Annotated in this window: 26 protein-coding genes and 2 pseudogenes; 10 read left to right on the plus strand and 18 right to left on the minus strand. The window is 72.6% G+C overall.

What is annotated here, in order from left to right; genetic code table 11:
• Positions 1-89 precede the first annotated feature (89 nt).
• The 9 genes and pseudogenes from AB0M28_RS24810 to AB0M28_RS24850 form a co-directional block, all read right to left on the minus strand.
• Positions 90-824 (minus strand): annotated as a pseudogene (locus AB0M28_RS24810) (amidohydrolase family protein); the annotation flags it as partial.
• A complete protein-coding gene (locus AB0M28_RS24815) occupies positions 821-1,909 on the minus strand; it encodes an aldo/keto reductase (protein WP_365408941.1) in 1,089 nt (362 codons plus the stop codon). The pseudogene AB0M28_RS24810 and the gene AB0M28_RS24815, both read right to left, overlap by 4 nt.
• Positions 1,909-2,664 (minus strand): SDR family oxidoreductase, encoded by a 756-nt coding sequence (locus AB0M28_RS24820; protein WP_365409016.1) that lies wholly within the window; start codon positions 2,662-2,664, stop codon positions 1,909-1,911. Before AB0M28_RS24820 ends, AB0M28_RS24815 begins: the two co-directional genes overlap by 1 nt.
• Before the next feature lie 10 nt (positions 2,665-2,674).
• Positions 2,675-3,526 carry a fumarylacetoacetate hydrolase family protein gene (locus tag AB0M28_RS24825; protein WP_365408944.1) on the minus strand — a complete coding sequence of 284 codons (852 nt, stop codon included), beginning with the start codon at positions 3,524-3,526 and terminating at the stop codon, positions 2,675-2,677.
• A gap of 62 nt (positions 3,527-3,588) precedes the next feature.
• Positions 3,589-5,112, minus strand: a complete 1,524-nt coding sequence (locus tag AB0M28_RS24830) for a sugar ABC transporter ATP-binding protein (RefSeq protein WP_365408947.1) — start codon at positions 5,110-5,112, stop codon at positions 3,589-3,591.
• Complete coding sequence (locus AB0M28_RS24835; protein ID WP_365408950.1) at positions 5,109-6,164, minus strand: ABC transporter permease; 1,056 nt, start codon at positions 6,162-6,164, stop codon at positions 5,109-5,111. The genes AB0M28_RS24830 and AB0M28_RS24835 overlap by 4 nt, the downstream gene beginning before the upstream one ends.
• The gene (locus AB0M28_RS24840; protein ID WP_365408953.1) at positions 6,161-7,237 is read right to left on the minus strand and encodes an ABC transporter permease; all 1,077 of its coding nucleotides are present in this window, start codon (positions 7,235-7,237) and stop codon (positions 6,161-6,163) included. The genes AB0M28_RS24835 and AB0M28_RS24840 overlap by 4 nt, the downstream gene beginning before the upstream one ends.
• On the minus strand, positions 7,234-8,322 hold the full coding sequence (locus AB0M28_RS24845; RefSeq protein ID WP_365408956.1) for a mandelate racemase/muconate lactonizing enzyme family protein: 1,089 nt from the start codon (positions 8,320-8,322) through the stop codon (positions 7,234-7,236). The genes AB0M28_RS24840 and AB0M28_RS24845 overlap by 4 nt, the downstream gene beginning before the upstream one ends.
• Before the next feature lie 35 nt (positions 8,323-8,357).
• A complete protein-coding gene (locus AB0M28_RS24850) occupies positions 8,358-9,449 on the minus strand; it encodes a substrate-binding domain-containing protein (RefSeq protein ID WP_365408959.1) in 1,092 nt (363 codons plus the stop codon).
• A 301-nt stretch (positions 9,450-9,750) separates the two neighbouring features.
• Between AB0M28_RS24850 and AB0M28_RS24855 the strand changes: the two genes are divergently transcribed.
• From AB0M28_RS24855 to AB0M28_RS24865, 3 genes are all read left to right on the plus strand, one after another.
• Positions 9,751-10,494 carry a GntR family transcriptional regulator gene (locus tag AB0M28_RS24855; protein ID WP_365408962.1) on the plus strand — a complete coding sequence of 248 codons (744 nt, stop codon included), beginning with the start codon at positions 9,751-9,753 and terminating at the stop codon, positions 10,492-10,494.
• 136 nt (positions 10,495-10,630) lie between these two features.
• Positions 10,631-13,810, plus strand: a complete 3,180-nt coding sequence (locus AB0M28_RS24860) for a glycoside hydrolase N-terminal domain-containing protein (RefSeq protein ID WP_365408965.1) — start codon at positions 10,631-10,633, stop codon at positions 13,808-13,810.
• A 177-nt stretch (positions 13,811-13,987) separates the two neighbouring features.
• Positions 13,988-16,417: a polysaccharide lyase 8 family protein gene (locus AB0M28_RS24865; RefSeq protein ID WP_365408968.1), complete on the plus strand. Its 2,430-nt coding sequence runs from the start codon at positions 13,988-13,990 to the stop codon at positions 16,415-16,417.
• A 54-nt stretch (positions 16,418-16,471) separates the two neighbouring features.
• Here the strand turns inward: AB0M28_RS24865 and sucD are convergent, their stop codons facing one another.
• On the minus strand, positions 16,472-17,347 hold the full coding sequence (gene sucD / locus AB0M28_RS24870; RefSeq protein ID WP_365408971.1) for a succinate--CoA ligase subunit alpha: 876 nt from the start codon (positions 17,345-17,347) through the stop codon (positions 16,472-16,474).
• Between the two features lie 6 nt (positions 17,348-17,353).
• Positions 17,354-18,484: an ADP-forming succinate--CoA ligase subunit beta gene (sucC, locus tag AB0M28_RS24875; RefSeq protein ID WP_365408974.1), complete on the minus strand. Its 1,131-nt coding sequence runs from the start codon at positions 18,482-18,484 to the stop codon at positions 17,354-17,356.
• A gap of 215 nt (positions 18,485-18,699) precedes the next feature.
• Between sucC and AB0M28_RS24880 the strand changes: the two genes are divergently transcribed.
• Positions 18,700-20,094, plus strand: a complete 1,395-nt coding sequence (locus tag AB0M28_RS24880) for an OFA family MFS transporter (protein WP_365408977.1) — start codon at positions 18,700-18,702, stop codon at positions 20,092-20,094.
• A 354-nt stretch (positions 20,095-20,448) separates the two neighbouring features.
• Here the strand turns inward: AB0M28_RS24880 and AB0M28_RS24885 are convergent, their stop codons facing one another.
• Positions 20,449-21,132 (minus strand): GntR family transcriptional regulator, encoded by a 684-nt coding sequence (locus AB0M28_RS24885; protein WP_365408980.1) that lies wholly within the window; start codon positions 21,130-21,132, stop codon positions 20,449-20,451.
• 265 nt (positions 21,133-21,397) lie between these two features.
• On the opposite strand from AB0M28_RS24885, the pseudogene AB0M28_RS24890 reads away from it, so the two are divergent.
• A pseudogene (locus AB0M28_RS24890) lies at positions 21,398-22,485 on the plus strand (transposase).
• A 67-nt stretch (positions 22,486-22,552) separates the two neighbouring features.
• Here AB0M28_RS24890 and AB0M28_RS24895 read toward each other — a convergent pair.
• From AB0M28_RS24895 to dctP, 4 genes are all read right to left on the minus strand, one after another.
• Entirely contained in the window at positions 22,553-23,206 is a 654-nt protein-coding gene (locus tag AB0M28_RS24895; RefSeq protein WP_365408983.1) for a response regulator transcription factor, read from the minus strand.
• A complete protein-coding gene (locus AB0M28_RS24900; protein ID WP_365408986.1) occupies positions 23,206-24,822 on the minus strand; it encodes a hypothetical protein in 1,617 nt (538 codons plus the stop codon). Before AB0M28_RS24900 ends, AB0M28_RS24895 begins: the two co-directional genes overlap by 1 nt.
• 8 nt (positions 24,823-24,830) lie before the next feature.
• Entirely contained in the window at positions 24,831-25,187 is a 357-nt protein-coding gene (locus AB0M28_RS24905) for a response regulator transcription factor (protein WP_365408989.1), read from the minus strand.
• Between the two features lie 82 nt (positions 25,188-25,269).
• The gene (dctP, locus tag AB0M28_RS24910; RefSeq protein WP_365408992.1) at positions 25,270-26,688 is read right to left on the minus strand and encodes a TRAP transporter substrate-binding protein DctP; all 1,419 of its coding nucleotides are present in this window, start codon (positions 26,686-26,688) and stop codon (positions 25,270-25,272) included.
• Positions 26,689-26,895: 207 nt separating this feature from the next.
• Between dctP and AB0M28_RS24915 the strand changes: the two genes are divergently transcribed.
• Complete coding sequence (locus AB0M28_RS24915) at positions 26,896-28,650, plus strand: histidine kinase (protein ID WP_365408995.1); 1,755 nt, start codon at positions 26,896-26,898, stop codon at positions 28,648-28,650.
• A 515-nt stretch (positions 28,651-29,165) separates the two neighbouring features.
• Entirely contained in the window at positions 29,166-37,796 is an 8,631-nt protein-coding gene (locus AB0M28_RS24920) for a SpvB/TcaC N-terminal domain-containing protein (RefSeq protein WP_365408998.1), read from the plus strand.
• 65 nt (positions 37,797-37,861) lie between these two features.
• On the opposite strand, the gene AB0M28_RS24925 is transcribed toward AB0M28_RS24920, so the two are convergent.
• Complete coding sequence (locus tag AB0M28_RS24925) at positions 37,862-38,809, minus strand: helix-turn-helix domain-containing protein (protein ID WP_365409001.1); 948 nt, start codon at positions 38,807-38,809, stop codon at positions 37,862-37,864.
• A gap of 112 nt (positions 38,810-38,921) precedes the next feature.
• Between AB0M28_RS24925 and AB0M28_RS24930 the strand changes: the two genes are divergently transcribed.
• Positions 38,922-43,202, plus strand: a complete 4,281-nt coding sequence (locus AB0M28_RS24930) for a carboxypeptidase regulatory-like domain-containing protein (RefSeq protein WP_365409004.1) — start codon at positions 38,922-38,924, stop codon at positions 43,200-43,202.
• Between the two features lie 138 nt (positions 43,203-43,340).
• Here AB0M28_RS24930 and AB0M28_RS24935 read toward each other — a convergent pair whose 3' ends face one another.
• Positions 43,341-43,709, minus strand: coding sequence for a VOC family protein (locus AB0M28_RS24935; protein ID WP_365409007.1), 369 nt, complete (start codon positions 43,707-43,709; stop codon positions 43,341-43,343).
• A gap of 360 nt (positions 43,710-44,069) precedes the next feature.
• On the opposite strand from AB0M28_RS24935, the gene AB0M28_RS24940 reads away from it, so the two are divergent.
• Together AB0M28_RS24940 and AB0M28_RS24945 are read left to right on the plus strand one after the other, a co-directional pair.
• Positions 44,070-44,795 (plus strand): maleylpyruvate isomerase N-terminal domain-containing protein, encoded by a 726-nt coding sequence (locus tag AB0M28_RS24940; RefSeq protein ID WP_365409010.1) that lies wholly within the window; start codon positions 44,070-44,072, stop codon positions 44,793-44,795.
• Entirely contained in the window at positions 44,792-45,010 is a 219-nt protein-coding gene (locus tag AB0M28_RS24945; RefSeq protein WP_365409013.1) for a hypothetical protein, read from the plus strand. Before AB0M28_RS24940 ends, AB0M28_RS24945 begins: the two co-directional genes overlap by 4 nt.
• Positions 45,011-45,221: the final 211 nt, after the last annotated feature.

The raw sequence follows: 45,221 nt of genomic DNA on the forward strand, positions 1-45,221 counted from the left end.
TCACCATCAACTCCTCCACCGGTCTGATCTCCGGTACGCCCACCGCGATCGGGTCCTCGAGCGTCACCGTCACGGTGACGGACTCGGCGAGCAGCGAGCGTGCTCACGGGCCAGTCGGAGCCGTACATCAGCCGCTGCGGGCCGAACGCGTCGATCACGGTGTCCGCGTACGGGCGCAGACCGTCGACCGTCCACGAGCGCCAGTCGGCCTCCGTCACCATGCCGGAGAGCTTGCACACGGTGTTGGGCTCGGCGGCCAGCTCGCGCACCCGGCCGGCCCACGGCTCCGGCTCGCCCGCCGCGATCGGCGGTTTGCCCAGATGGTCGAGGACGAACGTCAGCCCCGGGACGGCCCGCGCCGCCCGTACCGCCGCGGGCAACTGGTGCGGGAGGAGCAGCAGTTCGTACACCAGACCGGCGTCGGCCACGGCGCGCAGCCCGCGCAGCACCTCCGGGCGGGTCAGCCAGTCGGGGTCCGGCTCGCCCTGCACCTGGTGGCGGATGCCGCGCAGGTACGCGCCGCCGGGCAGGGCGCGCAGCCGGGCCAGTTCGTCCGCGACGCCGGGGGAGGTCAGATCGGTCCAGCCGACGACCGCGCCGACCACGTCGCTCCGCGCGGCGATCTCCAGGAACTCGGGCGTCTCCTCCGGCACGGTGATCGTCTGTACGAGCACGGTGGCGGCGACGCCCGCCTCGCGGGTCTCGGCCTCCAGGTCGGCGAGGAGGAAGTCGCGGCGCAGCGGCGCGAGATCGGGACCGGTGATCCAGTCCTGGTCACGTACCTCCAGGTCCCAGAGGTGGTGGTGGGCGTCGACGACGGTCATGACGTGGTCCTTCCAGGTACGGGCGCCTCTGCGGGCTCCGAGCCCCACGCGGGTACGGGCGCCTCTGCGGGCTTCGGGCCCCCCGCGGGTACGGGCGCCCCCTCGGGCAGCAGGTCCCGCGCCCGCAGAGCGTCCCACAGGGCGCCGGGGACGGGGTGGCGGAACTGCTCGACGGCGTCGTGCACCTGGGCCGCCGACCGCGCCCCGACCAGCACCGAGGCGACCGCCGCGTGCCCGAAGGGGAACCGCAGCGCCGCGGCGCGCAGGGGTACGCCGAAACCCCGGGCGGTGTCACGCATCCGCACCGCCCGCCGCAGCACCTCCGCGGGCGCCGCGGCGTAGTCGTACGTGGCCCCCGGCTTCGGGTCGGCCAGCAGCCCGGAGTTGAACACGCCGCCGATCACCACGCTCCTGCCCGCCGCGGAGGCGGCGGGGAGCAGGTCGTCCAACGCGCCCCCTTCCAGCAGGGTGTAGCGCCCGGCGCACAGCACTGCGTCGACGTCGGTGTCCGTCACGAACCGCGCCAGCATCCGGCTCTGGTTCATGCCCGCGCCGATCGCCCCCACGACGCCCTGCGCGCGCAGCTCCTCCAGCGCCGGGTACGCCTCGCGGAACGCCTGCTCCTCGTGGCCGTCCGGGTCGTGCAGCAGGACCAGGTCCACCCGGTCCAGCCCGAGGCGGACGAGGCTGTCCTCCAGCGAGCGGCGTACGCCGTCGGCGCTGAAGTCCCACCGCCGCCGGTGCGTCGCGGGTACGGCGAACCCGTTGGCCCGGTCGTCGCCGCCCGCGTCGGACGGCTCCAGCAGCCGGCCCACCTTGGTGGACACGGTGTAGCTGTCGCGGGGCCGGCCGCGCAGCGCGGCGCCCAGGCGGCGCTCCGCGAGGCCGAGCCCGTAGTGCGGCGCGGTGTCGAAGTAGCGCAGACCCGACTGCCAGGCCGCGTCCACGGTGGCGGCGGCCTCGTCCTCGCCCACCGGCTCGTACAGGCCCGCGATCGCCGCGCTGCCGAAGCCCAGCGCGGTGACGGGGACGGCGGAGCGGCCGAGGGTACGGACCGGCAGCTCGGCGGTGGGAGCCGTCGTCATCAGCGCGCCTCCGGTCGCAGCCGCAGGCCCTGCATGCCGCCGTCGACGGCCAGCGCGGTGCCGGTGACCGAGGCGGCGGCGGGGCTCGCCAGATAGACGACCGCGGCCGCGACCTCGGCGGCGGACACCAGCCGGCCCATGGGCTGGCGGGCGTTGAGGGCGGCCCGCTCCGCCGCCGGGTCGTCGGCCTGGTCCAGCAGCCGTCCCACCCAGGGGGTGTCCGCGGTGCCGGGGTTCACGCAGTTGACGCGGATCCCCTCGCGGACGTGGTCGGCCGCCATGGCGAGGGTGAGCGACTGCACGGCGCCCTTGCTGGCGCTGTACAGGGCGCGTTGCGGCAGGCCGGCCGTCGCCGCGATCGAGGAGGTGTTGACGACGGCGGCGTGCTCGGACGTACGCAGGTGGGGGAGGGCCGCCCGGGTGGTGCGGACGATCCCGAGGACGTTGACGTCCAGCACGCGGTGCCACTGCTCGTCGTCGTTGTCCTCGACCGTGCCGACGGCGCCGATGCCGGCGTTGTTCACCACGATGTCGAGGCCGCCGAGTCCGGCCGCCGCGGCGGCGACGGCGGAGCGTACGGAGTCGTCGTCGGACACGTCCGCGGTGTAGCCGCGCAGGTCCCCGTCCAGGCTGCGGATGTCGAGGTCCAGTACGGCGACGGTGGCGCCGCGCGCGGCCAGCAGCTCGGCGGTGGCCCGCCCGATGCCGGAGGCTCCGCCGGTCACCAGGGCCTTCAGTCCGGACAGTTCGCCCACGGTCGTCTCCTCACGCATCCGCGAACACCTGCCGCTGGCCGCCGAGCCCGTCGATCTCCAGCTCGACGACGTCGCCCGCGCGCAGATAGGGGTTGTCCGGCAGGCCCAGGGCCACCCCGGCCGGGGTGCCGGTGTTGATGACGTCGCCGGGCTCCAGCACCATGTACTGGCTCAGATACCAGACGAGGTAGGCCACCGGGAAGATCATGTTCTCGGCGGCGCCGTTCTGCCGCGGCACCCCGTTGACGCTGAGGCGCAGTCCGAGCGCCTGCGGGTCCGCCACCTCGTCGGCCGTGACCAGCCACGGACCGAGCGGGTTGAAGGTCTCGCAGGACTTGCCCAGGTCCCACTGCGGGGACAGCTCCAGCTGGAACTCGCGCTCCGACACGTCGTTGCTGACGGCGTATCCGGCGATCACTCCCGCCGCGTCGTCCGGAGTCTCCAGGTAGCGGGCCCGGCTGCCGATCACCACCGCGAGCTCCACCTCCCAGTCGGTCTTGTCCGACCCGCGCGGGACGAGCACGGTGTCGTACGGGCCGACGACGGTGCCGGGGTCCTTCATGAACACCACCGGCCGCTCCGGTACCAGGGCGCCGGTCTCGGCCGCGTGGTCGCGGTAGTTGAGCCCGACGCACACGACCTTGCCGGGACGGGCCACGGGCGCGCCGACGCGCAGCCCCTCGGCGTCCAGGACGGGCAGGGTGCCGGCCTCCAGGGCGTCCCGTACCCGGCCGACACCGCCGGCGGCCAGGAACGGGCCGTCGATGTCGCCGGTCAGGCCCGACAGGTCGCGGACCGTGCCGTCGTCGGTGCGGACGGCGGGACGCTCGTGGCCGGGGGCGCCGAGGCGCATGAGTTTCACTTGCTTCTCCTTGCGGTCGCGGCGCCTTCGCGCCGCGGGGTTGATCACACGGCGGAGACGGCTCAGGCCGCCGCCCCCGCCTTGTCGTGGATGATGCGGATGATCTTCCCGCTCATCCGCTCGTAGTCGTGGTCGTTGGCCACCTCACCGCGGACGCGGTGGCCGGCCATCACGACCACCCGGTCGGCGAGCGTGACCATCTCCGCCAGGTCGCTGCTGATCAGCAGGATCGGCAGGCCGTCCCGGGCCAGGTCCCAGATCAGCTCGTGGAAGGCGTGCTTGGTGCGCACGTCCACCCCGACGGTCGGCTCGTCGACGATCAGCAACCGGGTGTCGGCGGCCAGCCACTTGGCGAGGCTCACCTTCTGCTGGTTGCCGCCGGACAGCTCCCCGGCGTTCTGCTCCGGCCCCGCCACGCGGATGCCGAGGCGGTCGATCAGGTCCTGCGCCACCTCCCGCTCCTGGCGGGCCGAGACCCGGCCGAGCGCGCGGGCGATCTTCTTCCACACCGTGACCGTGATGTTGCGGACGATGGGCTGCTCCAGGAAGACGCCCTCCTCCTTGCGGTTCTCGGTCAGGTAGCCGATCCCGTACGTGTGGAGGGCCTCGCGCGGCGAGCGGATCCGCGCGCTCTCGCCGTACACGCGGATCTCGCCGGCCGTGACGCGGTCGAGGCCCAGTACGGCCTTGACGAGTTCGCTGCGGCCCGCGCCGACCAGCCCGTACAGGCCGACGATCTCCCCGGGGCGGACCTCCAGCGAGACGTCCTCGTGGCCGGACGCCGTGGCGATGGCGGTGAGGGAGAGCGCCGGGTCCGCCGAGGCGTCGAAGGTGCGCGGCGTCATGTCGGACACGGTGTGCGCGCGGCCGACCATCAGGCTGACCACGTCGTCCTGGGTGTGGTCGTCGAGGGACGCCGACTCGAGCACCGAGTTGCCGTCGCGCAGCACGGTGACGGTGTCGCAGACGGCGAAGACCTCCTCCAGCTTGTGGCTGACGAAGACGACGCAGGTGCCGCGCGCGGTGAGCCGGCGTACGACGTCGAAGAGGTGCTCGGCCTCCTGCGGGGACAGGGAGGCGGTGGGCTCGTCGAGCAGCAGCACCCGGCTGTCGGTGTAGAGGGCCTTGGCGATCTCCACCAGCTGCTGCTGCGCCACCGACAGCTCCCGCACCAGGCGGTGCGGGTCGAGGTCCAGGCCGAGTTCGGCCAGGCAGCGCTCGGCCGGGGCGGTCATGGCCTCCCGGTCGACCAGGCCCCGGCGCGAGGGCGGGTCCTGGAGGGTGATGTTCTCCGCGACGGAGAACCCGGGGATCAGGTTGCGCTCCTGGTGGACGACGCCGATCCCGGCCCGGGTGGCCTCCAGCGGCGAGCGCAGCTGGATCTCCTCCCCGCGCCAGGTGAGCCGCCCGCCGTCGGGGGCGTGCACCCCGGTGATCACCTTGATCAGGGTGGACTTGCCCGCGCCGTTCTCACCGAGCAGGGCGTGCACGGTGCCGGCGGTCAGCGTCAGCCCGACCCCGTCGAGGGCGCGCACACCGGGGAACACCTTGACGATGTCCTCGCATCGCAGCAGTACGTTGCTCATCGGGCGCCTCCCGTCGCGGCCGCGGCGGCCGGTGTCGCGTCGCCGCGTGGCACGGGCGCCGGGCCCTTCTTGTCGAGGTGGGTCTGGTGGATGCGGCCGCCGACGACGGTGCCGAGCACGACCAGGCCGATCAGGAAGTTGACCCAGCTCGGGTCCAGCGAGAACTGGGCGCGCGCGGTGTCGATGAGCCGCATCAGGAACGCGGCCAGCACCGTGCCGACGACCGCGACGGAGCCGCCGGTCAGGGCGACGCCGCCGATGATGGGCGCGGCGAAGCTGGGCAGCAGCCAGTCGCCGCCGACGCTGCGGTTGACGCCCGGCAGGGAGGCGGTGGCCGTCAGCGCGGCGATGCCGACGAGCAGGCCCGACAGGGTGTGGGCGAGCACGATCTGGCGGTCGGTGGAGATGCCGGAGAGGCGCGCGGCCAGGGGGTTGCCGCCGGCGGCGAGCAGCCGGCGGCCGGCCACGGTGCGGTACATGAACGCGGCGAGGGCGGCGGCCGCGGCGAGCGCGGTGAGGAACACCAGCGGGATGTTCAGCGGCGCCGCACGCCCGAGGTCGCGCAGCGTCTCGGAGTAGCCGTCGATGGTACGGGTCCCCGACAGCCGGTACTGGGCGCCGAGCAGGATCGTCATGGTGCCGAGCGTGACGATGAAGCCGTTGATCCGGGTGGCGACGATGAACACGCCCGTCACCAGGCCGGTCGCGGTGGCGGCGAGCACGCCGATCAGCGCGGCGAGCACCGCGGGCACCCCGTTGTCGGCCATCAGCACGCCCATCAGGCAGGCGGTGAAGCCGCCGAGCGCGCCGACGGCCAGGTTGAGCTGGCCGACGCACAGGGCCACCATCTGCGCCAGGCCGATGAGGATCGGCGTGGCGAGGTACTGCAGGAACGTACGCAGCGACGGGCCTTCGAAGAACGAGCCCGACGAGGAGATCCCCAGGGCGACGTAGCCCGCGAGGACCACGCACAGCAGGGTCGTCGTCGTGGAGCGGGACATGCGCCGTAGGGCCGCCGGGGCGGCGGCGCGCAGGTCGCGGATCGTGGTCATGTGGAGCGCACCACCTTGCGGTAGGACAGGACGGTGCGTACCCGGTCCGCCGACAGAGCCAGCAGCAGCACGCAGCCGAGATAGATGTTGAGGCTCTCCAGCCCGACGCCCAGCAGGTCCAGGCCCTTGCGGATGACGCCGACCAGGGCGGTGCCCAGCAGGGCGCCGAGGACGGAGACGACACCGCCGGTGAGGAGCGTGCCGCCGAGGACCGAGCCGAGGAACGACGGGAGCATGAAGTCCTCGCCGATGGAGGCGCGGAACGTGCCCGTGCCCACGGCGGCCATGAACCCGGCGAGCGCGGCGAGCAGCCCGGACAGGGCGTGCGCCAGCACGATCCGGCGCCCGGTGGGGATGCCCGACAGCTCGGCGGCGGCCGGGTTCGCACCGGTCAGCAGCAGCTCGCGGCCCATCCGGGTACGGGAGTAGAGGAACCCGACGGCGAGCAGGGCCAGCACGGTGAACTGGGCGATCTGCGGGACGGCGGGGGAGCCGCAGACGGGGCCCACGCAGGCGTCGGCGAGCGACGCCGAGCGCAGCTCGGCGAGCCCCGCGGGCCGGGTGGTGAACGCCGCGTTCTCGGTGAACGCCGAGTACAGCAGCGAGATGAGGCCGAGGAGGGCGAAGTCCATCGCCAGCGTGACGACGAAGGAGCTCACCCCGGTACGGGCGATGATCCAGCCGGTGAGCGCCCCGATGGCCGCCCCGGCCACCAGGCACAGCACCAGCCCCAGCGGCAGCGACAGCCCGAGCCGGTCGTAGCCGAAGCCGGCGAAGAACGCGCCGAACGCGGCCATCCGCCCGACGGCGAGGTTCATGTGCCCGACGGAGAGGACGGCCAGCTGCGCCAGCGCCACCACCGTCAGCGTCGAGATGTCCCGCAGCAGCGGGAACAGCACGAGCCGCTGGTCGAAGAACGCGGGGCGCAGGATCCCGAACAGGGTGCCGAGCGCGACGATGAGGACGAGCAGGCCGAGGCGCTGGTTGACCCAGAACGGCAGCCGGTGCGCGGGGCGCGCCCCACCGGCGGCCTGCTCGGTGTCGCCCTCGGGTACGGCGACCGCCGCCTTCATGACACCCTCCGGTCCTCGATGGCGTCCAGGTCCCAGTCGATGCCGATGCCCGGCTCGTCCGGCGCCACGGCCAGCCCGTCGCGCACCGTCAGCTCGGTGCGGGTGACGGCGCGCAGCTGCGGGATGTACTCGACGTACGCCCCGTTGGGGACCGCGGCGACCAGGCTGACGTGCAGCTCCATCAGGAAGTGCGGGCAGACCTTGACGTTGAAGGTCTCCGCCAGGTGCGCGACCTTCAGCCACGGGGTGATACCGCCGACGCGGGCCACGTCGACCTGCACCACCGAGGCGGCGCCCTGCTCCAGGTAGCTGCGGAACTGCATCGGCGCGTACATCGACTCACCGACCGCGACGGGGATGGTGGTCGAGCGCGCGAGCCGCGCGTGGCCGCTGATGTCGTCGGCGGGCAGCGGCTCCTCCAGCCAGTACGGGTCGTACGGCTCGAGGGCCGCGGCCAGCTGTACGGCGGAGGACAGCGACTGCGACTGGTTGGCGTCCGTCATGATGTGCAGCTGCGGGCCCACGGCCTCGCGTACGGCGCGCAGCCGCTCCGCGTCCTCGGCGGGGTGCGGCTTGCCGACCTTCATCTTCACGCCGGCCCACCCCGCCTCCTTGGCCGTGAGCGCCGACTTGACCAGCTCGTCCGCGGTCAGGTGGAGCCAGCCGCCCTCCGTGTCGTACACCGGGACCTCCTGCCGGTGCCCGCCGGCCAGCTGCCACAGCGGCTCGCCCGCGCGCTTGCAGCGCAGGTCCCACAGGGCGGTGTCGACGGCCGCCAGCGCGAGCGAGGTGATGGCGCCGGTGGTCGTCGCCCGGGTCAGGCCGAACAGCTCCTGCCAGAGCCCCTCGACGTTGCGCGCGTCCTTCCCCGCGAGGCGCGGCAGCAGATGGTCGCGGAGCAGCGCGAGGACGGAGGTCCCGCCGGTGCCGATGGTGTAGGCGTAACCGATGCCCTCCAGCCCGTCGGAGGTGGTGAGGCGGACGAGGATGGTCTCCTGCTTGACGAACGACTGCACCGCGTCGGTGCGGTCGGTCTCCACCGCGATGTCGGCGAGCAGCGCCGAGGCGTGCGTGATGGTGCTCATGGGGTTCTGACTTTCCGTGGTCGGCGGCCGGACGCTCACTTGCAGGAGAGGTACTTGTCGGCGAACTCCTTCTTCAGCTCCGTCGTCCTCGCCTGCCGCGCGGTGTCGTAGTCCTCGACGTTCTCCTTGGTGACCACGAAGGAGCCGGAGTCGACGATCACGCCGGGCTCGGCCATCGTGCACTGCTTGGACTGCAGCAGCGCCAGCGCCCAGGCGCCGATCTCCGCCTGGCCGACGGGGTTCTGCACGACGGTGGCGGCGGCGGACCCGTTCCTGATCGAGTCGAGGATCTTGGCGTCGTCGTCGATCGCTACGACCTTGGCCTTGGAGCCGGTCTCCTTGACCGCCTCGGCCGCGGCGACCGCCGGGTTGTAGGCGGTGGAGACGATGCCCTGGATCTGGTCGCCCTTGGCGGCGAGCAGGTCGGAGACGGCCTTCTGCGCCGTCTGCAGGTCCTTGTCGATGTCCGTGACGGTCTGCAGCAGCTTGACCTTGCCGCCGGTCTCGGCGACGGCCTTCTCGACGCCCTTGATCCGCCGCTGGGTGTTGGCGTCGACGTTGTTGCCGGTCAGATGGACGAGGGAGCCCTGGCCGCCCATCGCCTCGATCGCCGCCTTCGCCGACTTGTACGCGGCGAGCTCCACGTCCGTGGAGAGGCAGAAGTCGGCCTCGTTCTTCTCGCCGGCCGGGCAGGAGGCCAGCGACGCCACCGCGAAGCCCTGGGACTTCAGGTCGGCGAAGGTGGTGTTGATGTCCGTCGGGGACACGCCGAAGACGCCGAAGGCGTTGTAGCCGCGGGCGGCGAGGGTGGAGAGCACGTTGTTCTGCTTCTGCTGGTCCCACTCGGCGGTCTCGTCGAAGAGGACGTCGCCCAGGCCGAGGCTCTTCTTGGCGTCGGCGCCGGCCTGCTTCCAGGGCTGGAAGTAGGGGTGGGCGCCGCCGGGCACCAGCGCGATCTTCGTCTGGGAGCCGTCGGCGAGCTCGGCCGACCCGCCGCCGGGCTTCGCGGCGGCGGCGTTGCCTGTCGTCGCGGAGTCGTCCGAGGACTTCACGGTGCACGCCGCGGTGCCGGTGGCGAGGAAGACGACGGTGACGGCGGCGGCCAGGGCGGCTCTGGGACGGATCATGACGCTGCTCCAGACAAATCAAATAGGATTTGGTTGCTTGGCGAGGTTGCATGAGGGGTCGGCGCCGCGTCAAGACCCGTACGCGGATTACCTTGGAACCTACCGGGGCGGCATCGGCGGAAACCCGCTCGCCGCTTGTGACTTGCCTGTTGACATGCTGTGATGTGGATCCGGAGGCTCAGCGCCGGAAGAGCTCGGGGCGCGCCGGTCCGCGCTCCGCCCGGGACGAGGATGTCCGTGACGTACCACTTGTGAATCACATAGAATCTGGCGGCCTGGCTGCCGAAGAGGAGGCGAGTCCATGCCGTTGGACGCGGAGCCGGGTGGCGCACGGCAGGCATTCGCCCGGATCGTCCCCGCACCGCCGAAGCGCGAGGTGCTCGCGGACAGCGTGTACGAGTCCGTCAAGGCGATGGTGATGGACCTGGTGATCCAGCCGGGCGCGCGGGTCGGGATCGAGGCGCTGGCGCGGTCCCTGGGGGTGTCGCCGACGCCCGTCCGCGAGGCCCTGGCCCGGCTCGAGGCGGACGGTCTGGTGGTGAAGCGGTCCCTCTCGGGCTACCGCGCGACCGAGCTGTTGACCAGGCGGGACGTGGTGGAGCTCTTCGAGATGCGGGTGCTGCTGGAGCCCCGGGCCGCCGCACTGGCGGCCGAACGTATCGGCGACGCCGAACTCGACCGGCTGGAGGCCCTGGTCGACGAGTTGCAGGGGCTGCCGGAGGAGGCGCACGGCTACCGCGTCTACGGCCGGTACATGGCCGTGGACCAGCAGTTCCACGACGCGCTGGCAGCCGCCTCGGGGCGGACCCTGCTCGGGGCGGCCGTCCAGCGGCTGCACACGCACCTGCACCTCTTCCGGCTGGGTGCGGTAGCCGGCGGCGGCGATGCCACGGCCCTCGAACACAGCCGGATCGTACGGGCGATCGTGCGGCGCAGCCCCGAGCGCGCCGCGGCGGCCATGCGGGAGCACCTGGAGCTGAGCCTCGAACGCCAACTCAGCCGGTACGCCGAGGACTCCGGCCAATCCGATACGATCCGACCCTGAGTCATGTCCTGAACCACCCGATCTGCCCAGGAAATTGACGGCAGATGCCTGACTCCACTCCCTTGACTGGGCACTGACAGGGCTCATTTCATATACGAAATCAGTCAAGCGTTGTCGACGAGAGTGGAGCCGCCCGATGCGCAGACGCACAGCCACAGGACTGAGTCTGCTGGCGCTATGCGCCGCACTCACCTTCCCACCGGCCGCCGCCGACACCCCCGCGGCCGAAGGGACATCGGCGGCCGGGGGATCCGACTCCGTGCTGTGGTACGACGAACCCGCCCCGGACACCCACAGCGGCTGGGAGTCGCGGGCGCTGCCGATCGGCAACGGGGCCATGGGCGCCTCCGTGTTCGGCGGCGTCGGGGCCGAACGCCTCCAGTTCAACGAGAAGACCCTGTGGACCGGCGGGCCGGGGGTGTCCGACTACAACTTCGGCAACTGGTCGGCGCCGCGCCCCGGCGCGCTGGAGGAGGTCCGGCAGCGGATCTGGGCCGAGGGCAAGGTGACGCCCGAGTACGTACGCGACAAGCTCGGCATGCCGTCCGACACGCCCCGCTACCGCCGCTTCGGCGCCTACCAGAGCTTCGGCGACCTGCGCCTCACCTTCCCCGACAGCACCACACCGGTCACCGGATACCGGCGCGACCTGGACATCGACAAGGCCGTGGCGGGCGTCTCGTACCAGTCCGGCGACGTCCACTACAAGCGCGAGTACTTCGCCACCGCCGTGGACGGCGTCATCGTCGCCCGCATCACCGCCGACCGCCCCGGCCAGGTGGACCTCAAGGCGCGGATCGGCGTCCCCGCCAACCGGACCAGCTCGGCCACGGCCGACGACGGGCGGATCACCGTCAAGGGCGCCCTCGCCAGCAACGGCCTGGGCTACGAGACGCAGGTGCGCGTCCTCAACGACGGCGGTTCACGCACGGACGGCACCGACGGCACCGTGAGCGTGCAGGACGCCGACTCGGTGACCCTGCTCCTCACGGCCGGCACGAACTACGCCGCCCACTACCCCGACTACCGGGGCGAGGACCCGCACGCCCTGCTGACCACCGCGGTCGACCGTGCGGCGGCCAAGGGCTACACCGCCCTGCTGCACGACCACGAGGCCGACTACGCCGAGCTGTTCGACCGCGTCAAGCTCGACCTCGGCGGACAGCTCCCCGCCGTACCGACCGACGAGCTGCTGGCGCAGTACCGCGGCGGACCGTCCGCGGCCGACCGGGCGCTGGAGCAGCTGTTCTTCCAGTACGGCCGGTACCTGCTCGTGGCCTCCTCGCGCCCGGGTTCGCTCCCGGCCAACCTGCAGGGCGTGTGGAACGACATGGACGCCCCGCCCTGGCAGTCGGACTACCACCTCAACATCAACCTGCAGATGAACTACTGGCCGGCCGAGGTCACCAACCTGGCCGAGACGGCGAAGCCGTTCACCGAGTACGTCAACAGCCTGCGCGAGCCCGGACGCGTCACCGCCAAGCAGATGTACGGCGTCGAGAAGGGCTGGATGGCCCACCACGCCTCCAACATCTTCGGGCACACCGGCGCCTGGGACCACCCGGCGTACTTCTTCCCCGAGTCGGGCGCCTGGCTGGTCAACCAGCTCTACGACCAGTACCGCTACACCCTCGACGAGGACTACCTCACCGAGCAGGTGTACCCGGCGATGAAGGAGGCGGCGCAGTTCTGGATCGAGAACCTGCGCACCGACCCGTCCGACGGCAAGCTGGTCGCCACCCCCAGCTACTCCCCGGAGCACGGTTCGTCGACCGCGGGCGCCGCGATGTCCCAGGAGATCCTGTGGGACCTGTTCACGAACGCCGCCGAGGCCGCGGGCAAGGTCGGTGACACCGACTTCGCCGACCAGGCGGAGCAGGTGCTCGCCAAGCTGGACCCGGGGCTGCGCGTCGGCTCCTGGGGCCAGCTGCAGGAGTGGAAGAAGGACCTCGACGACCCGAAGGACACCCACCGGCACACCTCGCACCTGTACGCCCTCTACCCGAGCAACCAGATCTCCCCGCGCACCACGCCCGCCCTCGCCGACGCCGCCGAGGTGTCGCTGAAGGCCCGCACCGACGACGCCGCCGGCTGGAGCGCCGCGTGGAAGATCAGCCTGTGGGCACGCATGCTCGACGGCGACCACGCGCACACGATGCTCGCCAAGCAGCTCTCGTCCAGCACGCTGGCCAACCTGTGGGACTCCTACCCGCCGTTCCAGATCGACGGCAACTTCGGCGCCACCGCCGGTATGGCGGAGATGCTGCTGCAGAGCCAGACCGACACGATCGACGTACTGCCCGCCCTGCCGGCCGTCTGGAAGGACGGCAGCGTGGACGGTCTGCGTGCGCGCGGCGCGTTCACCGTGGGTACGACCTGGCGCTCGGGCAACCCGACGGAGATCCGGCTGGCCTCGGACAAGGGCGGCAACGCCCAGCTGCGCAACGACGCGTTCCGCGGCAAGGTCCGGGTGTACCGGGCGAACGGCAAGCCCGCCGACTTCACCGTCGACGGGGACGTGCTGACCCTGCCGACGGCTGCCGGTGAGTCGTACCGGATCGTCCCCCAGGCGCAGATCAGCCTCGCCGGCCCGGACCAGGTGCAGCGGCCGGGCACCCGGGTGCCGGTCTCGGTCACCCTCGCCGCGGCGGACGCGACGCCGATGCCGGCGGCCACCGCGACCCTCGAGGTGCCGGAGGGCTGGACGGTCGAGCCCGCGAGCGCACGGCTCAAGCCGTCCCTCCCGGGCGAGTCGGCGACCGCGGACTTCGTCGTGACCGTTCCGCAGGACGCCGCCGAGGGCGTGCAAGCGGTTCGCGGCGTGGTACGTACCGACGAATGGCGGCAGAGCTCGGCCGCGAGCGTCGAGATCCGGTGGCCCAACCTGGCGCTGGGCAAGCCGGCGACGCAGTCCACCACCGCCTACGGCGCCCCGGCCCCGCGAGCGGTCGACGGCAACACCGAAGGCACCTTCAACAAGGGGTCCGTGAGCCACACCGCCATCGAGGACCAGCCGTGGTGGCAGGTCGACCTCGGCGCCGCGCAGCAGATCGACCAGGTCGCCGTCTGGGGGCGCACGGACTGCTGCGCCGAACGGCTGACCGATTTCTATGTGCTGGTGTCCGACGAGCCGTTCGTGTCCGGGAACCTGGCCGAGGTGCTGGCCCAGCCCGGAGTCCGGGCCGTCCGGCACACGGCGCAGGTCGGCAAGCCCAGCAGGATCGCGGTGGGTGACAGCGGCCGGTACGTGCGCGTCCAGCTCGCCGGCCACAACGGGCTCTCCCTCGCGGAGGTCCAGGTGGTCCCGGCGGCGTAGGCGCCGGTAACCCCGGGGGGCGTGGCCGAGGTCCCGCCCCCCGGGGGTCTCCATCGCGAGCCGGGAGCCCGCCCCCCCCCGGGTCTCCACCGCGAGCCGGGAGCCCGCCCCCCGGTCCCAACCGTGCCGCCCGGCCGGACAGTCGCATCCCTCCGTTGACGTTTCTCGGGAGTCCCCATGCGTATCGCCGCCACACCCGTCAGCCGTCGCCGTCTCCTCGCCATCGCCGCCGGCGTCGGCGCGGGCGCCGCCCTGTGCCTGCCCGGGGGTGTACCCCGGGCCGTCGCCGCGGACGACCCGTACGAGACGATCCTGGCCCGCGCCCAGTCCCAGCTCGCCGGCGCCGGCTTCGACGCGGCGGATCCCGACTTCGCCGCCGCCCTGGCCGCCGTCGACCGCAGGTCGTCCGACACGTGGAAGCGAATGGACCGGTCCGCCTCCCGGACCGCCGTCTTCCCCGACCTCACCCCCGTCGCCGACGCCGCCATGTACGGGCAGAGCTACCAGCGGCTGCGCGGCATCGCCACCGGCTGGGCCACCCCCGGCACCGCGCTGTACGCGAGCGCCGAGGTCGAGGCCGAACTGCTCGCGGCGATGCGCTTCCTGCACGACAACGTCTACAGCTCCGGCCGCGGCGAGGTCGGCAGCTGGTGGTACGCCGAGATAGGCGCCCCGCGCGCGCTCGTCGACCTGCTGGTGCTGCTGCGCCACTCGGTCCCCGACGCCGACCGCGCCGCCTACCTCGCCGCCGTCAACAGGTTCTGCCCGAACCCCGACCGCCGCACCCTCACCCCGAGCATCGTCGAGACCGGTGCCAACCGCTCCGACAAGGCGGCGATCGTCGCCCTGGCCGGCGCGCTGGGGAAGGACCCGGCCCGGATCGCACTCGCCCGCGACGGGCTCTCCGACATCCGGGGCGCCGGCAAGTACAGCCTCTTCACCTACGTCACGAGCTTCGACGGCCTCTACCCGGACGGCTCCTTCGTCCAGCACGGCTACATCGCCTACACGGGCACGTACGGCCAGGTGACGCTCAGCGGCGTCGCCGTGGTCGCCGCGCTGCTCGCCGGCACCGAGTGGGCGATCACCGACCCGGGCATCTCCGTCATCCACGACGCCGTCGAGCGCACCTTCGCGCCGATCAGCTACGACGGGCTGGCCATGGACACCGTGCGCGGCCGCGCCGTCTCCCGCCAGCGCGCCGGCGACTACGTGGACGGCGCGGCCATCACCAGCCGCATCATGCTGCTGGCCACCGGCGCGCCGGCGGAGTACGCCGACCGCTGGCGGGCCCTGGTCAAGGGCTGGCTGCAGCGCAACGAGCTGCACCCGTACGCGAGCCTCGCCACCCTCCCCGACCTGGCTCTCGCCAAGCAGATCCTGAACGACCCGTCCGTCGTCGCGGCACCCCGCCTGACCGGCCACTTCTCCTTCGCCGACATGGACCGCGCCGTCCACCGCCGCCCCGGCTGGGCGCTCGCCCTGTCGCTCTCGTCCAAGCGGATCGGCTGCTACGAGGCGGGCAACGGCGAGAACCAGCGCGGCTGGTACCAGGGCGACGGAATGACGTACCTCTACGCGGGCGACGACCTCGGACAGTTCAGCGACGCGTACTGGCCGACCGTCGACCCGTACCGGATGCCGGGGACCACGATCGACACCAGGGTCCGCGCCGAGGTCGGCACCGGACCGGGGACCGGCACCTACCGCCCGCCGAACTCCGTGGCGGGCGGCGCCGTCCTCGACTCCCGCTTCGGGACGGCCGCCCTCGACCTGTACGGGGCGGGGTCGACCCTGCGCGCCCGCAAGGCGTGGTTCTTCCTCGACGACGCCGTGGTCTGCCTCGGCAACGGCATCACCTCCACCGACGGCCGGACCATCGAGACCGTCGTCGAGAACCGCAACCTCGGCGCGAGCCCCGACCGCCTGTTCCAGCTCGACGGTGTCGCCCAGCCCGCCACCGAGGGCTGGAGCGCCACGCCGGACAGCCCCGCGTGGGCGCACCTGGACGGCACCGGCGGCTACGTCTTCCCCGACCCGGCCGACGCCGCGACCACGCTCAGGGTGCTGCGCGAGAACCGCGCGGGCACCTGGTACGACATCAACGACGGGGTGGACACGCGCGGTACGCGGGACGAGGTGACCCGCCCGTACCTGACCCTCTGGTTCGACCACGGCGCGTCCCCGGCCGGCGGCAGCTACTCCTACGTGCTGCTGCCCGCGGCGTCCGCCGCCGAGACCCGTGCCTTCGCCGGCTCCAGGCCCGTCGTGACCGAGGCCAACGACGCGATCGCGCAGGCGGTCTCGGTCCGCTCGCAGGGGCTGACGGCGGCCCACTTCTGGCAGGCGGGCACGGCCGCCGGGATCACGGCGGACGGCCCGGCGGCGGTGGTCGTGACGCGCCGCGACGACGGCATCCGCGTCGCGGTCGCCGACCCGGGACGCACCGCCACGACGGTCACGGTGACCCTGCCCTTCGCGACGGGCGAGGTGGTCTCGGCGGACCCCACGGTCACGGCCGTCCCGGGCCGGCGGACGGTCCTGACCGTGCGGACGGCCGGCTCGCGCGGCCACTCGTACACCGCGCACCTCGCCTGCCCGGCGTAAGGGCGTCGGACGAGGTGGCCATCACGGGCCGCCGGCCTTCGCCCCCGCCGCCCCTCAGCCGAGGGCCTCCCGTACCAGTCGGGCGGTCTCCGACGGCGTACGGCCCACCCGTACGCCCGCCGCCTCCAGGGCCGCCTTCTTCGCCTGGGCGGTGCCCGAGGAGCCGGAGACGATCGCGCCGGCGTGGCCCATGGTCCTGCCCTCCGGGGCGGTGAAGCCCGCGACGTAGCCGACGACGGGCTTGGTGACGTGGGCCGCGATGTACGCCGCGGCGCGCTCCTCCGCGTCGCCGCCGATCTCGCCGATCATCACGATCAGGTCGGTGTCGGGGTCGTCCTGGAACGCCCGCAGGCAGTCGATGTGCGTCGTGCCGATCACCGGGTCGCCGCCGATGCCGACGCAGGTGGAGAAGCCGAGGTCGCGCAGTTCGTACATGAGCTGGTACGTGAGGGTGCCCGACTTGGAGACCAGCCCGATGCGCCCCGGTCCCGCGATGTCGGCCGGGATGATGCCCGCGTTGGACTGCCCGGGCGTGATCAGGCCCGGGCAGTTGGGGCCCACCACGCGCACGCCCGCCGCCTCGGCCCGGGCCCGGAACGCCACCGTGTCGTGCACGGGCACGCCCTCGGTGATGACGACCGCGAGCCCGATCCCGGCGTCGACCGCCTCGTCCACCGCGTCCCGTACGAACGGCGGCGGCACGAACACCACCGTCACGTCCGCACCGGTGGCGGCGACCGCCTCCTTCACGGAGCCGAAGACGGGCACCGTGCGGTCGTCGAAGTCGACGGCCGTGCCCGCCTTGCGGGGGTTGACCCCGCCGACCACGTCGGTGCCGGCGGCGAGCATCCGGCGGGTGTGCCTGCGGCCCTCGGAGCCGGTCATGCCCTGCACGATCACCTTGCCGGCGCGGGTGAGGAAGATGGCCATCGCGGTTCAGCTCCTTGCCAGTTCGGCGGCCCGCCCGGCCGCGCCGTCCATGGTGTCCAGCCGGGTGACGTACGGGTGCGCGGCCGCGTCGAGGATCGCGCGGCCCTCCTCGGCGCTGTTGCCGTCGAGCCGTACGACCAGGGGTCTGGTCAACTCGACCCGCTCCAGCGCCCGCACGATGCCGGTCGCGACGGCGTCGCAGGCGGTGATGCCGCCGAAGACGTTCACGAACACGGATCTGACGTCGGGGTCGTCGAGGATGACACCGAGGCCGTCCGCCATCACCTGCGCGGAGGCGCCGCCGCCGATGTCGAGGAAGTCGGCCGGTGCGCCGCCGTGGCGGGCCACCACGTCGAGGGTCGACATCACCAGCCCGGCGCCGTTGCCGATGACGCCGACGCTGCCGTCGAGCTTGACGTAGTTCAGGCCCTTGGCCCGGGCGGCGGACTCCAGCGAGCCGCCTTCGCCGGGTATGTCGTACGCGGCGTGATCCGGGTGCCGGAAGCGGGCGTTGTCGTCGAGGGTGACCTTGCCGTCGAGGGCGACGACGGCGCCGTCACGGGTGCGCACCAGCGGGTTGACCTCCACCAGCAGGGCGTCCTCCGCGGTGAACACCTCCCACAGCGCGACCAGGGCGGGCACGGTCTCCGGCGGCAGCCCGGCCGCGCCGGCGATCTCGGCGGCCTTGGCCGCGGTGACGCCCTCCGCCGGGTCGACGGGGATCCGCGCCAGCGCCCCGGGCCTGGTCGCCGCGACCTCCTCGATGTCCATGCCGCCCTCGGCGGACGCCATCGCCAGCCAGCCGCCACTGGCGCGGTCCAGGAGGTACGAGACGTAGAACTCCTCGGCGATCTCCGCCTGCTGGGTCAGCATCACCGTGCGGACCGGATGGCCCTTGATGTCCATGCCGAGGATGTCGCGGGCCCGCTCTTGGGCCTCCTGCGCGGTGCCGGCGAGCTTGACGCCCCCGGCCTTGCCCCGGCCGCCGGTCTTGACCTGGGCCTTCACCACCACGCGCCCGCCCAGCAGTTCGGCGGCCGCGAAGGCCGCCGGCGCATCGGTGACGACGGCCGCGTCCAGCACGGGCACCCCGTGCCTCCTGAACAACTCACGTGCCTGGTACTCGAACAGATCCATGGTCAACAGCACCTGCCGTAGCTCGAGTTCGACGAAGAAAACCGGTGCGCGCCCCCTGGACATCGACTCACCGATGCGGGATAACCATCTGCATACAGTATTTGTGTCCTGTATGCAATGTGCGGAGTCTGCATCGCGACACGGTACGGAAGAGGCACGGCAGGGGGCGCTGACCGGACTCTCTCCACGCAACTCCACGCAAGGGGTGCTAACCAGTGGCAACGACACAGATCACGACGGACCTCCCGTACCGGGAGGTGACCGACGCGAACGGCAGAACGTACCGCATCGGCGAGACCGACACCGACATCATGGGCCGCGGCCGGAAGTGGATGGTCATCCTGCCGTGGGTCGGCATGATGGGCATCTCCTCCGCCGAGTACGCCTTCGCGTCCGCGGAGGACACCCTGCACACCGCGCACAGCTGGTCCAGCCTGCACATCTTCTGGATGCTCGGCGTGTGGGTGTTCTTCCAGGCCGCGGTGGCCTTCCCGGCGGGCAAGCTCCGTGAGAGCGGAAAGCTGCCGGCCCGCTGGGCGATGATGCTGGGCGCCGTGGGCACGCTGCTCGGCTACGTCTCGCTCGCCTACGCGCCGCACGTCGTCGTGGCGTACCTCGGCTTCGGCATGTTCTCCGGCATGGGCGCCGGCATGGTCTACGCGACCTGCGTGAACATGGTCGGCAAGTGGTATCCGGAGCGCAAGGGCGGCAAGACCGGCTTCGTGAACGGCGGTTTCGCCTACGGCTCCGTGCCCTTCGTCTTCATCTTCACCGGCTACATGGACCTCACCAACTTCCGCTGGGTGCTGGTCTCCGCCGGTGTCTTCCTCGCGTCGGTCGTCGCCGCCGCAGGCTACTTCTTCCAGGACCCGCCGAAGAACTGGTGGCCGCCGAACGTCGACCCGCTGCGTCCGCCGGACGACCCGCGGGCCCGGCGCGCGCTGGAGAAGAATCCGCCGGCGATCAAGCAGTACACCCCGCGGGAGGCCTGGCAGACGGGCCGGGTGAGCCTGATGTGGTTCTGTCTGCTGTGCACCTCGGGCGTCAACATCTTCGGCATCGCCTTCCAGGTCGACTACGGCGACGAGGCGGGCTTCGCCGGCGGCATCGTGGCCACCGCCATGTCGCTGAAGGCGATCGTCAACGGCACCGGGCGCGGCGTGATCGGCTGGCTGTCCGACCGGTACGGGCGCAAGCAGTGCCTGATCTTCGTGTGCATCGTGCTGGGCCTGTCCCAGTACGGCATCATCTGGGCCGGTGAGATGGGCAGTCTGCCGCTGTTCCTGCTCTTCTCCAGCATCTCCGGCTTCGGCGGCGGGGCGATCTTCCCGATGTTCGCGGCGATGACCGCGGACTACTTCGGGGAGAACAACAACGCGTCCAACTACGGCATGGTCTACAGCTCCAAGCTGGTGTCCGGGCTGCTCGGCTCCGGCATGGGCGCGGTGGTCGTCGGCGCCTGGGGGCATGTCGGGGCGTTCGTGCTCGCCGGGTCGATCTCGCTGTTCGCCGGCTGCGTGGCGGTGTTCCTCAGCCCGCCGGGCCGCGACCGCAAGGGCCGCCGCCTCGTCGAGCCCAACCCGCGGCCGATCAGCCGGGAGGCCGACTGACCTCCGCACCGGGCCCGTTGCGCAGTCCCGGCCGTGCTCCCCAGGCGGCCGGGGCTGACCGCACCCGCCACCCGGTCAGCTCCGACGGCCCGGGGGCGAAGCCCCCGCCATCACCCCGCTGGCGCGACTGCCCCTTCCGGCGGGGTTTGGGGGCGGGGTCCCCGGTTGTCGTTTGGCTGGCGAGACTGCTCTTCGGGCGGGGTTTGGGGGCGGAGTCCCGGCTGTCGTCTAGCTGGCGAGACTGCTCTTCCGACGGGGGCTGGGGCGGAGCCCCGGCTGTCGCCTGGCGACGCAACCACCCTTCCGACGGGGTCCGGGGGCGGAGCCCCCGGAATCGGTCCGGCGGCCGACCGCTCAGTCCTCCGCCTTGTGCCGCTCATGGTACGAATGCCGAGTGTGCTCGGTATGAGCCCGCATCACGGCCTGCGCCTTCGCCTCGTCGCGGGCGGCGATCGCCGCGATCAGCTCGCGGTGCTCGATCCAGGACTGGGCGCCGCGATGCCGGGCCACGGGGGTGTAGTACCAGCGCACCCGGCGGTCGACCTGGCCGGCCAGCTCCGCCAGGACCTCGTTGCCGGCCAGCTCCATGACGTACCGGTGGAAGGCCGCGTTCGCCGCGACCACGGCGTCGACGTCGTCCTCGGCGACCGCCTGCTCGCCCACCGCGCACAGCTCCTCCAGCCGGGTCACGCCCTTGGCCGGGGCGTTGGCGGCGGCGAGGCGGGCCGCCTCGGTCTCCAGCAGGGCGCGTACGACCAGCAGCTGGTCTGCTTCCTCGTGCGTGGGCTCGTGGACGAACGCGCCCTGCGCCGGTCGCAGATCCACCCAGCCCTCGGTGTTGAGGCGCTGCAGCGCCTCGCGCACCGGCTGGCGGGAGACGCCGAGGTGGCCGGCGAGTTCGGTCTCCACCAGATGCTGCCCGGGGCTCAGGGCGCGGGTGATGATGAGCTCGAGGAGGGCCTCGTAGACTCGCTCGCGCAGCGGGCCGGGGCGGTCCAGCTTGGGGACGGTGCCTTGGGGCAGTCCTGTGGAGAGCATGCCTGTTCCCTCGCTCAGCTCGCTCGACGACAGCGATTGGCTTTTGAATACATTCTACTGAGCGCGGGTGTGCGGTGGGCACCTTCCTGCAAGAGTGATCCTGTTCACTTGGAACCTCCGAGGATGCCCCAGCCTTCAGGCCGGGGAGGAATCGGACTGCGGAGCAGGGCAAGAACAGCCGGATCGCCGGCAGGGCGGTGCGGCGTTTGCAGCCGCTGTCCGGACGGCGGACGCATTGTCAGTACCCTTCGCTAGGTTGCTTCGCATGGCGGCGATCGAGGATGGCGGGCGGGCCCGGTACACCTACCGGCTGCGGGTGTCGTCGACCGCCCGCACCGCGCTGCTCGCCGAATGGGACCGGTGTCGGTGGCTCTGGAACGAGTGCGTGGCCAAGTCCCGCAGCGTGCACGCCCACAACCGGGCGCACCTGGACGCGCAGCTGACGTGCGGTCCGGCGCAGCTCGACAAGATGCTCACCGCGGCCCGGGCCGTCACGCCGTGGCTGCGTGCGGGCGCTTCGGTACCACAGCAGCAGATCATCCGGGACTTCGCTGCCTCCCGCGCCAAGGCGCTGCGGGACATCGACCAGCGACTGCCAGTGCACCGGCGCGCGGGCCTGCCGCGGTACAAGAAGAAGCGCGAGACCCGTGCGACGCTGAACTACACCACCCGCGGCTTTCGACTTAAGGACGGCCGCCTGCAGCTGGCGGGCGGCATCGCGGTCACGGTGGTCCGGTCGCGCGAACTGCCCGCCGCACCGTCCTCGGTGCGCGTCTATCAGGACACCTGCCGCACCCCCAGCACGGCAAGGGGGCCGCGCAGAAGCCGGCCCGCTACCAGCGGATGATGGCCCGCCGCAAACCGGCCAAGGGGCAGGCCGCTTCGAAGGGCTACCGCCGGGCGCGCACGGCGGCCGCGAAGCTGCATCAGAAGGTGGCCCGGCAGCGGCAGGACACCGCCCGCAAGTGGGCGAAGAAGGTCGTGACCGACCATGACGTGATCGCGGTGGAGGACTTCCGGCCGAAGTTCCTTGCCAAGACGACCATGGCGCCCCAGGCCGCCGATGGGGCGATCGGCGCCACGAAGGCGGCCCTGCTGGAGATGGGGCGTAAGCACGGGCGGGGCATCCGCCTGGTCAATCCGGCGCATACCACGATGGACTGCGCGGCGTGCGGAGCGAGAACCAAGCACGCACTGCCTCTTTCGCAACGTACCTACACCTGCACCGCGTGCGGGCTTGTTTCCCCGAGGGACAAGAACTCCGCCCGTGTGATGCTGGTCCGGGCTGGTCTCAACCCGGCTGGTGCCGAGGGTGCAAGACCTCCGGGAGCGCCGCTCCCGCAGGCAGCCTGAGCCAGGAATCCCCTCCCCTCGGGGACGGGAGGACGTCAGTTCTGGCGCTTCGTGTCGCGGGGCCGGGCTAAGCCCGCGGCGTACGGTCCGACCGCAGATACGTCAGCACCGCCAGCACCCTGCGGTGGTCCGCCGGTGACTCGTGCAGGTCCAGCTTCCGCAGGAGCTGGCGGATATGCGTCTCGACCGTCTTGGGGCTCATGAACAGGCACTGCGCGATCCCCGTGTTGGACCGGCCCTCCGCCATCAAGGCGAGGACCTCCCGTTCCCGGGCGCTCAGCGGCTCCAGCGGGTCCCGGGTGCGCGGACGGCGCATCAGACGGGCGACGATCGTCGGGTCCACGACGCAGTCGCCCTCGGTTACGCGCCGCAGCGCGTCGGACAGCGCCGCGGCGTCCGCGACACGCTCCTTGAGCAGGTATCCGACGTGCTCCGGCACCTCCTTCAGCAGCCGCAGCGCGTAGTGGGTCTCCAGGTACTGGGAGAGCACCAGCACCCCGAGCGCCGGATGCCTGCGGTGCGCCTCCTGGGCGAGGACCAGCCCCTCGTCCGTGAAGGTGGGCGGCATCCTGATGTCCACGATCACCGCGTCGGGCACCTCCTTGTCCAGCTCGGCCAGCAGCGCCTGCGCGTTCTCCACCGTCGCCAGCACCGTGCAGCCCGCGTCCGTCAGCAGCCCCGCGGTACCGCGCCGCACCAGCGCCGAATCGTCGGCGATCATCACTCGCACCGTGCCCCACCTCCCCTGACCGGGAACACCGCCTCCACCACCGTTCCCCCGGCGGCCTGTTCCCCCACCCGCAGCCGCCCGTCGAGCGCCGCCACCCGGTCGGCGAGACCGCGCAGCCCCGAACCGCCCGGATCGGCGCCGCCCCGGCCGTCGTCGGTCACCCGCACAGCGACACCGTTCCCCTCCGGGACGCATGCGACGCCCGCCCGGGTGGCCCGCGCGTGCTTGCGGACGTTGGTGAGCGCCTCCGCGCAGACGAAGTATGCCGCCGCCTCCAGTGACGGCTCCAGCCGACCGATCCGCACCGTCACGGTGACGGGCAGCCCGGCGCGGTCCGCAAGCTCGGGCAGCGCCGCCGCGAGGCCGCCCTCGTGCAGGCTGCGCGGCCGTACGCCGTGGGCGAAGGACCGCAACTCCGCACGGCCGGCGGCGACCTCGGCCCGTACGGCGTCGACCTCCGCACGTACCTCCCCGTCCGACGAGGCCGCCAGCTCGGCCAGATGCCGGTCCGCCGCCGCCAGGTTGCGCTCGGCGCCGCCGCCCAGCTGCTGGGCGAGCACGCGCCGCTGCTCGTCCGCCGCCTCCACGATCCGGCGCCGTGCCGTAGCCAGCCGGTCCACCCGGGCCCGCGCCTCGGCCTGCATCCGGGCGTTGGCCACGGTGAGGCGGACCGCCGCCTTCGCGGCGTCGAGCAGCCGCTCGTCCTGGAGTACGGCCGGGTCGTGGAGCAGGACGGCGACCATCTCGCCGTCGTCCTCGACAGGGGTGGCCACGCGCCCGCGCGGGTCGCCGTCCAGCGGGCGCCCGTCCTGCGGCGGCACATCGACGGGACGGCCCGATGCGTCCACGTACCCCGCATGCCCCGGTATCCGGTAGCCGATGACGAGCGCCGGGTCGCCGAGGGCGCGGGCCAGCGCCGCACGCAGGTCCGCCATGCCGCCGCCCCCGCCCAGCCGCGTCACCAGCGCGGCGACGGTGGCGTCGGTCCAGCGCCCGTACCGCAGGTCCGCCGCCAGCCAGACCGCCACCGCGCACAGCACGGCGTCGTAGGCCAGGGCGACCTGGAGGTCCCAGCCCAGCCCGAGGGCGACGTCGGCGGCGCTCACGGCCAGCACCAGGGCGAACACCAGCGCCGCCGCCAGCGCGGGCCGGCCGGCGCTGCGGGCGGTGCCCGAGGTGCGTGCGAACACGTCCACGGCGGCCACCGCGACCAGCACGGCCAGCCCGCCCGTCAGCCAGGCGGCATCGGCGAAGCCCTCGTAGAGGGCGGCCGCGTACGCCGCGACCACGGTCACGGCGGCGGAGCGGCGGTGCAGCCGGCCCGTCGGATAGGACAGGTGCAGCTGGGCCATCGCCCCCCGGTGGAGGAAGACCAGGCCCGGGACGATGGAGCCGAGGAACCAGCAGCCGGCCGCGAGGGCCATGACCAGGCCGACCCGGCCGCCGCGCGCGCCCGTCCGGTCGCCCCGGCGAACCGCCCCGTGACGCTGCCCGCCCCGACGCCCCGCCCGGCCCCGGCCGGACGCCCCGAGAAGGACCACACCCGACGTACCGAGCAGGACCGCCCCGACCGTGACGTCCGCTGCCGCCAGCAGCTGCGAGGACATGGCGGCGCTCACTCCGTCAGCGCGGCGAGCGCCGCCCCGGAGAGATCCTCCTTGGCGATGAACCCGCGGGCCGAGCTGCGGGCCAGCCGGTCGCGGTACGACGCCGGATCGCGGCTCGACGTCAGCACCACCGCGGGGGCGTGCGCCCCCCTCGCGGCGATCCGCTCGCAGACCTCGAACCCGTCGAGGTCCGGGAGGATCACGTCCAGCAGCACGATCCCGGGCGCCAGCCGCTCGGCACCCTCGATGGCCGCCGCGCCGTCGGCCGCCTCGCCGACCACGTCGTAACCCTCCGCCTCCAGCAGCGCCCGGGCGAACGACCGGAAGCCGGCGTGGTCGTCCACCAGCAGCAACGTCGGCCTCACGGGCCGATGATGGCAGCCGGAGGCGGCCTCGCGCATCAGGGGTGGCGTCCCCGCGCGAAGCCGTCCCGTCCCGAGCGGCGGTTCAGTCATCCGACCTGATCCACGGCTTCTTCCCGCCACCGAACGTGATCTCGTACCCCTGGCAGTCCGTACAGGTGCCGAAGCCGAAGTCGCCGAAGGTGAGCCGGTCACCGGAGAGCCGGAAGGTCGCGTCGATCTCGACCGTCCCCGAGGCGTGCATCCGGTCCCGGAAGACCTCGTACGCCCACTGCTCCACGTCTCCGCCCGGATCCGTCTTGGTCAGCACGCCGTTGTGGAAGGTGATGGTCCAGGTCCCGTTGGGCGGCCCCTGCGACCGGTCCTTGGGCAGGGCGATCCAGTCGTCGTCCGTCATGGTGCGCTTCCATGTGCCCTCCAGGGGGCTGGACACCTGCTGCTTCGGCCGGCAGGACGCGCTGTCCGGTGCGGCACCGGTCTTCTTCTTCAGCGCCTCGATCTCGTCGAGCCAGCCCGCGGTGCGCGCGTTCCTCCGCAGCTCGTCGTACACGGGCTGCACCGTGTCCCGCAGAGCGCGCAGCTGGGCGGCGGACGAGCTCGGGATCTCCATGCCCAGCCCGCACAGGGCCTTGGCGGACTCGCGGTCCTCCTCCCGGGCCGCGTCGATCGCCGCGGCCTGTCGGCCCTTGAGGGTCCGCGCCAGCAACTCCCGCTGGCCGCCGGTGAGCCGGTCGTGCGCGGCCGGGCTCATCAGGACGGCGAGGGGCCGGGGCCACAGGTCGAGATTGCCGGTCACGTAGCCGGCCTGCTCGTTGGTGTGCCGCCCGACGACCGTCCCCAGCTGGAACTCGACACCGTCGAAACCGGCGAGGTCCACGTCCGCGGGGGCCGGCACGGGGGTGGCGCCCAGCGCCCGGTACGTCGACTCCACCAGCGAGGAGTCCGAGACCGCGAACCTCCGCCCGGCGAAGGACCGGACGTCCAGCACCGGACGCTCCACCCCCACGACGCGCTTCAACGGCCCGGGCAGCACACCGACCGCGTGCAGTCCCGCGTCCGCGAGCCCCGCCGCCATCCGGTCCGCGACCCCCGCCTCGAAGACCGCGGCCTGCAGTTCGTAGCTGTCCACGAGCAGCGGCGCGAGCAGGGCCTGGAAGTCCGGCGCCCCGACCCGGTCCAGTACCCGGACCCCCACCCAGGCCAGGTCGACCTTGTTCTGCCGTACGTCCTGGACCGTGGCCGTCTCCGCGTTCTTCTCGCCCTCGCGGTACTCGTCCCGGAACTCGATCCTGAGCGACCCCTTGGAGCGGCGCCGCACCTCCCGCGCCCACTCCTCGAGCTGGCCGGGCCTGATCGTGCCGCCGATGTTGGCCAGGGTGAGCACGGTCGCCTCGGTTCCGGCGCTCCCGCCGGCCCGGTCCCGGGACTCACAGGCCGTACCCGCCAGCAGTAGTCCCGCCAACGCCAACGCCACGGCCCCCGACCGGCGTTTGTGTCCGTACACAGGGCACCTCCCTCTTCGCGATGCCCCACGAACGTAGGAGCACGGGCGCCGCGGCGGCATCGGGGACCGCCCTGGACCCGTTCCCGCCGGAATCAGGGACAGCCCTCTCCCGCTACGGGGGCGCGCAGCCGCATCATGCTGCCCGTACCGCCGTGTTGTCTGCCGCGCGTGCCTGTGCGTGCTGCCGAGGGGGTGGGGATGCGGGAGATGCCGCCACGCAGACTGCTGCTGGGCCTGCTGCCGGCCGTCTGCGCGGGCGTCGCTCTCGGCGCGGGCACGCTCGCGCTCGCCGCGCGCCGGCCGGGCTACTCGACCGCGTACACGACGCCGTACGGCGAGTTCGCGCTGCTCGCGGCAGGGTGGGTGGTGATGCTTGCCGCCTTCGCGCTGGCGCGGCGCGGTCGCGCGGGCCGCTGCGCGGGGCTGCTGTTCCTGGCCGGCTGCGCCTGGTTCCTGGCCGAGTGGGACACCCCGGGCGCTGGCTCCGGCTGGGCCTTCTCCCTGGGCCTGGCCCTGCATCCGGTCTGGCCCGCGCTCCTGGCCCACGCGGCGCTGTCGTTCCCCACCGGACGCCTCGGATCGTGGCCCCTGCGGGCCCTGGCCGCGGCGGGGTACGGGGTGACCCTCGGTGTCCAGGGGATCGGAACGGCCCTCATCACGGAGCCGGACGCCCGCGGCTGCGCGGGGTGTCCGCCCAACTGGTGGGCGGTGGCCGACGATCCCCGGCGCTCGGCCGCCCTGGAGCTGCTCGGCGTGCGCGCGGGCGTCGCGTGGACGGCGGTCGTCCTGGCCGCCCTCGCGTGGCGGCTGACGTGGGCAAGTGCCGCCCGGCGACGGGCACTCGGCCCGTTCACGCTCGGCGCGGCCGGCTGCCTCGCCGCGGTCGGAGCGCGGTACGCGCACGGCCTGGACCGGGGCTTCGTCGGCTCCGACACACAGGACGGCCGGCTGTGGCTGCTCCAGGCGGCGGGGCTCGGCCTGGTCTCCGGCGCCGTGTTCGCCGGACTGCTCCAGGCCCGTCGCACCCATCGGCGGCTGACCCGCCTGGTGATCGGGCTCGGCGGCGCGATGAGCCCCGCCCACCTGCGCGAGGCCGTCGGGCGCCGGCTGGGCGACCCAGGACTGGACATCGCGTACGCCGTCGAGGGCGCCCGCCACATCGATGCGACGGCCCGCCCCGTCACCCTCCCTCCGCCCCCGGACCGGGAGGCGACACCGCTGCGTTACGGCGGCCGGGAGATCGCCACCCTGCTCCACCGCCCGGGCCTGCTGGACCGCCCCGGCGCGGCGGACGACCTGGTCGCGGCCGTACACCTGGCGCTGGAGCACGCACGGCTGCACGCGCAACTCCTCGACCAGCTCGCCGCCGTCAGCGCGTCCGGCACCCGCATCGTCCGGGCGGGCGACGAGGAACGCCGCAGGCTCGAACGGGACCTGCACGACGGAGCACAGCAGCGCCTGGTCGGCCTGGTCCTGGCCCTGCGCGCGCTGCGCACCCGCGTCCCGGCCCACGCGGAGCAGCTGCGGGCGGCGGAGGACGAGGTCCGTGCGGCGATCAGCGGACTGCGCCGGCTCGCCCGGGGCATCCATCCCGTACTGCTGCGGAACGCCGGGCTGGCCGTCGCGCTCGACGCCCTGGCGGAGGAGCGCGAGTTGCGGGTGGCGCGGGTGCCGGCGGTCCGCTTCGCGGACGTGGTGGAGTCGACGGTGTACGGGTTCGTCGAGCGGGTGACGGAGGGACGCTCGGCGACCGTGGAGGCCGTGGCGGAGGGGGAGCGGCTGGTCGTCCGGGTGCGGACGGAGGGGGAGGAGGGGGGTGCGGAGACGGCGGACCTCGTGGACCGCGTGACGACGTTGGGAGGGACGGTGGAGGGGGCGGGGGAGGGCGGCCGGTGCTGGACGTTGACCCTGCCCGCGCCGCGGTCGGACGGAGCCTCGGAGCCCGACGCGTCGGCGCCGTAGCGGAGCGGGGCCGGTCCCGGAGGTCGCGGACCGCCACCCGTACGGACACACCCGCGAGCGCGCCCCGCGGCTGTCTGCCGGTTGTCTACGTGTATTTCCGGCCGTGATCGAAATTGTCACCATCGGGCAACCGCCCGCGGCGCGCCTCGCGGGAACGCTCCCACGGCGCGCTCTCCGGTCACTGAGGCGCGTTCCCCGGCGACGCGCCGCCAGCAGGTCCCGCGCTTGCCGGTCTCGAACCGGAGGAGGGCGGATCCGCTTGCGCGGCACGCCGTGCCACGCACGCCAACATCCGTCGTTCACTGCCCAGTTGCCCGAGAGTCGCGCGGGGCGTTGGTTGAACCCGGTACGAAATGGCCGACAGTTCACTGGCTGCGCCAGCTGTCCGGCGGTCACCATGCGTGCACGAAGCCCCACGGGCAGCACGTGCCGTCCGGGGCTCCCTCTTTCGTGTCTTGGCATGTCTATGAAGAAGGCCGGTTCCCTTCCCGGCCCCGGCTAGGAAGGACTCGGTCATGACCGGTCGGATCTGGGCGTGGCGCAAGTGGCGGACGTTGCCACTGCTGCTGGGGCTGGCACTGCTGCTGTCGCTGCTGTCGGGGAGCGGATGGCAGCCCCGTACGGAGCCGGTGGCGAGCGTATGGCCGGCCGGGAGCTGCATACCGGGCGAACCGGCGCCGGAGGACGCCCCCGCGCCGGCCGCCGCACTGGCCGAGCGCACCGTGAGCCCGGACGACCGCCAGAGCACCGTCCTGAAGAACCAGGGCGCCGAGGTGCGGATCACCCCCGCGGCGGTGAAGTCGCCCACGGCGATCGGCGTGCAGCCGCTGTCCGGCCGTGAACTGCCCACGCTGGGCGCCGGCATGGCGAACGTGACGAGGGGCCCGGAGGGCTACCGCTTCACGCCCACCCCGCACCTCTTCACCGACGCCCTCGAGGTCAGCCTGCCGTACGACGAGGCGGCGCTGCGTGCCGCCGGGATGACGCCGCAGGACGTGCGGACGTACTACTTCGACGTCCTGGAGAGCTGCTGGCGGACGCTCGAACTGCTGCGGATCGACGAGGAGAACGAGCTCGTCGTCTCCCGCACCGACCACTTCACCGACATGGTCAACGCGACCGTCGTCGCCCCGGAGACCCCGGACCAGGTGTCGTTCGACGCGAACGCCATCAAGGGGATCCAGGCCGCGGACCCGGGCAGCGGGGTCAACATGATCGCCCCGCCGTCCGCCACCCAGCGCGGCGACGCGAGCCTGTCGTACCCGCTGACGCTGCCCGGCGGGCGGGCCGGCATGCAGCCCTCGCTGGCCCTCGCCTACTCCTCCGCCGCCGACTCCACCTGGGCCGGCACCGGCTGGGACCTGGCCGTGCCGTCGATCGGCGTCGACACCCGCTGGGGTGTGCCGCGCTACGACACCGCCACCGAGACCGAGACGTATCTGATGGGCGGCGAGCAGCTCACCCCGGTCGCGCACCGCGGGGCGCCCAAGCCGCGTACCGAGAACAAGGTGTTCCGCAGCCGCGTCGAGGGCGGCTTCGCCCGCATCGAGCGGCGCGGCGACTCACCGCGCACCTACAGCTGGGTCGTCACGGACAAGAAGGGCGTGCGCTGGTTCTACGGCGGTGAGGGCGCCGTCCTCACCGACGACGCCGGCAACGTCTTCTCCTGGGCGCTGCGCGAGACCCGCGACCTGACCGGCAACACCGTGCGCTACCGCTACGCCGTCGTCGAGGACGCGGGGGTGCGGGGCGGCACGGTCGCCGGGCGGAACCTGTACGTCAAGGAGATCGCCTACACCGGACACGGCGACCAGGACGGCCCGTACAAGGTCACCTTCGTCCGGGACCGCGACCTGTCCGAGCCGCGCCGCGAGGACGTCGGCATCGACGCGCGCGGCGGGTTCAAGCGCGTGACCGCCGACCTGCTGCGCCGGGTGGAGGTGCGGCTGAACGGCACGCCGGTGCGGCGCTACGACCTCGGCTACACCACCGGGGCCTTCAGCAAGACCCTGCTGGCGAGCGTCACGCAGCGGGACGCCGAGGCGCAGGTGGTGGGCACCCACGAGTTCGACTACTTCGACGACATCCGGGACGCCTCCGGCGCGTACGACGCCTTCGCCCGGGTCGGCTGGGACTCCCCGGACGACGGGGTCCGCAACTCCCTCGTCGACGGCGTCCGTTCCGGCGCAGGCAAGGCCAGCGCGATCGGCGGGCACACGTCCACCGGTGTCGGCGGCCATCTGTACGTCGGGTTCGGCACCAGCCGGACCAAGACCAACTCGATCGGCGTGAAGGCCGGCTTCAACAGCTCCAGCGACGAGGGCCTGCTCGCCCTGGTCGACCTGGACGCCGACTCGCTGCCGGACAAGGTGTTCAAGGACGGCGACACGTACGTCTTCCGTAAGAACCTGTCCAGGCCGGGCGGCGAGCCCCGGTTCGCGGCGACGAAGACCGAGGTGACCAGTCTGCCCGGGCTGGACGCCGAGTCGGCGAGCACCCGCACGGTGGGCGTCGAGGGCTATCTCGGTGCGATCGCGGCCCAGATCGACCACGTCGACACCTTCACCACCAGCGACCGCTACTTCACGGACGTCAACGGCGACGGCATCGTCGACCTGGTCAACGGCGAGTCCGTGCTGTTCGGCCGGGTCGGCGCCGACGGCACCCCGGTCTTCGGCGGCGTCCAGGACACCCCGGCGCCGATCGACTCCGGGCAGGTCGACGGGAGCGGGATCCTCCCGGACTTCGGTGCCGACCGCGAGCGGCGGATCGAATCCTCCCCGCTGGTGGACAGCGTCCGCCGGTGGACCGCCCCCTACGACGGCACGGTCCGGATCACGGGCGCCGTGACCCTGCCCGCGGCCCAGGGCGAGCGCGAGCAGTTCACCGACCCCGATGGGGTGCGGGTGGCCGTCCAGCACGAGGACACCGAGCTCTGGTCCGCCCGGATCGAGGAGAGCGACCGCACCGCGCACACCCCGCAGAACGTGGACGCGATCCAGGTCCGGCGCGGCGAGGACCTGTACTTCCGGGTCGGCTCGGTCTTCGACGGCTCCGCGGACGCGGTCTCCTGGGACCCGGAGATCACGTACACCGGTTTCGAGGCGGTCGACGCCAACGGGCTGCCGCTGCACTCGTACACCGCCTCCGAGGACTTCACCCTCGCCGGCCGCCGCGGCACCGTGACCGTCCCGCTCGCCGGCACCCTGCACCTCACCGGCGACGTCACCCTGAAGCGCGCGCTGACCGACGACGTCACCGTGCGGATCACCAAGGCCGGCGACCCGGTCCTGGAGCGCACCCTGCGCGCCGGGGCGCCCGGCACCGTCGACGTCGACCTGAACGTCGACGTGACGGAGGACCAGGAGCTGTCCTGGCGGATCACGACCGACTCCGCCGTCGACGTCACCGCCCTGGAGTGGACGCCGCGCGCCGAGTACACCGGCACCGCAGGCCCCACCGGTCCCGCGGCCGACGACGACCGGTTCGCGCCCGCGTTCTTCGCCCCGTACGACATCGACACCTATCCGGCGGACCGCGGCACCGCTCCCGTCACCCCGTACACCGCCACCGCCGACGGCACCCTGACCGTCACCCCCGCCCTGAGCGCGCAGGCCGGCGCCACCGGCACCGCCGTGTTCACCGTGAAGAAGCACGGCGCCCTGCTCGCCAAGCGGACGGTGAACCTCGGCACCGACCCCGAGCCGGTGCAGGTCGCGGTGACCGCGGGCGAGGAGCTGTACTTCGACTTCGCCGTCGCCGACCCGGAGCTGGCCGAGAAGATCACCGGCGGTACGGCCACGGTCGGCGGCGGCGAGGAGATCACCGCCGCGGTGCACCGCGCCGTCGCCGAGGGCGTGGCGGGACGCCCGTACCGGGGCTGGACCATGACCGGCTACAACGGCAACCGGGACCGGGCCACGCAACCCATCCGCCAGTCCGACCTCACCGGCGAGTCCATCCGCGACACCCTCCCGCAGTCCGTGGACCCGGAGCAGGACGCCGACGAGTTCGCCGCCGACCCCCGGATCACCGCGCCCGACGTGATCCCCTACCTCCCCGACACCGAGCACCGGCGCTGGGGCTCGGGCGAGTTCACCTGGGTCGCGGCCGCACAGAGCTCCAGCTCCCGCTACGGCGGCCAGAGCCTCGGCCTGCCCACCGCGGCCGACGTGGCGTCCGGGCAGGCCGTGCCGCGGATGTCCCGATCCCGGCAACTCTCCCTCACCGGCGGCCTCAGCGGTGACATCGGCACCCTCGGCGGCAGCATCGCGTCCGGTACGTCCCAGGGCGTCCTGGACTACCTCGACATGAACGGTGACGGCTATCCGGACGTCGTCGGCTCCGGCGGGATCCAGTACACCGGCCCGACCGGCGCCCTGGGCGCCACCCGGACCGACGTTCCCGACGGCGCGGTGCGCGAGTCGGAGAACCGCACCGGCAACGCCAGCGCGGGCAGCGCCGCACGCACCATCACCACGGGCAAGGGGCATGGTGCCCCGCCCGGCTGGGGCAGCGCGGACACCGCCACCTCCGGCAACGACATGCCGCCGCTCGGCGTGGGCGGCAGCCTCGGCTCCGGCACCTCCGAGGGCGAGTTCGACCTGGTCGACATCAACGGCGACGGTCTGCCCGACCGGGTGTACGACGACGGCCGCGCCGCCCTCAACCTCGGCTACCGCTTCGCCGCCCCCGAACCCTGGCCCGGCGGCCGGCTCAACCAGGGCGCCAGCTCCAGCTCCGGCGTCAACATCGGCTTCAACACCGACTTCTACGGATTCGCCGGCGGCGCCTCCTTCGACCAGAGCGACGCGAACACCAAGAACTCCCTGATGGACGTCAACGGCGACGGCCTGCTGGACCGCGTCGCCACCGGCGACCCCATCAAGGTCGCGCTGAACACGGGCAACGGCTTCGCCGACTTCGTCCCGTTCAACGGCAGCCTGAGCGGCGTCAACGCGGGCCGCAACGCCAAGCTGGGCGGCGGCGTCTACTTCCGCATCAGCTTCTGCGCCTTCCTGGTGACCGGCTGCCTGATCGTGAACCCGGGCGCCAGCGTCTCCACCGGCGCCTCAGCCGAGCAGCAGACGCTGCGCGACATCAACGGCGACGGCTTCGCCGACCACCTCGCCTCCGACTCCGACGGCCAGCTCACGGTCGCCGCCAACCGCACCGGCCGGACCAACTTGCTCAAGTCCGTGACCCGGCCGCTCGGTTCGCGCTTCGACCTGGCGTACGCCGAGGCCGGCAACACCTACGACCAGCCCGGCCACCAGTGGGTGATGTCGCAGGTGAAGATCGACGACGGCCTGACCGGCGACGGACCCTCGGTCCAGACCCACACCTACCGCTACGAGAACGGCGTGTACGACCGCCTGAACCGCGAGTTCCTCGGCTACGGCAAGGTCGTCACCCAGGACCGCGACACCGACTCCACGGTCTACCGGACCGCCGAGCGGACGTACGACACCAGCGGTTACCACACCCGCGGCCTGCTCACCCGGGAGACGGTGGCCGACGGCGCCGGTCGGCGCTTCACCGAGACCGTCCACACCTACGAGTCCCGCAGCCTCGGCTCCGACTCGGTGTTCCCGATGCTGGTGCGCACCGACCGCCGCTGGTTCGAGGGCCAGGACCAGCCCGGCAAGCAGACGCGGGTGGACCGGGCGTACGACGACGCCGGCAACCTCTCCCGGGAGATCGACTACGGGGACGTGGGCGACGCCGACGACACCGACACCGCCATCGGCTACTCGGACTGCGCCGACACCCACGTCCTCGGCGTGCCCGACGCGATCGAGGTACGCGGCGGCGGCACGGTGATGCGCTCGCGCGACTCCGCGGTCGACTGCGCCACCGGTCTGGTCACCCGTCACCGGGCGCTGGCGGCGGACGGTACCGCCTCCGTCACCGACCTCACGTACCACGACACCGGGACCATCGCCTCGGTCACCGGCCCCGCCAACCACCGCGGCCAGCGCTTCCAGCTGAGCTACGGGTACGACGACACCACCGGCACCTACACCGTCCAGACCCGCGACAGCTTCGGCTACGTCTCGACGTCCGCGTACGACCTGAGGTTCGGCGTGCCCACCCGGGTCACCGACGTCAACAACCAGGAGCTGCGCACCACGTACGACGCCGTCGGCCGGGTCACCTCGGTCACCGGCCCGCACGACCTGGGTGCCGGACGCCCGACGATCGCCTTCAGCTACCACCCGCAGGCGTCCGTCCCGTACGCGGTGACCCGGCACCTCGACCGCACGGCCGCCGGCACGGTCCGGGCCGACACCATCGACACCGTCACCTTCACCGACGGTCTCGGCCGGGTCGTCCAGACCAAGAAGGACGCCCGGGTGGGCGGCCAGGACGTGATGACCGTCTCGGGCCGTACCGTCTACGACGCCTTCGGCCGGGCCGCGCAGCAGTACTACCCGACCACCGAAGCCAAGGGTCCCGCCAACGAGGAGCTCAGCACCGGCTTCGACGCGGTGGCACCCACCGCCCTCACCCACGACGTCCTCGACCGCACGATACGTACCCGGCTGCCCGACGGCACCGAGTCGGCCACCGGGTACGGTTTCGGCGCCGACCGGGCCGGCGACCGCCGGTTCGAAGTCGTCACCACGGACGCCAAGGGCATCGCGACCCGCACGTTCAACGACGTCCGGCAGCAGACCACGGCCGTCCTGGAGCCGGGAGCGAAGACCGGGGACCAGGGGGCGTGGACCTCGTACGGCTACGACGCGCTGGGCATGCTCACCCGCGTCACCGACGACAAGAACAACGTCACCACCTCCTCGTACGACAACCTCGGCCGGCGCGTCGAGACGGTCAGCCCCGACGCGGGCCGCACCACCACGACGTACGACCCGGCGGACAACGTCGTCCGCAAGGTCACCGGCAATCTGGCGGCGGCCGGCCAGGCGGTCACGTACACCTACGACCACAACCGGCTCACCGACATCACCTACCCGGTCTTCACCGGCAACGCCGTCCACTACACCTACGGCGACCCCGGCGCCTCCGACAACGCGGCCGGCCGCATCACGGTGATCAAGGACGCGGCGGGCGAGGTCCGGCGCGGCTACGGCCCGCTCGGCGAGACTGTCCGCGAGTCCCGCACGCTGCCCGGCCCCGGCCCGCAGATCCGCACCTTCACCACGGGCTACGACTACGACAGCCTCGGCCGGCTGCTGAAGCTCAGCTATCCGGACGGGGAGGTCCTCTCCTACGCCTACGACAGCGGCGGCCATGTCACCGCGGCCACCGGCGTCAAGGGCGGCTACACCTACGACTACGTCGACCAGGTCGACTACGACAAGTTCGAACAGCGGACCGCGGTCGCCCTCGGCAACGGCACCCGCACCTCGTACACCTACGACGCCGAGGACCGGCGGCTGGCCACCGTCAACTCCACCCTGCCGACCGGCTACACCTTCCAGAACGTGTCGTACGACTACGACGAGGTGGGCAACCTCACCGAGCTGACGAACGACACGCAGCGGCCCGACTCGGCGAACACCCCCAAGCTGGGCGGCCCGTCCACCCAGACCTTCGGCTACGACAACCTGCACCGCCTCACCGAGGCGTCCGGCAGCTACGCGTTCGCGGCCGACAAGACCGACGCGTACACGGTGTCGACCAGCTACGACAGCATCCACAACATCACCGGCAAGTCCCAGCGCCACGCGATCACCGTGGGCGCCGACACCGGCGGCGACCCCGGCACGGTGCAGGAGCAGCAGCGCACCACGTACACCAACGCCTACGCGTACGGCTCACGCCCGCACGCGCCGTCGCAGGTGGGCACGCTGGCCCTGACGTACGACCGCAACGGCAACCAGACCGACAGCGTGTCGTCGGAGCCGGGCAACCCGCGGCGCCAGCAGATCTGGGACGAGGACAACCGCCTCGCCTGCGTCTTCGACACCGCGAAGAACAGCACCCAGCCGCAGGAGCCCGCCGCCTGCAACCAGCCGGGGCAGCCGCCGTCCGTCCGCTTCACCTACGACGACCGGGGCAACCGGGTGGTCAAGGACGGCTCACAGACGACCCTCTACCCGAACCAGTTCTACACCGCGCGCAACTCCAACGAGTTCAAGCACGTGTTCATCGGCACCACCCGGGTCGCCACCCAGTGGTCCAAGCCGGGCGGCGCTTACGAGAAGGACCAGTTCTTCTTCCACGGCGACACGCTGGGGTCGACCAGCTTCGGCACGGACGTGAACGGGCAGCTCGCCGAGCACCTCAACTACTTCCCGTCGGGGGAGACGTGGGTCGACGAGCATCCCGGCACGAAGAACCCGTTCCAGTTCAGCGGCAAGGAGAACGACCAGGAGACCGGCTACTACTACCACGGCGCCCGCTACTACGACCCGCGCTCAGGCGTCTGGGAGTCCTCCGACCCGGCACTCGGCTCCTATCTGGACGGCTCGTTCAACGGCGGCGCCACGAAACCACCGAACCTCCAGCTGTACGGCTACGCCTACAACAACCCGGCCCGCTACACCGACCCGACGGGACTCGGCTCGGAGGACCAGCCGTTCAACCTGGGCAACCATCTGCGGGAGACGTACACCCTGAACCACGACCAGGCGCTGCTGATGGTCGGCAGCTATCTGCAGAGCATCCATCCCGGCGCCAGGGTGACGTACGACCTCCAGACGATGACCGGCGGTCGTGACCCGCAGAACGTCCTGCCCAGCGGTGAGCGCATCGACCTGATCCTGTGGACGAACACGGGGATCTTCGTCTGGGACGCGAAGCATCTGGGCGGAGGCGCGGAGGCCGCGGGGCCGGGCGAGGTCAAGAGCTACGTCAGTCAGCTGCAGGCGGCACGGCTGGCCGCGCGCGACCCGCGCCCCGTCCTCACGGGATCCGAGATACCCGAGCTGCGGGCGCCGTCCCAGCAGAACCCGAGCGCCACGCTGCGGGTCCGCTCCTCGGAGAGCTTCCCCAACACCGGAGTGATCACCTACACCACGGCGGCCCAGCAACCGGTGCCACTGCCGGTCCCGATGACCAGCCCCAGGTCGGACCCGACGCCGTACACGGCGCCCACCACCCAGCAGCAACAGGCACTGGGCGCGGCGGCGATCCTCGGTACGACGCTGCTGTTCCTGCTGTGGCTGGTCGCCGGGTGAGACGGTGAGGTGGCGGGCGGCGCGTGCCGGATCGCGGCGCGCGACCGCCGTCCGCCGCCCCGCCCTTAGACCCACTTCCGCCGTACCGCCTCCATACCGAGCTGGAGGCGGGTGCGGGCGCCCACCTGCTCGCAGAGGCGGTGGATGTGGCGGCGTACCGTGCGGACGTTCCAGCCGAGGGTGCGCGCGATGCTGTCGTCGGTGTGGCCGGCGGCCAGCAGGCCCATCAAGTCCCGGTCGGTGCTGTCGAGATCGGCGCCGGCCGCGGACGCGTCGAGGTCGGCGAGCCCGACCGACCGCGCCCACACCGCCTCGAAGAGGGCGCACATCGCATCCAGCAGCGCCGAGGAGTGGATCAGGTACGACGCGTCGGCGCTCTCGGCCGGGATGAGCGCCTTGCGCCCGTCGCACAGCAGCAGCTTCATCGGCACCTCGCCCACCCGGGCGCGTTCGCCGCGTCGCACGCTCTTCCAGATCTCGTCGATGCGGCCGGGCAGCGCGATCGCCGACCGGTCGTAGACCACCCGGAACTCGATCTTGCGGACGTCCAGGCCCTGCGCTTCGTACTCGCTGCCCTCCCCGACGTACGGCGGCCGGTCGAAGAGGCAGACCTGCCTGCGGGCCTCCTGGTGGAGGAGGGTTATCGCCCTGCGTACGTTCTCGGGGCCCTCGACGATCTCGACCAGGTCGGCCGGGTGCTGACGGGTGGCGGCCGCCCGGCGGTGGATCTCGGCCAGGCCCTGCACATGGCGGCGCAGTTGCAGCAGTTCGTACTCGCGGCCCGCGATCAGCGGCGCCGCGACCTCGTCGGGCGCCACCGCGGCGAACCGCGCCGGCCGGCCCGGCAGTCGGGTCGCGAGCCCCCGGCTGACCAGAACGGCCAGCGTCCTGACGATCCGGCCGCGCGACAGCGTGAGTTCCGCGGTGAGCGTCGAGGCGTCCGCCTGCCCGCACCGCACCAACGCCTCGTAGACCTGTGCGTCCTGCTCGCCGAGTCCCACGGCTTCCCACATGCTGGCGCGTCCTCTTCAGGTCAGGTGTCCGGAACATGCAACCTACATCCTCTTGATGGCCAGGTCAGGCCGTGGAAGCGTCCCGCCGTTGGCTTCAGTGAGGGAGCGTGGGGTGGACGTGGCACGTCGGACATGGCGGTGGCTGACCGGGCTGCTGGTGATGGGGTTGGTGGTGGCCGGGCTCAGCCTCGGGGTCGCCGCGCCGAGCACCGCGGCGCCCGCCGGACCGGAGCCCGGCGCAACGGCGTCGGAGGATCCGGCGCCCGTCGCCGACCCGCAGTACGAGCCGGCGGACTGCAACACCCTCACCGCCGAGGAGTTGAACGCACCGGTACCGGTCGCGCGTTGCTTCGCGCTCGGTCTGGCCGCCGAGAGCGGCCAGACCGTGCAGGACGTCGCGCCGCCGATCACGGCGACCAGCCCCGCCGCGCTGCAGCAGGCCTACCACCTGCCCGACGGCGGCGAGGGGATGACGGTCGCGATCGTCGACGCCTACGGCTACTCCAAGGCCGAGTCCGACCTGGCGGTCTACCGCAGCTACTACGGCCTGCCCGCCTGCACCACCGCGAACGGCTGCTTCACCAAGATCGACCAGCGGGGCGGCACGGACTACCCGCCGGACAACGCCGGTTGGAGCGTGGAGAGCGCACTCGACCTCGACGCCGTGTCGGCCGTGTGCCCCAAGTGCCGCATCCTGCTCGTCCAGGGCGACTCGGCGGGCCTCGACGACCTCGGCAAGGCGGTCGACACCGCCGCGTCGCGGCCCGGGGTGGTCGCGATCTCCAACTCCTACGGCATCGACGGCGAGGCCCCGGGCGTGGGCACGTTCGACGCCTACTACGACCACCCGGGCATCGCGGTCACCGTCTCCTCGGGTGACACCGGCAACGTCCAGTCGTGGCCGGCGACCAACCCGAAGGTGACCGCCGTCGGCGGCACCAAGCTGGTCAGGGACAGCGGTTCCGCCCGCGGGTGGAGCGAGTCGGCCTGGGGCACGGTCCTCGGCGGCGCCGGCGGCGGATCGGGCTGCTCGCTGTACGAGCCGGCCCCGGCGTGGCAGCTGGACACCGACACCTCGTGCGGCACGCGCAAGGCGACCGCGGAGATCTCCGCCGTCGGCGACCCGGCCACCGGCATCGGGGTCTACAACACGGTCGGCCAGTCCGGCTGGTCGCAGTACGGCGGGACCTCGCTGTCCGCCCCGCTGGTGGCGGCGATGTACGCGCTGGCCGGTACGCCGACTCCGGGCACCTACCCGGCGTCGTACCCGTACGCCGCCAAGTCGCGGTTCACCGACATCACGGCCGGAGTGAACGGCCCCTGCGGCAACAAGCTCTGCCAGGCGGGCGCCGGCTGGGACGGGCCGACCGGCCTCGGCACGCCGTACGGCGTCGCAGGGCTGACGCAGGGTGAGACCGGCCAGATCGCCGGCACCGTCACCGACGCCTCGAGCGGGGACGCGCTGTCCGGCGTCACCGTCAAGGCCACCACCGCGGACGGCCCCGCCTTCACCGCGACCACCGGCGGCGACGGGCGCTACGTCCTGCACGCCCCCGCGGGCACCTATTCGGTGGCCGCCTCGACGTTCGGCTACGAGCCCGAGACCGCGGCCGACGTCCAGATCACCGTCGGCGAGCAGGTGAGCCATGACTTCGCGCTGACCAAGCTCGCCACCCGGACCGTGTCCGGCACCGTCGCCGACGCGGCCGGCCACGGCTGGCCGCTGCGCGCCAGGATCACCGTCGCCGGCCAGCCGGGCCAGTCGGTCTACTCCGACCCCTACACCGGCCACTACTCGCTCTCCCTCCCGGCCGGTACCGGCTACACCCTGCACGCCACCGCGGCGGACCTGTCCGGCTACTCCGCCGCCGACGTACCGGTCGACCTGACCGAGGGCAGCGGCGCGGCCACGGCCGACATCGGGCTCGGCGTCGACATGAAGCTGTGCACCGCCACCGCCTACGGCTGGATCTACGACGGCACCGGGACCGACTTCGAGGGCTGGACGGGGAAGACCCCGAAGGACGGCTGGACGGTCACCGACGCCAAGGCCAACGGCCAGACGTGGGCGTTCGACGACCCCGGGCAGGCCCACAACCACACCGGCGGCAGCGGCACGTTCGCGATCGTCGACTCGGACTACTACGCCACGGGCGCCGGGCAGGACACCAGCCTCGTCTCGCCGGTGATCGACCTCAGCTCGGTGGACACCCCGTCCATCGACTTCGACACCAACTACAACGGGGTCGGCGGCCAGACCGGCATGGTCGACTACAGCATCGACGGCGGCCAGACCTGGACCAACGTATGGACGAAGACGTCCATCACCAGCGTCCGCGGACACGTGGCCATCCCGATCCCCGCCGCTGCCGGCCAGTCGCAGGCGCGGGTGCGGTTCCACTTCACCGGCTACGCGGGCGCCTGGTGGGAGCTCGACAACGTGATCATCGGCCGCGGCCGGACCTGCGGGGCCACCCCCGGCGCCCTGGTCGTCGGCGTCGTACGCGACAACAACACGGGTGAACCGCTCACCGGCGCCACCGTCACCAGCGACACCGCGCCGGCCGAGTTCGGTGTCACCAAGGCCACCCCGGACGACCCGGGCCTGCCCGACGGCTACTACTCGCTCTTCTCGACCCGGACCGGGAACGCCGCCTTCACCGCGACCGACGGCCGCTACACGCCCGGCAAGGCCGGCCTCGACCTGGCCGCCGAGAAGGTGACGAGGCACGACTTCGACCTGCGCGCCGGACACCTGACGACGGACACCACCTCGATTCGCCTGACCGGGCAGATCGGTCAGTCGCAGCCCCCGGCGTCCCTGTCCGGGACGGTGACCTTCGGCAACGACGGCACCGAGCCGGTGCACGTCAAGCTGGAGGAGACCGACGCCGGGAACACCCCGACGGCCACGGCCTCCGGCGCCCCGACGATGGTGCTCCCGGCCGACACGAGCTTCGCCGCCCCGACGGGCTCGGCGTCGGCGGCGACCGCGGCCGCAGCCGCCGAGCCGGCTCAGACCGACGGGCAGGAGCCGGCCGCCGCGCCGTGGACACCGATGGCGGACTACTCCGGCCCGGTGATGGACAACGCGGTCGCCTCGCACGCGGGCAAGGTCTACGTGCTCGGCGGCAGCAACGGCTCGGCCGCGTCCTCCACTGCCGGCGTCTATGACACCGCCGGAGGATCCTGGACCCCGATCGCCAACCTCCCGGAGTCGCTCAACGGGGCCTCGGCCGGCTTCGTCGGCAAGACGCTGTACGTCGCGGGCGGCTGGAACGCCTCGGGCGGCACCAGCAGGCACACCTACGCGTACCACCCCGCGGACGACACCTGGACCCGGGTGGCGGACCTGCCGGCCGGGGTCAGCGCGGCCGGGACCGCGGTCCTCAACGGCAAGCTGTACGTCATCGGGGGCTGCACCACCGGAAGTTGCACCCCGGCCTCGAAGACGGTCCGCAGCTACGACCCGGCGGCGGACAGCTGGACCGCCGAACCCGCATACCCGGGTGTCGTGGCCTTCACCGCCTGCGGCGCGGTGGGCGGCGAGGTGGTCTGCGCCGGCGGCGTGAACGCGGACGCCAACAAGCCGACGACCGCGACGTACGCCCTGGTGCCGGGCACCGACGCCTGGACACCGCGGGCAGCCCTGCCGGTCGACGCCTGGGGTGCGGCGTCCGCGACCGCGAACGGGCGGCTGCTGGTGCTGGGCGGCTCCATCAACGGCGGGAAGTCGGTGACCAACCAGAACTTCTCGTACGACCCCGCGACCGACCAGTGGACGGCGCTGCCGAACTCCAACAACTCGGTCTACCGGGGCGGGGCGGCCTGCGGCGTCTACAAGGTGGGCGGCACGCCCGGCGGCTTCAAGCCGGTGCCGTACGCGGAGGCGCTGCCCGGCTACGACCAGTGCGGCGGCGACGTCCCGTGGCTGGCGGCGAACGACACCGAGTTCGACGTCGCCCCCGGCGCGACGGTCACCGTCCGGATCACCGGCGACGCCGCGGGCATCACCCAGCCCGGCGACTTCGCCGCCGCCCTGGACGTCGGCACGGACACGCCGTACGCCACGGCCGGGGTGGACGTGACGATGCACGTGGACCCGCCCGTCTCCTGGGGCAAGCTCATCGGCACCGTCACCGACACCGACGGCGCGCCGGTGGGCGGAACGGTCGTGCAGATCTGCGGCCAGTGGTCGACGAAGGGCGGGTGCGGCCCGGTCGGCTACACCCTGCGGACCGACAAGTCCGGCCACTACCAGCTGTGGCTCGACAAGAGTCTCAACTCGCTGGCGGTGCAGGTGTCCAAGGACGGCTTCAAGCCGCAGGTCCAGGTGGTCAAGATCAAGCAGGGCGAGGTCAGCACGGCCGACTTCACCCTCGTCGGACTCTGACCTGCGCCTGTACCCGCCCGGTACCTCCGCCTGCAGGCCGACCTGACCCGTGGTCCGGCCGGCCTGCAGGCGGAACCGGACAGCCCGGGTGTGGCCCGTGTCGGCGTGGCGGCCGCCTCGGCGACCGTCACCTCGCGCCTACTCCTGGAGAACGGACAGGATGTTGCCCGCCGGGTCGGTGAACCACGCGATCTGGGGGCCCATGCCGCGGACGATGCCCTTCTCGTCCGCCTCGAATCCGGGATAGCGCTCGAACGTCACGCCCTTGGCGGTGAGTTGGTCGACCGCCTGGTCGATGTCGTCCACGGGGAAGTTCAGGACGGTGAACGTGGCCGGCTGATGTGTGTCCTTGGGGTAGACGAGCAGTCTGTTGCCGTCGGCCAGGTGTACCCACAGCCCCTCGCCCGCGTCGCGCACGTCGAGGCCCAGGGTCTGCCCGTAGAACTCCTTCGCCTTCTCCAGATCGTCGACCGAGAATCCGCTGAACGCCTTGCTCTTGCCGAACATCGTCGTACCTGCCTCTCCTGCGGAGGCCGTCGGCTGCCGGTTCCCGGGAGGGTGCCCGGCGGATGGCAGGCGGCCGCAGCCTCCGCACCCTCCCATCGTCCCGCTGCGGCGCCGGACCGGCCAGCGGCGGGTCCGTACCGGTCGTGTCGGGCGGCGATACGCCGCTCCAGGGTCACCGTAGAGGTCACTGCTGCGCGCTCCGTTCCGCGTCTGCCTCCGCCTGTGCGGCCTCCGCGAGGGCGGCGAGGGTGTCCAGCCTGCTGGCCCACAGGGCCGTCAGATAGTCGGCGAGCGGGCCCAGCGCCTCGCGGTCCGCCCGGTAGATGCGTTTCGTCCCATCCTTGCGCAGGACGACCCCCCATGGCTGACATCGCTCTGCAGATCACCGTCGACGCCGCCCCGGCCGCCGTACGCGACGCCGTCACCACCCGCGAAGGCATCGCCGGCTGGTTCACCAGCGGCGTCGCGGTGGACGGCGGCGTCCAGCTGCTGACCTTCCCTGGCTACCCGGGTGGACCGTGGCGGTTCGAGATCACCGAGGAGTCGGCGCAGCGCGTGGCCATGAGCGTCGTCGCCGGCCCGCCGCACTGGATCGGCGCCGAGATCGTGTACGGCCTCGAGGCCGCCGGCGGCGGCACCGTGCTGCGCTTCGACCACACCGGGTTCGCGGCCGTCGACGACGAGTTCCGCTGCGTGGCGCAGACCTGGGCGGAGCTCCTGACCGGGCTGCGGGCGTACGCCCAGGGCGGCGTGCCCGCGCCGAAGTTCGTGGTCGAGGCGCCGCTGGCCGAGGTCGCGCGGGTGTTCGCCGACACCGTGCGGGCCGTCCCGGCCGAGGCGCTGGACGGCGCGACGCCGTGCGCGGAGTTCACGGTCGGCGGGCTGCTCGGCCACCTCGCGCCCGTACTGGCGAACTCGGCGCTCGCCGCGCGCAAGCAGCCGCTGTCCGCGGAGCCCGTCGACGCCGCGCCGACGTACGTCGCGGAGCTGGCGCTGGCCGCCGCTGCCGCCTGGGCGGAGCCCCGCGCGGTCGAGGGCGTGACCGTCTTCGGCCCCGGCGAGATGCCCGCGGAGTTCGCTCCATGATCACGCTGCAGGAGCTGGCGCTGCACGGCTGGGACCTGGCCCGTGCCGTCGGCCGCCCGTACCAGGTCAGCGGCGCCGCCGCCGCGGTGCTGGCCGTGGTGGAGCAGATAGCCGAGCAGGCCCGCGCCACCGGCGGCTACGGCCCGGCGATCGCCGCGCCCGCCGGCGCCGACGCGTTCGCCCGCGCGCTGGCCGCGTCGGGTCGCGCCGCCTGAGAGGGAGCGGAAGCCGCCTGACGGGGAGTGGAGGCCGCCCGACCAGGCATGGAGGCCGCCTGACCAGGCGTGGAGGCCGCCTGACCAGGCGTGGAAGCGAGCGCTGCGGGCCCCCCCAACCGCCCCAGCGCGCACCACGCCCCCCGCGGGCGGTACGGCCGTCCGCTGGCAAACATGGAGGGAGGATGTACCCAGGTGGCGAATGATTGAT

The sequence above is a fragment of the Streptomyces sp. NPDC051940 genome, from assembly GCF_040680895.1.
GTDB lineage: Bacteria > Actinomycetota > Actinomycetes > Streptomycetales > Streptomycetaceae > Streptomyces.

Coding starts and splice junctions, on each gene's coding strand:
- AB0M28_RS24815 (WP_365408941.1), bottom strand. CDS start 1,909: ATGACGACGGCTCCCACCGCCGAGCTGCCGGTCCGTACCCTCGGCCGC.
- AB0M28_RS24830 (WP_365408947.1), bottom strand. CDS start 5,112: ATGAGCAACGTACTGCTGCGATGCGAGGACATCGTCAAGGTGTTCCCC.
- AB0M28_RS24835 (WP_365408950.1), bottom strand. CDS start 6,164: ATGACCACGATCCGCGACCTGCGCGCCGCCGCCCCGGCGGCCCTACGG.
- AB0M28_RS24840 (WP_365408953.1), bottom strand. CDS start 7,237: ATGAAGGCGGCGGTCGCCGTACCCGAGGGCGACACCGAGCAGGCCGCC.
- AB0M28_RS24845 (WP_365408956.1), bottom strand. CDS start 8,322: ATGAGCACCATCACGCACGCCTCGGCGCTGCTCGCCGACATCGCGGTG.
- AB0M28_RS24850 (WP_365408959.1), bottom strand. CDS start 9,449: ATGATCCGTCCCAGAGCCGCCCTGGCCGCCGCCGTCACCGTCGTCTTC.
- AB0M28_RS24855 (WP_365408962.1), top strand. CDS start 9,751: ATGCCGTTGGACGCGGAGCCGGGTGGCGCACGGCAGGCATTCGCCCGG.
- AB0M28_RS24860 (WP_365408965.1), top strand. CDS start 10,631: ATGCGCAGACGCACAGCCACAGGACTGAGTCTGCTGGCGCTATGCGCC.
- AB0M28_RS24865 (WP_365408968.1), top strand. CDS start 13,988: ATGCGTATCGCCGCCACACCCGTCAGCCGTCGCCGTCTCCTCGCCATC.
- sucD (WP_365408971.1), bottom strand. CDS start 17,347: ATGGCCATCTTCCTCACCCGCGCCGGCAAGGTGATCGTGCAGGGCATG.
- sucC (WP_365408974.1), bottom strand. CDS start 18,484: ATGGATCTGTTCGAGTACCAGGCACGTGAGTTGTTCAGGAGGCACGGG.
- AB0M28_RS24885 (WP_365408980.1), bottom strand. CDS start 21,132: ATGCTCTCCACAGGACTGCCCCAAGGCACCGTCCCCAAGCTGGACCGC.
- AB0M28_RS24895 (WP_365408983.1), bottom strand. CDS start 23,206: ATGATCGCCGACGATTCGGCGCTGGTGCGGCGCGGTACCGCGGGGCTG.
- AB0M28_RS24900 (WP_365408986.1), bottom strand. CDS start 24,822: ATGTCCTCGCAGCTGCTGGCGGCAGCGGACGTCACGGTCGGGGCGGTC.
- AB0M28_RS24915 (WP_365408995.1), top strand. CDS start 26,896: ATGCCGCCACGCAGACTGCTGCTGGGCCTGCTGCCGGCCGTCTGCGCG.
- AB0M28_RS24920 (WP_365408998.1), top strand. CDS start 29,166: ATGACCGGTCGGATCTGGGCGTGGCGCAAGTGGCGGACGTTGCCACTG.
- AB0M28_RS24925 (WP_365409001.1), bottom strand. CDS start 38,809: ATGTGGGAAGCCGTGGGACTCGGCGAGCAGGACGCACAGGTCTACGAG.
- AB0M28_RS24935 (WP_365409007.1), bottom strand. CDS start 43,709: ATGTTCGGCAAGAGCAAGGCGTTCAGCGGATTCTCGGTCGACGATCTG.
- AB0M28_RS24940 (WP_365409010.1), top strand. CDS start 44,070: ATGGCTGACATCGCTCTGCAGATCACCGTCGACGCCGCCCCGGCCGCC.
- AB0M28_RS24945 (WP_365409013.1), top strand. CDS start 44,792: ATGATCACGCTGCAGGAGCTGGCGCTGCACGGCTGGGACCTGGCCCGT.